The sequence below is a fragment of the Streptomyces sp. NPDC008238 genome (genome assembly GCF_042956445.1).
Taxonomy (GTDB): domain Bacteria; phylum Actinomycetota; class Actinomycetes; order Streptomycetales; family Streptomycetaceae; genus Actinacidiphila.
Window position 1 is genome coordinate 1 of sequence record NZ_JBIBGK010000012.1, and the last position, 56,519, is coordinate 56,519.

52 protein-coding genes and 1 riboswitch (1 of these 53 running past the window's edge) are annotated in these 56,519 nt (G+C 72.8%); of the genes, 25 read left to right on the forward strand and 27 right to left on the reverse strand.

Features of this window, described 5'->3' with window-relative positions; genetic code table 11:
* Positions 1 to 89 precede the first annotated feature (89 nt).
* The 6 genes from ACFZAU_RS23695 to ACFZAU_RS23720 all read right to left on the reverse strand — a co-directional run bounded on the left by ACFZAU_RS23695 (position 90) and on the right by ACFZAU_RS23720 (position 6,682).
* Positions 90 to 1,178, reverse strand: a complete 1,089-nt coding sequence (locus ACFZAU_RS23695) for a M48 family metallopeptidase (RefSeq protein WP_500553828.1) — start codon at positions 1,176 to 1,178, stop codon at positions 90 to 92.
* Positions 1,175 to 2,350 (reverse strand): hypothetical protein, encoded by a 1,176-nt coding sequence (locus tag ACFZAU_RS23700; RefSeq protein ID WP_500553829.1) that lies wholly within the window; start codon positions 2,348 to 2,350, stop codon positions 1,175 to 1,177. The genes ACFZAU_RS23695 and ACFZAU_RS23700 overlap by 4 nt, the downstream gene beginning before the upstream one ends.
* Before the next feature lie 31 nt (positions 2,351 to 2,381).
* The gene (locus ACFZAU_RS23705; RefSeq protein WP_500459564.1) at positions 2,382 to 3,437 is read right to left on the reverse strand and encodes a C40 family peptidase; all 1,056 of its coding nucleotides are present in this window, start codon (positions 3,435 to 3,437) and stop codon (positions 2,382 to 2,384) included.
* A 153-nt stretch (positions 3,438 to 3,590) separates the two neighbouring features.
* Entirely contained in the window at positions 3,591 to 4,616 is a 1,026-nt protein-coding gene (locus ACFZAU_RS23710) for a C40 family peptidase (protein ID WP_500553830.1), read from the reverse strand.
* Positions 4,617 to 4,931: 315 nt separating this feature from the next.
* On the reverse strand, positions 4,932 to 6,341 hold the full coding sequence (locus ACFZAU_RS23715; RefSeq protein WP_500553831.1) for an NYN domain-containing protein: 1,410 nt from the start codon (positions 6,339 to 6,341) through the stop codon (positions 4,932 to 4,934).
* Positions 6,342 to 6,430: 89 nt separating this feature from the next.
* A complete protein-coding gene (locus ACFZAU_RS23720; RefSeq protein WP_499598022.1) occupies positions 6,431 to 6,682 on the reverse strand; it encodes a hypothetical protein in 252 nt (83 codons plus the stop codon).
* A gap of 115 nt (positions 6,683 to 6,797) precedes the next feature.
* Here ACFZAU_RS23720 and ACFZAU_RS23725 point away from each other — a divergent pair, with 115 nt between their 5' ends.
* Both ACFZAU_RS23725 and ACFZAU_RS23730 read left to right on the forward strand, forming a co-directional pair.
* Complete coding sequence (locus ACFZAU_RS23725; protein WP_500553832.1) at positions 6,798 to 7,577, forward strand: rhomboid family intramembrane serine protease; 780 nt, start codon at positions 6,798 to 6,800, stop codon at positions 7,575 to 7,577.
* Complete coding sequence (locus ACFZAU_RS23730; RefSeq protein WP_499598028.1) at positions 7,574 to 7,855, forward strand: Lrp/AsnC family transcriptional regulator; 282 nt, start codon at positions 7,574 to 7,576, stop codon at positions 7,853 to 7,855. Before ACFZAU_RS23725 ends, ACFZAU_RS23730 begins: the two co-directional genes overlap by 4 nt.
* A gap of 27 nt (positions 7,856 to 7,882) precedes the next feature.
* On the opposite strand, the gene ACFZAU_RS23735 is transcribed toward ACFZAU_RS23730, so the two are convergent.
* The 6 genes from ACFZAU_RS23735 to ctaE form a co-directional block, all read right to left on the reverse strand.
* Positions 7,883 to 9,256, reverse strand: a complete 1,374-nt coding sequence (locus tag ACFZAU_RS23735) for an aminotransferase class V-fold PLP-dependent enzyme (RefSeq protein ID WP_500553833.1) — start codon at positions 9,254 to 9,256, stop codon at positions 7,883 to 7,885.
* Positions 9,257 to 9,408: 152 nt separating this feature from the next.
* Positions 9,409 to 9,525, reverse strand: a riboswitch (SAM riboswitch).
* Positions 9,526 to 9,754: 229 nt separating this feature from the next.
* Positions 9,755 to 10,819: an anthranilate phosphoribosyltransferase gene (gene trpD / locus ACFZAU_RS23740; protein ID WP_500553834.1), complete on the reverse strand. Its 1,065-nt coding sequence runs from the start codon at positions 10,817 to 10,819 to the stop codon at positions 9,755 to 9,757.
* Positions 10,820 to 10,946: 127 nt separating this feature from the next.
* Positions 10,947 to 12,584, reverse strand: coding sequence for a cytochrome bc1 complex cytochrome b subunit (qcrB, locus tag ACFZAU_RS23745; protein ID WP_500553835.1), 1,638 nt, complete (start codon positions 12,582 to 12,584; stop codon positions 10,947 to 10,949).
* Complete coding sequence (qcrA, locus tag ACFZAU_RS23750) at positions 12,581 to 13,633, reverse strand: cytochrome bc1 complex Rieske iron-sulfur subunit (RefSeq protein ID WP_500553836.1); 1,053 nt, start codon at positions 13,631 to 13,633, stop codon at positions 12,581 to 12,583. Before qcrA ends, qcrB begins: the two co-directional genes overlap by 4 nt.
* Positions 13,630 to 14,439, reverse strand: coding sequence for a cytochrome bc1 complex diheme cytochrome c subunit (gene qcrC, locus ACFZAU_RS23755; RefSeq protein WP_499598040.1), 810 nt, complete (start codon positions 14,437 to 14,439; stop codon positions 13,630 to 13,632). The genes qcrA and qcrC overlap by 4 nt, the downstream gene beginning before the upstream one ends.
* Positions 14,440 to 14,520: 81 nt before the next feature.
* Complete coding sequence (gene ctaE / locus ACFZAU_RS23760) at positions 14,521 to 15,141, reverse strand: aa3-type cytochrome oxidase subunit III (protein ID WP_319163544.1); 621 nt, start codon at positions 15,139 to 15,141, stop codon at positions 14,521 to 14,523.
* Positions 15,142 to 15,309: 168 nt separating this feature from the next.
* Here ctaE and ACFZAU_RS23765 point away from each other — a divergent pair, with 168 nt between their 5' ends.
* Positions 15,310 to 15,711, forward strand: coding sequence for a hypothetical protein (locus ACFZAU_RS23765; RefSeq protein ID WP_499598043.1), 402 nt, complete (start codon positions 15,310 to 15,312; stop codon positions 15,709 to 15,711).
* 2 nt (positions 15,712 to 15,713) lie between these two features.
* Here the strand turns inward: ACFZAU_RS23765 and ACFZAU_RS23770 are convergent, their stop codons facing one another.
* From ACFZAU_RS23770 to ctaC, 4 genes are all read right to left on the reverse strand, one after another.
* Positions 15,714 to 16,979, reverse strand: a complete 1,266-nt coding sequence (locus ACFZAU_RS23770) for a L,D-transpeptidase (RefSeq protein ID WP_500553837.1) — start codon at positions 16,977 to 16,979, stop codon at positions 15,714 to 15,716.
* Between the two features lie 123 nt (positions 16,980 to 17,102).
* Positions 17,103 to 17,501, reverse strand: coding sequence for a cytochrome c oxidase subunit 4 (locus ACFZAU_RS23775; RefSeq protein WP_018557033.1), 399 nt, complete (start codon positions 17,499 to 17,501; stop codon positions 17,103 to 17,105).
* The gene (gene ctaD, locus ACFZAU_RS23780; RefSeq protein ID WP_499598049.1) at positions 17,498 to 19,240 is read right to left on the reverse strand and encodes an aa3-type cytochrome oxidase subunit I; all 1,743 of its coding nucleotides are present in this window, start codon (positions 19,238 to 19,240) and stop codon (positions 17,498 to 17,500) included. Before ctaD ends, ACFZAU_RS23775 begins: the two co-directional genes overlap by 4 nt.
* Positions 19,237 to 20,202, reverse strand: coding sequence for an aa3-type cytochrome oxidase subunit II (gene ctaC / locus ACFZAU_RS23785; RefSeq protein WP_499598052.1), 966 nt, complete (start codon positions 20,200 to 20,202; stop codon positions 19,237 to 19,239). The genes ctaD and ctaC overlap by 4 nt, the downstream gene beginning before the upstream one ends.
* Before the next feature lie 268 nt (positions 20,203 to 20,470).
* Here ctaC and ACFZAU_RS23790 point away from each other — a divergent pair, with 268 nt between their 5' ends.
* Complete coding sequence (locus ACFZAU_RS23790; protein WP_500553838.1) at positions 20,471 to 21,892, forward strand: cysteine desulfurase/sulfurtransferase TusA family protein; 1,422 nt, start codon at positions 20,471 to 20,473, stop codon at positions 21,890 to 21,892.
* A gap of 669 nt (positions 21,893 to 22,561) precedes the next feature.
* Here the strand turns inward: ACFZAU_RS23790 and ACFZAU_RS23795 are convergent.
* Positions 22,562 to 23,536, reverse strand: coding sequence for a carbohydrate kinase family protein (locus tag ACFZAU_RS23795; RefSeq protein WP_500553839.1), 975 nt, complete (start codon positions 23,534 to 23,536; stop codon positions 22,562 to 22,564).
* Positions 23,537 to 23,673: 137 nt separating this feature from the next.
* Between ACFZAU_RS23795 and ACFZAU_RS23800 the strand changes: the two genes are divergently transcribed.
* Positions 23,674 to 23,877 carry a hypothetical protein gene (locus tag ACFZAU_RS23800; RefSeq protein ID WP_499598061.1) on the forward strand — a complete coding sequence of 68 codons (204 nt, stop codon included), beginning with the start codon at positions 23,674 to 23,676 and terminating at the stop codon, positions 23,875 to 23,877.
* 102 nt (positions 23,878 to 23,979) lie between these two features.
* On the forward strand, positions 23,980 to 25,332 hold the full coding sequence (locus ACFZAU_RS23805) for a hypothetical protein (protein ID WP_500553840.1): 1,353 nt from the start codon (positions 23,980 to 23,982) through the stop codon (positions 25,330 to 25,332).
* Positions 25,333 to 25,412: 80 nt separating this feature from the next.
* Here ACFZAU_RS23805 and ACFZAU_RS23810 read toward each other — a convergent pair whose 3' ends face one another.
* Positions 25,413 to 25,766: an iron-sulfur cluster assembly accessory protein gene (locus tag ACFZAU_RS23810; RefSeq protein WP_319134051.1), complete on the reverse strand. Its 354-nt coding sequence runs from the start codon at positions 25,764 to 25,766 to the stop codon at positions 25,413 to 25,415.
* Between the two features lie 242 nt (positions 25,767 to 26,008).
* On the opposite strand from ACFZAU_RS23810, the gene nadA reads away from it, so the two are divergent.
* Entirely contained in the window at positions 26,009 to 27,184 is a 1,176-nt protein-coding gene (gene nadA, locus ACFZAU_RS23815) for a quinolinate synthase NadA (protein ID WP_500553841.1), read from the forward strand.
* A gap of 15 nt (positions 27,185 to 27,199) precedes the next feature.
* Positions 27,200 to 28,084, forward strand: coding sequence for a GNAT family N-acetyltransferase (locus ACFZAU_RS23820; protein WP_500553842.1), 885 nt, complete (start codon positions 27,200 to 27,202; stop codon positions 28,082 to 28,084).
* A gap of 83 nt (positions 28,085 to 28,167) precedes the next feature.
* On the opposite strand, the gene ACFZAU_RS23825 is transcribed toward ACFZAU_RS23820, so the two are convergent.
* From ACFZAU_RS23825 to ACFZAU_RS23845, 5 genes are all read right to left on the reverse strand, one after another.
* Positions 28,168 to 31,308, reverse strand: coding sequence for an efflux RND transporter permease subunit (locus tag ACFZAU_RS23825; RefSeq protein WP_500553843.1), 3,141 nt, complete (start codon positions 31,306 to 31,308; stop codon positions 28,168 to 28,170).
* A 164-nt stretch (positions 31,309 to 31,472) separates the two neighbouring features.
* Positions 31,473 to 32,159 (reverse strand): response regulator transcription factor, encoded by a 687-nt coding sequence (locus tag ACFZAU_RS23830; protein WP_500553844.1) that lies wholly within the window; start codon positions 32,157 to 32,159, stop codon positions 31,473 to 31,475.
* A complete protein-coding gene (locus tag ACFZAU_RS23835; RefSeq protein WP_500553845.1) occupies positions 32,156 to 33,373 on the reverse strand; it encodes a sensor histidine kinase in 1,218 nt (405 codons plus the stop codon). Before ACFZAU_RS23835 ends, ACFZAU_RS23830 begins: the two co-directional genes overlap by 4 nt.
* A 108-nt stretch (positions 33,374 to 33,481) precedes the next feature.
* Complete coding sequence (gene pspAA / locus ACFZAU_RS23840; RefSeq protein WP_500459586.1) at positions 33,482 to 33,760, reverse strand: PspA-associated protein PspAA; 279 nt, start codon at positions 33,758 to 33,760, stop codon at positions 33,482 to 33,484.
* A gap of 20 nt (positions 33,761 to 33,780) precedes the next feature.
* Positions 33,781 to 34,572 carry a PspA/IM30 family protein gene (locus ACFZAU_RS23845; RefSeq protein WP_018557019.1) on the reverse strand — a complete coding sequence of 264 codons (792 nt, stop codon included), beginning with the start codon at positions 34,570 to 34,572 and terminating at the stop codon, positions 33,781 to 33,783.
* Positions 34,573 to 34,767: 195 nt separating this feature from the next.
* Between ACFZAU_RS23845 and ACFZAU_RS23850 the strand changes: the two genes are divergently transcribed.
* From ACFZAU_RS23850 to ACFZAU_RS23860, 3 genes are all read left to right on the forward strand, one after another.
* A complete protein-coding gene (locus tag ACFZAU_RS23850) occupies positions 34,768 to 35,358 on the forward strand; it encodes a DUF3043 domain-containing protein (protein WP_500553846.1) in 591 nt (196 codons plus the stop codon).
* Between the two features lie 68 nt (positions 35,359 to 35,426).
* The gene (locus ACFZAU_RS23855) at positions 35,427 to 36,137 is read left to right on the forward strand and encodes a class I SAM-dependent methyltransferase (RefSeq protein WP_499598084.1); all 711 of its coding nucleotides are present in this window, start codon (positions 35,427 to 35,429) and stop codon (positions 36,135 to 36,137) included.
* Positions 36,138 to 36,186: 49 nt separating this feature from the next.
* Positions 36,187 to 37,290, forward strand: coding sequence for a S1C family serine protease (locus ACFZAU_RS23860; protein WP_500459589.1), 1,104 nt, complete (start codon positions 36,187 to 36,189; stop codon positions 37,288 to 37,290).
* A 118-nt stretch (positions 37,291 to 37,408) separates the two neighbouring features.
* On the opposite strand, the gene ACFZAU_RS23865 is transcribed toward ACFZAU_RS23860, so the two are convergent.
* The gene (locus ACFZAU_RS23865; protein WP_499598089.1) at positions 37,409 to 37,615 is read right to left on the reverse strand and encodes a hypothetical protein; all 207 of its coding nucleotides are present in this window, start codon (positions 37,613 to 37,615) and stop codon (positions 37,409 to 37,411) included.
* A gap of 69 nt (positions 37,616 to 37,684) precedes the next feature.
* Here ACFZAU_RS23865 and ACFZAU_RS23870 point away from each other — a divergent pair, with 69 nt between their 5' ends.
* Positions 37,685 to 38,887, forward strand: coding sequence for a bifunctional adenosylcobinamide kinase/adenosylcobinamide-phosphate guanylyltransferase (locus tag ACFZAU_RS23870; protein ID WP_500553847.1), 1,203 nt, complete (start codon positions 37,685 to 37,687; stop codon positions 38,885 to 38,887).
* Positions 38,888 to 38,927: 40 nt separating this feature from the next.
* Complete coding sequence (gene cobT, locus ACFZAU_RS23875) at positions 38,928 to 39,971, forward strand: nicotinate-nucleotide--dimethylbenzimidazole phosphoribosyltransferase (protein WP_500553848.1); 1,044 nt, start codon at positions 38,928 to 38,930, stop codon at positions 39,969 to 39,971.
* 152 nt (positions 39,972 to 40,123) lie between these two features.
* On the opposite strand, the gene ACFZAU_RS23880 is transcribed toward cobT, so the two are convergent.
* Complete coding sequence (locus ACFZAU_RS23880) at positions 40,124 to 40,861, reverse strand: hypothetical protein (protein ID WP_500553849.1); 738 nt, start codon at positions 40,859 to 40,861, stop codon at positions 40,124 to 40,126.
* Positions 40,862 to 40,930: 69 nt separating this feature from the next.
* Here ACFZAU_RS23880 and ACFZAU_RS23885 point away from each other — a divergent pair, with 69 nt between their 5' ends.
* The 6 genes from ACFZAU_RS23885 (at position 40,931) to ACFZAU_RS23910 (ending at position 49,079) form a co-directional block, all read left to right on the forward strand.
* Entirely contained in the window at positions 40,931 to 41,761 is an 831-nt protein-coding gene (locus tag ACFZAU_RS23885) for an adenosylcobinamide-GDP ribazoletransferase (protein ID WP_500553850.1), read from the forward strand.
* Positions 41,762 to 42,050: 289 nt separating this feature from the next.
* Positions 42,051 to 43,562 carry a leucyl aminopeptidase gene (locus tag ACFZAU_RS23890; RefSeq protein WP_500459594.1) on the forward strand — a complete coding sequence of 504 codons (1,512 nt, stop codon included), beginning with the start codon at positions 42,051 to 42,053 and terminating at the stop codon, positions 43,560 to 43,562.
* Between the two features lie 303 nt (positions 43,563 to 43,865).
* Positions 43,866 to 45,254 carry a dihydrolipoyl dehydrogenase gene (gene lpdA, locus ACFZAU_RS23895; protein ID WP_499598102.1) on the forward strand — a complete coding sequence of 463 codons (1,389 nt, stop codon included), beginning with the start codon at positions 43,866 to 43,868 and terminating at the stop codon, positions 45,252 to 45,254.
* Positions 45,255 to 45,305: 51 nt separating this feature from the next.
* On the forward strand, positions 45,306 to 47,123 hold the full coding sequence (sucB, locus tag ACFZAU_RS23900; protein ID WP_500553851.1) for a 2-oxoglutarate dehydrogenase, E2 component, dihydrolipoamide succinyltransferase: 1,818 nt from the start codon (positions 45,306 to 45,308) through the stop codon (positions 47,121 to 47,123).
* 413 nt (positions 47,124 to 47,536) lie between these two features.
* Entirely contained in the window at positions 47,537 to 48,502 is a 966-nt protein-coding gene (locus tag ACFZAU_RS23905) for a helix-turn-helix transcriptional regulator (RefSeq protein ID WP_500553852.1), read from the forward strand.
* Positions 48,503 to 48,563: 61 nt separating this feature from the next.
* Positions 48,564 to 49,079 carry a DUF4240 domain-containing protein gene (locus ACFZAU_RS23910; RefSeq protein ID WP_499598110.1) on the forward strand — a complete coding sequence of 172 codons (516 nt, stop codon included), beginning with the start codon at positions 48,564 to 48,566 and terminating at the stop codon, positions 49,077 to 49,079.
* Between the two features lie 78 nt (positions 49,080 to 49,157).
* On the opposite strand, the gene ACFZAU_RS23915 is transcribed toward ACFZAU_RS23910, so the two are convergent.
* On the reverse strand, positions 49,158 to 49,643 hold the full coding sequence (locus ACFZAU_RS23915) for a GNAT family N-acetyltransferase (protein ID WP_499598113.1): 486 nt from the start codon (positions 49,641 to 49,643) through the stop codon (positions 49,158 to 49,160).
* 50 nt (positions 49,644 to 49,693) lie between these two features.
* Here ACFZAU_RS23915 and ACFZAU_RS23920 point away from each other — a divergent pair, with 50 nt between their 5' ends.
* Complete coding sequence (locus tag ACFZAU_RS23920; RefSeq protein ID WP_500553853.1) at positions 49,694 to 50,596, forward strand: TIGR01777 family oxidoreductase; 903 nt, start codon at positions 49,694 to 49,696, stop codon at positions 50,594 to 50,596.
* Positions 50,597 to 50,750: 154 nt separating this feature from the next.
* Entirely contained in the window at positions 50,751 to 51,992 is a 1,242-nt protein-coding gene (locus tag ACFZAU_RS23925) for an NAD(P)/FAD-dependent oxidoreductase (RefSeq protein WP_500553854.1), read from the forward strand.
* A 70-nt stretch (positions 51,993 to 52,062) separates the two neighbouring features.
* Here the strand turns inward: ACFZAU_RS23925 and ACFZAU_RS23930 are convergent, their stop codons facing one another.
* Entirely contained in the window at positions 52,063 to 53,589 is a 1,527-nt protein-coding gene (locus tag ACFZAU_RS23930) for an NsdA family TPR-like regulatory protein (protein ID WP_500553855.1), read from the reverse strand.
* Positions 53,590 to 53,942: 353 nt separating this feature from the next.
* Between ACFZAU_RS23930 and lipB the strand changes: the two genes are divergently transcribed.
* From lipB to ACFZAU_RS23950, 4 genes are all read left to right on the forward strand, one after another.
* Entirely contained in the window at positions 53,943 to 54,749 is an 807-nt protein-coding gene (lipB, locus tag ACFZAU_RS23935; RefSeq protein WP_500553856.1) for a lipoyl(octanoyl) transferase LipB, read from the forward strand.
* Between the two features lie 39 nt (positions 54,750 to 54,788).
* Entirely contained in the window at positions 54,789 to 55,763 is a 975-nt protein-coding gene (gene lipA / locus ACFZAU_RS23940) for a lipoyl synthase (RefSeq protein ID WP_500459602.1), read from the forward strand.
* A gap of 237 nt (positions 55,764 to 56,000) precedes the next feature.
* The gene (locus tag ACFZAU_RS23945; RefSeq protein WP_500553857.1) at positions 56,001 to 56,225 is read left to right on the forward strand and encodes an SCO2195 family GlnR-regulated protein; all 225 of its coding nucleotides are present in this window, start codon (positions 56,001 to 56,003) and stop codon (positions 56,223 to 56,225) included.
* A 97-nt stretch (positions 56,226 to 56,322) separates the two neighbouring features.
* Positions 56,323 to 56,519, forward strand: partial view of a DUF4191 domain-containing protein gene (locus ACFZAU_RS23950; RefSeq protein WP_500459603.1) — the 5' end (the start) only. The gene runs 484 nt beyond the window's last position; the window shows 197 of its 681 coding nt (coding positions 1-197); its start codon is at positions 56,323 to 56,325; the stop codon falls past the right edge of the window.

Below are 56,519 nucleotides of genomic sequence, written 5' to 3' on the forward strand. Positions count from 1 at the left end.
ACAGCCACCTCCACGATCAGATCCTGGAGACACCCTGCCGGGAGACCGATGGCCGATCAATTACCTGGTCGACCATCCGAGCCGAGCCACTAGCTCGCGGAGGCGAACGCGCGGGCGGCGGCGATGCGCTGGACGGCGGTGGGGTGGGTGCCGAAGAGGACGTGCAGGAGCCGTGGCGGATCGGGGTCCGCGACGTTGGTGACGGTGAGCCGGCGCTGCATGGCGATGAACCGCTCGGCGTCCCCGGTGAGTTGCAGCGCGTGCGTGTCCGCCCGCCGCTCGACGCGCCGGCTCAGCGCACAGCCGAGCGGCCCGGCGCACGCCGACAGCACCGCGGCCACCGCGGCGAGCAGGAACAGCCCGCGCGGGTCGCCGGTGCCGTAGGAGGTGGCGGCCATGACGGCGGAGAGCACGCACACCCCCGCGCCCGCGCCGACGGCGCCGAGCAGCGTGCCGCGCAGCACGTCGCGGTGCTTGACGTGGCCGAGTTCGTGGGCGACGACGAGTTCGACCTCCGCCGCCGGGGCCGTGCCGAGCAGCGTGTCGTAGGCGACGATCCGCCGGGTGCGCCCGAAGCCGGAGACGTACGCGTTGAGCGCGGTCGTACGCCGGGACGCGTCCGCGACGAGCACCGCCCGCACGGGGATGCCGTCCCGCTCGGCCAGGGCCAGCAGGGCGTCGCGCAGGGGCCCGTCCTCCATCGGCCGGAAGCGGTTGAAGAGCGGTTCCAGGACGACCGGGGCGAGCCAGGACAGCACCACGGCGGCGCAGACGGCGCCCAGGGCCGCCCAGGCCCAGCCGAGCCCGTAGTAGCCGTACAGCGCGGCCAGCACGAGCGGGACGGAGACGAGCAGGCCGCGCAGGACGTCGACGGCCCAGCCGCCCCAGCCCTGCGTGACGAGCCCGTAGCGGCGCCGCAGGACGCGGACCCGGGCGGAGAACGGCAGGGTGACCGCCTGCTGGAGCAGCACCAGCAGCAGGCCGCCGGCCAGCACGCGCAGGGCCCCTTCGTCGCCGAACAGCCCGGTGAGGGCGGCCCCCGCGGGGGTCAGTCCCAGCGCGAGCAGCAGGGCGAGCCCGGCAAGGCGGCCGCCGAGCAGGTAGGGCAGCTGTGCGCGGCGCAGCGCCCTGCCGCGGGCGGTCTCCTCCGGCGTGAAGTCCCCGTCCGTGCCGCTCATGCCAACTCCCCCTTGACGTAGGCCCGCCAGCGCTCGGTGAGGGCGTCCTCGTCGATGCCGAGCGTGCCGCGCAGATCCGCACCGGAACGGTACAGCGCGACCAGCCGGTCGGCGCCCCACGTGGCGGCGATGAGCCGGCAGGCCAGCCAGGCGCCCTCGTACGCCTGGGCCTGCGCGGGCGCGCCGGGCGCGAAGTCGGCGTCCGCGGGAAGGTGCCCGGGCGGGCCCGAGGCCGTGACGTCCCGGCGCAGCTCGGGGGCCAGGCTCTGCGGCGTGCGGCCGGAGTCCCGGTAGGCGACCCAGTCGGCGAAGCCCTCGGAGAGCCACATCGGGGTGCGGGGGGTCGTCGCGGCGCGCGTGGCGACGTGGGTGGTCTCGTGGGTGAGCACCGCCTGGCGGCCGAAGGCCGACAGCCCGGCGAAGGCCTCGGGGTTGACGATGACGCGTCCGGCGGGCGCGGTGCCGCTGCCGCCGGCCTCCCCGGTGGTGACGGCGGCGACGCCCGCGTACGTCTCCGCGGGGGCGTCCAGCAGCTGCGCCATGTGCCGCAGGGAGGAGGGCACTTCGAGCACCACCCGCCCGGTCCAGCCCGCCCCGCCCCAGGCCCGCCGCACCTGCGGGACGGCCCGGTCCGCGTCGGCGGCGTACCCGGCCAGCTCGGCCGGGTCTCCGGTGCCGAGGACGAGGCTGTGGCCGCCGCGGACGACGTGCAGCGTGCCCTGTTCCCACAGCAGGCCGCCCGGGTCGCCGTCGCCGGCCACCCGCCAGCGTCCGCCGCCGTCGGTGCGCAGCAGCAGGGAGTCGTCGGCGGTGACCTGGGCGCTGTCGTAGCCCTTGAGGCGGTAGCTCAGCCGGACGCGGGCGGTCACCGGGTCGGCGCCCTGCGTCGACACCAGCCGGTACGACCAGGACGCGAGCGGCAGCTCCCCGAGGTTGCGGAAGACCTGCCGCTCGGCGGCGCGCCGGGCGGGCGTCACATCGGCCAGGTACGCCTTCTCGTCGTGGGCGAGGACCGCGTCGGCCCGGCGTTCCAGCAGGTGCCGGACGACCGGGTCCCCGGGGCCCGCGTGCTCCACCGCGCCGCCGCCCGAGGGCCCGCAGCCCGCGAGGAGCACCGCCGCGCCGCACAGCGCGGCGGCCACGGCGCGGGTCGGTCTGCGGAAGAGGGCCACGCCGCCGATCGTACGGTCCCGGCGGCGGCGGTCACGTGGGCCGGGTCACCGCGGAGATCGGCAGCATGGCGACCGGGTCGTAGCGGACCCGGGCACCGGGGTAGGGGGCGTGGATGACCTGGCCGTCGCCGACGTACATGGCGACGTGGCTGGCGTCGCCGCGGTAGAGGACCAGGTCGCCGGGGCGGGCCTGGCTGAGCGGCACGTGCCGTCCGGCGTTCAGCTGGGCCTGGGAGGTGCGGGGCAGGCCGACGCCGGCCTGGCGGTACGCCCAGACCATCAGCCCGGAGCAGTCGAAGGAGCCGGGGCCGGTGGCACCCCACACGTAGGGGGCGCCCACGACGGAGCGGGCGGCGGCGACGGCGCTCGCGGCGCGCAGGGAGAGCGGGCCGAGGTCGGGGATGTCGACGCTGCGGCCGGAGCGGGAGGCACGGGCCTCCAGCCGGTCGGCGAGCCGGTCCCGTTCCTCCGGGGAGAGGGAGTTGACCAGGCGCGCCGCCGCCAGCAGCTTGTGCTGCACGGCCTTCTTGCGGGCGGTGAGGCTGGTGCGGGCCCGCTCGAGCTCGCCGAGCCGTTCGGTGGCCCGGGAACGTTCCTGGTCCAGGAAGCGCTGGGCGGACCGGAGTTCGCCGAGGCGCGCGTTGCCGCGGCTGCTGATCCGGTCGAGGGTGGCGGCCCGGTCGAGGTAGGTCGCGGGGTCGGGCGAGAGCAGCAGGGCGAGGGTGGGGTCCACTCCCCCGCCGCGGTACTGGGCCCCGGCGAGCGTGCCGAGGTCGTCGCGGAGCCGGTTGACCCGTTCCTGGCCGCGGGCGGCGCGGTCCTGGAGCACCTCCACCTCGCGCCGGAGCCGCTGGGTGTTCTCGCGGGCGGCGTTGAACTGCTCGGTGGCCCGCTCGGCCTGCGTGTAGAGGTGGTCGATGCGGGCCGCGACATCGACGGAGGTGTCCGCCGGGTCGGCGGCGGCCGTCTGCGCCGTGGCGGCCGCGCCCGCCATCGCGGCGGCGGCGGTGGCCGCCGCCGTCAGGACCGTGGCCCTTGAGGTACGCGGGGCCCGGCCGGGCTGCGGAATGCGTCGATGGGATGGCACGTCGGCTGACAGTAGTCAGCCGGACACGGGGAGTTCAAAGACCGTGTACCGCCGGGCGGCGGGCGGTGCTCCGCTTGCGCAGGTCACCGCCGGGCCGTCACCCTACGAGATCACCCGATAGGTTCAACCGGTTCCGGTCGTCGCACCCGGATCTCAGATGCGGACGCCGAACTGGAACGGCATGTTGTTGATGGACTCGTACCGCACGACGGTGCCGGTGCGCGGCGCGTGCAGGACCATGCCGTTGCCCGCGTAGAGGCCGACGTGGTGCTGGTCGCCGTAGAAGATCACGAGGTCGCCGGGCGCGAGCTGGCTCATCGACAGCCGCGTGCCGGCGTTGGCCTGCGCCTGCGAGGTGCGCGGTATGCCCGCGCCGGCCTGGGCGTAGGCCCAGGAGGTGAGGCCGGAGCAGTCGAAGGAGCTCGGGCCGGTGGCGCCGTAGACGTACGGCGAGCCGATCTTGGTCTTCGCGGCGGCGAGGGCGGCGGCGGCCAGCGAGGAGGCGGGCGTGTCGTTGCCGAGGTCCACGCGCTCGTTGGTGCGGTTGGCGCGGGCGTCGGCGGCGGCCAGGGAGGCGCGCTGGGCGGCGGTCAGCGAGTTGAGCAGCTTCTGCGCCTCGGCGAGCTTCGCCTGGACTTCCTTCTTCTTCTTGCCCAGTTCGGTGCGGGTCTCGTCGAGCTCGTTGAGCTTGCTCGCGGCCTCCGCCTTCTGCTGGTTGAGGGTGCGCTTCTTCTCCGCGATCTGCCGGAGCGCCTCGGCCTGCTTGGTGCTCAGCTGGTCGAGGGTGGACGCCTTGTCGAGGTAGGTGTCCGGGTCGGAGGAGAGGAAGAGCTGGAGCGACGGGTCGATGCCGCCGCTGCGGTACTGGGCGCTGGCCAGGGTGCCCAGGTCGTCCTGGAGGTCGTTGAGCTCGGCCTGCTGGCGGGCCACCTCGTCCTGGACGTCCTCGACCTGCTTCTGGAGCTTCTCCTGCTTCTCCTTGGCGCCGTTGAACTTCTCGGTCGCCTGCTCGGCCTGCTCGTAGAGGCCGTCGACCTTGGCCTTGACGCTCTTGACGGACGGCTTGGCGGGAGCGGCCTGGGCCGCCTGCGCGGACAGGGCGACGGCTGCGGCGGCGGTCGCGGTGAGCACGGTGACACGTGTGCGACTGGCCTGCTTGGGACGACGGTGGGACGCCACTCGGGCGAGCTCCTTCTTCCTCCAGCCGCCTGCCGCATGCATCGGGAACTGCGTTCCCCGGCCCTGAGCGTCGGCGTCCCCCGTCGTACGCACGGCACTTCAGATCGGCGGGACCTCCGCCGCCATCCTGAGTGGATGATCGACTGGGCAGAGGTTCGAAGCACGACCATAGTGACCATCTTGTGATCGGATCAAATCCCTGAAGAAAAAAAGTCGCTCGGCCGCGGTTTCTTTACACATATCGCACGTGCAGTGATGGCGAGTTGACGCTGAGTCCCCGAAAGGTGCCCCACCCGCCCCACGGTGTGCTCCAGGTCACACCCGGGCAAGTCGCTTCAGCAGCAAGGTGGATGCGACCGGGCGGGCGCCGGCACGGGCCACACCGTCAGCAACTTCGCGATCGGAAGAAACCACCACAATCGGACGACCGGGAGGTTCCGCCCGAACCAGACGGCGGATCAACTCGTCGGCTGTCTCACCGGCCTTGCTGAAGAGCACCCGCACCCCGCGCGGCGGCGCCAGCAGCACCGGGGCGTCCAGATCGGCCCCGTCGAAAACGCAGGTGACCTCGGAGCCGCTCTGCGCCGCCAGCACCGCCAGGCCGCCCAGCAGCCGCAGCCGCTGCTTCTCCAACGGCAGCGCCGGATAACCGGTCTTGGTCACGTTGTATCCGTCGATCACCAGATGGGACTGCGGCAGCGCCAGCAACTGGTCCAGCAGCGCCGGGTCGTCCTCGGACAGGGCGCGCCGCGCGATGTCCTTCGGGCTGATCGCCCCCGGCTTCACGGCCTCGACGGTGTCCGCGGGCCGGGCGCCCATGGTGTCGCGCGGGGGCAGCGCCAGCTCCCGGCGCAGCCCCGAGGCGGCGTCCAGCACGGTGTCCAGCAGCAGCCGCAGACGCATGTCCTCGGTGCTGCGGCCCTCCCGGGCCGCCCGGCGGGACGCCTCGACGGCCTGCTCGGCCTCGGCGAGCCGGGCCCGCAGCCGGCGCGCCTCGCCGTCCGCCGACGCCTTCTCCGCGGCCGCGGCCGCCCGCGTCTCCTCCAGTTCGGCCTCGACCTTGCGCAGCGCGGCCTCGGCCCGCTTGACGTCGCTCGCGGCGCTGCGCAGCTTGCGCTGCAGCGACTCGGCCTCCTTGCGGACCGCCTCCAGCTCGGCGCGGACCCGTACGGCCTCGGTGCGGGCCTGGTTGCGGGACTCGTCGAGTTCCGCCTTCAGCTGCCGCAGCTCGCGCTGGACCTCCTCGCCCGCCCGTTCGGCGCTGACCCGCTGGGCCTCCTCGCCCGCCGCGGCCACGAGCTTGGCCCAGCCCGCGGGGCGCAGCAGATAAGCGGCGGCCGCCACGTCGAGCGGGTCGACCGCGGGGGGCGGGGTGCCGGCGTCGAGCGCCTCGCACAGCTCCGGCTCGGACTCGCGCAGCCGGGCGCCCACCCGCTGCCGGAAGGACGGGTCGCCCTCCAGGGCCGTGGCCAGCGCGGTCGCGGCGAACTTGGCACGGCGGCTGGGGGTGAAGCGGGCGTACGGGCGCAGTACCGCGGGCAGCTCGGCCGGGGTCAGCCCGCCGAACGCCTCCGCAGCCAGCGCGACCACGCGGTGCCGCACGCCCTCGGGCAGCGGACGGTCCAGCGACTCGCCGTGGACGGACTCCTCCGGCGCAGCCGCAGCCGCAGCCTCGGGCGCGGCCGCTTCGTCGCCGCGGCCCGGGTTACCGCCGGTCCCGTCCACCCGTCACTCCCGTCCAGTCCGTGGGCGCCTCCCCGGCCTCCTTCAACCTCTCTGGCCGCGCCGCATTCTTCTATTGTCCCCGGCCGCGCTCAGGCCTGCGCCGCCGCCGCCGCGTCCGGCCGGTCGACCAGTTCGACCTGGTCCACGGCGTTGCACCAGCGGCAGCGCACCGACTCCACGGTCTCGCTGACCACCTCGCGCTCCTCGACCGAGGGCTCACCCGCCAGGTCCAGGTGGACGTACTCGACGACCTTGCTGGAACGGGTGACGTCGAACCGGGTCAGGTTGCCGCACAGCGTGCAACGCCAGCGAGTCGTGGCGGTCGGCAGGGGCACCGTCATCGGTCGTCTCCTCGGTCGCGCGGGATGCGTTCCGGTCACCCTACGGCCTCGGTGGTCCCGCGCGCTGCGGCGAGGCGCCCCACGACCGTTACACCCGTTCCGTCATGATCGGTCCATGGTCATCCCGGTGTACGACAAGAACCCCGTCCGCCGCACACCCGTGGTGACGTACGCCCTGATCGGGCTGTGCGCGGTGCTCTTCGTCATCAGCCCGTCCTCCGGGCTCACCTACGTGTACGGCACGGGCCACGATCAGGTGTGCGCCCAGGCGACGTACTTCGCCCGCTGGGGTGTCTTCCCCACCGAGCTCTGGCAGGGCCGCATCCCCCTGACGCGGGTCCCGATGCCGAGCGGCTGCCCGCCGCTGGGGTCCTTCGCCGCCTCGCCGTCCGTCTCGGTGCTCACCGCGATGTTCGTGCACGGCAGTTGGGTCCACCTGCTCGGCAACATGCTCTTCCTGTGGGTCTTCGGCGACAACGTCGAGTACCGCATGGGCCGCTTCCGCTTCCTGCTCTTCTACCTCGCCTCGGGCTACATCGCGACGTACGGCTACGCGCTCGGGCACACCTCCTCCACCCAGACCCTGGTCGGCGCGTCCGGGGCGATCTCCGGGGTGCTCGGCGCGTACCTCTACCTCTACCCCAAGGCCCGGGTGACCAGCGTCTTCCCCTTCCTCTTCTTCCTGCCGCTGCGCTTCCCCGCCTGGATGGTGCTGATCTTCTGGTTCGTGCTGCAGTGGCTGGCCGGCGAGATCCAGCAGACGGGTCCCGGCACGGCCTACCTCGCCCACATCACCGGCTTCGTCTTCGGCTTCCTGTGCGCGTGGGTGTGCTATCGGACAACGCCTAAGCTGGAGCCCGCAGCCAGGGCGACCCAAGGAGACCTACAGCCGTGATCACCGCGATCGTGCTCATCAAGACCAGCGTCGACCGTATCCCCGAGATCGCGGAGTCCATCGCTTCGCTCGACAGCGTCAGCGAGGTCTACTCCGTCACGGGGACGTACGACCTGGTCGCCATGGTGCGGGTGGCCCGGCACGACGAGCTCGCGGACGTCATCCCGGGCCGGATCAGCAAGATCCCCGGCGTCGAGGCCACGGACACGCACGTGGCGTTCCGCACCTACTCCCAGCACGACCTCGAGGCGGCCTTCGCCATCGGCCTGGACGCCTAGGACGCCCGGGACGCCCGGGACCTGCCGCTACGCCTGGCCGCGGTCCGGCACGCAGCGGCCGTCCTCGGTGCGGTAGCGCCACTTGGCGCCCTCCGCCACGAGCTCCCGCACCGCGTCGACGAAGCGCTCCACGTGCTCGTCCGGGGTGCCCGCGCCGAAGGACACCCGGATCGCGTTGAGCGCGGGGCCGGCCCCGTCCAGGGCGGCCTCGGGGGCCCCGCACTCACCCGGCTCCTGCTCGCTGCCCCCGAGCAGGGTGCGCACCAGCGGGTGCGCGCAGAAGAGGCCGTCGCGGACGCCGATCCCGTACTCGGCGGAGAGCGCCGCCGCGAAGTGGGAGCTGTTCCAGCCCTCGACGACGAAGGAGATGACGCCGACCCGGGGGGCGTCGTCGCCGAAGAGCGAGAGCACCCTCACCTCGGGCACCTCCGCCAGTCCGGCCCGCACCCGGGCCACCAGCGCCTGCTCCCGCTCGACCAGCCGGCCGAAGCCGGCCTCCGTCAACGTGCGGCAGGCCGAGGCGATCGCGTAGGCGCCGATGACGTTGGGCGAGCCGGCCTCGTGCCGGGCGGCCGTGGTGTGCCAGTCGACGTCCACCCCGCCGTCCGCGCCGCGGGCCACCCGACGCGAGGCGCCGCCGCCGGCCAGGTAGGGCTCGGCCGCGCACAGCCAGTCGGCGCGGCCGGCGAGCACCCCGGAGCCGAACGGCGCGTACAGCTTGTGCCCGGAGAAGGCCACCCAGTCCACGTCGAGTTCCGCGATGTCGACCGGGTGGTGCGGGGCGAGCTGCGCCGCGTCCAGCACGATCCGGGCGCCGTGGGCGTGGGCCGCCGCGGCCAGTTCCCGCACCGGCCACAGCTCGCCGGTCACGTTGGAGGCCCCGGTCACGCAGACCAGCGCCGGTCCGTCCGCCACCCGGGCGGCCAGGGCCCGCTCCAGCGTCGCCACCGCCTCGGCCGGTGTGCGGGGGGCGTCGAGGTAGGTCACGTCGGCGTCCCGCCACGGCAGCAGGGAGGCGTGGTGCTCGGTCTCGAAGACGAGGACGCCGGTGCCGGCGGGCAGGACGGCGGCCAGCAGGTTCAGCGAGTCGGTGGTGGAGCGGGTGAAGACCACCTGGTCGCCGGGGCGACAGCCGAGGAACTCCGCGACCGTGGCCCGGCTCTGCTCGAACAGGTCCGTCGACAGCTGGGAGAGGTAGCCGGCCCCCCGGTGCACGCTGCCGTAGTAGGGCGCGTAGGCCGCCACGTCGTCCCAGACCCGCTGCAGCGCGGGCGCGCTGGCCGCGTAGTCGAGGGCGGCGTAGCCGACCTCGCCCCCGGTCACCAGCGGCACGAGGACCTCACGCCCCAGCACGGGCAGCGGGGTGTGGACGGTGGAGGGCAGGGCAGGGCGCGGCGACATGGCGAAGTCTCCTGGGAGCAGGCGGGAGTGAAGGAACGTCAGTGATGACGGGAAAACCCTCGGCACGACGGGCGGACGCCCGGGGAGGGTGGGTACGCGACAGGGGGCCCCGAAGGCCCTAGCGCATTCGCTTGCTCATGGAGGAACTCCTCTGACCGCGCTTGCCGCAGACCTCGCTGCCTACGGCCTGGTCATCACCCGGGGCACCCCGCCACGGAAGGAGGGTTGCCGGACAGCGGGCCGGGGCCGTTTCGCTGTCACTCGTGACCTGCGCAGCATCATGCCACACGGGTGTGACGCCGCAAGCCGCGGTCCGCATCCCGGACGGGCCGGCCCCGGGCCCCGTCCCGGGCCGTCCGCCCTGCCGCGAACGCCACGGAGGGCCGGGGCAACCGCCCCGGCCCCGGGCCCCGTCCCGGGCCGTCCGCCCTGCCGCGAACGCCACGGAGGGCCGGGGCAACCGCCCCGGCCCTCCACGGTCGTTCCCGTACGCCTGCCCTACGCGTGCGTGGCCGCGGCCCAGCGCTCCAGGGTGCGGGCGGCCGCGCCCGAGTCGATCGACTCGGCCGCCCGGGCGATCCCGGCCGCGATCCCGTCGGTCAGCCCACCGCCCGCGCCCTCCAGTGCGACCAGCGCGGCGGCCGAGTTGAGCAGCACCGCGTCGCGGACCGGGCCGGTCTCGCCGGCCATCAACCGCCGGGCGACGTCGGCGTTGTAGGCGGCGTCCGCGCCCCGCAGCGCCTCGATCGGCACCAGCTCGATGCCGACGTCGCGCGGGTCGAAGGACTCCTGCTCGACCTTCCCGTCGCGCACCACCCACACCTGGGAGGTGGCCGTGACCGTCAGCTCGTCCAGCCCGTCGTCGCCCCGGAAGACCAGCGCGGAGGAGCCGCGGCGGGCCAGGACGCCCGCGATCAGGCCGGCCATCCGGGTGTCGAAGCACCCTACGGCGGAGGCCCCCACCCGGGCCGGGTTGGTCAGCGGGCCGAGGATGTTGAACGAGGTGGGGACGCCGAGGTCGCGGCGGGCCGGGGCGGCGAACCGCATCGCGGGGTGGAACTTCGCCGCGAAGCAGAAGGTGATCCCGGTCTCCTCGGCGACCGCCGCCACCCGGGCCGCGGGCAGGTCGAGGTTGATGCCCAGCTTCTCCAGGACGTCGGAGGCCCCGCTGGCGCTGCTGGCCGCGCGGTTGCCGTGCTTGACGACCTTGGCGCCCGTGCCCGCGATGACGATGGCGGACATCGTGGAGATGTTCACCGTCCTGGCCCGGTCGCCGCCGGTGCCGACGATGTCCACGGCGGGGCCGGGGATCTCCAGCGGCTCCGCGTGCGCGTACATCGACTCGACGAGGCCGGTGACCTCCTCGACGGTCTCGCCCTTGGCCCGCAGGGCCACCATGAAGCCGGCGACCTGGGCGTCCGAGGCCTCGCCGCTCATGATCCGGTCCATCGCCCAGGCCGCCTCCGCGGCCGTGAGGTCCCTGCCGTTCAGCAGTGCGCCCAGGACGTCGGGCCAGGAGCCGCCCGCCACTGATGCGCCTCCGGCGGGGTTCACAACGCTCATGGTCCACTCCACGGGGTCTGACGTGCGGCGGGAAGTCTTCGGGCCCCAGCCTATCGGCGCGGGGGAACGGGAAAGGGCCCCGTCCATCGGATGGACGGGACCCTGCCCGGTGGCACAGCTTCAGTGATCAGTGGTGACCGTGGCCGCTCGTGATCTCCTCGTACTCCTCGACGGTGGGCTTGTCGATCTGCGTTCCCTCGCCGTAGTAGCCGCGGGACAGCCTGGCGCGCAGCTTCGCGGTGCGGCCGACCTTCTTCTCCACGCCGTTCTCGTCGACCTCGGGGCCGACGTCGAGCGGCTTGGGCTGCTCGTGCGCGGTGAGCTTGAACAGCGAGCCCTGCTCCAGCGGCTCGTGGATCTCGATGAACTCACCGTGCGGGAGCCGCTTGATGATGCCGGTCTCGCGACCGTGCAGCACCTTGTCGCGGTCGCGCCGCTGCAGACCCAGGCAGATCCGCTTGGTGACGAAGAAGACCAGCACCGGCAGCACGAAGAACGAGATCCGGACCACCCAGGTGATCGCGTTGATCGACAGGTGGAAGCGGGTCGCGAAGAGGTCGTTGCCACCACCGACGAGCAGGATCAGGTAGAGGCTGATCCAGGCCGCGCCGATGCCCGTGCGGACCGGCCGGTTGCGCGGACGGTCGAGCAGGTGGTGCTCGCGCTTGTCACCGGTGACCCAGGACTCCAGGAACGGGTAGACGCCCATGAAGCCCAGGACCAGCGGGAAGATCACCAGCGGGATGAACACGCCCAGGACGAGCGTGTGGCCCGCGAAGTTGATCTCCCAGCCCGGCATGATGCGGATCAGGCCCTCGGAGAAGCCCATGTACCAGTCGGGCTGGGCGTCGGTCGACACCTGGTCCGGCCGGTAGGGGCCGTACGCCCACACCGGGTTCACGGAGACCAGCGCGGACATGGCCGCGATGACACCGAAGACGATGAAGAAGAAGCCGCCCGCCTTGGCCGTGTAGACCGGGAAGAACGGCATGCCGACGACGTTCTTCTCGGTCTTGCCGGCTCCGGCGAACTGCGTGTGCTTGTGGTAGAAGACCAGGATCAGGTGAGCCACCAGCAGGCCCGCCATGATGCCCGGGATCAGCAGCACGTGGATCGTGTAGAACCGCGGCACGATGTCGGTGCCGGGGAACTCACCGCCGAAGAGGAAGAACGACAGGTACGTGCCGACGATCGGCACGGATAGTACGGCGCCTTCCATGAAGCGGATGCCGGTGCCCGAGAGCAGGTCGTCCGGCAGCGAGTAGCCCATGAAGCCGTCGAACATGCCGAGGAACAGCAGCAGGAAGCCGAAGACCCAGTTGATCTCGCGCGGCTTGCGGAACGCACCGGTGAAGAAGATGCGCATCATGTGCACGAGCATCGCGGCCACGAAGACGATGGCCGCCCAGTGGTGGATCTGCCGGACGAGCAGACCGCCGCGCACGTCGAAGCTGATGTGCAGGGTCGACGCGTACGCCTCGGACATCGTGATGCCCTGCAGCGGCGCGTACGAGCCGTCGTAGACGACCTCGTTCATCGCCGGGTGGAAGAACAGCGTCAGGTAGACGCCGGTCAGGATGACGATGATGAAGCTGTAGAGGGAGATCTCGCCCAGCATGAAGGACCAGTGGTCCGGGAAGATCTTCCGCAGGTTGGCCTTGCCCAGGCTGTAGATGCCCAGCCGGCCGTCCGCCCAGTCGGCGACGCGTTCGCCGGCGGGCGCCTTTCCGCGCGGCTTCGCGCTCGCGCTCGTGTTGGTGCTCATCCACGCTCCCAAAAGGCCGGGCCCACGGGCTCTTCGAAGTCGCCCAGCGCCTCGAGGTAACCCTCGCCGTTCACGCTGATGTGCAGCTGCGGCAGGGCGTGACCGGCGGGGCCGAAGATCACCCGGGCACCGTCGGACAGGTCGAACGTCGACTGGTGGCAGGGGCAGAGCACGTGGTGCGTCTGCTGCTCGTAGAGGCTGATCGGGCAGCCGACGTGGGTGCAGATCTTGGAGAACGCCATGATGCCCTGGTGCGCCCACTCGCGGGACTTCTTGTCCTTGATGTCCTCCGGCTGGATGCGGACGATCATCAGGGCCGCCTTGGCGAGCTGCTCCTGGTAGTCGTGCTCCTCCTCCTCCAGGCCCTCGGGCACGGCGAAGGTCAGCGAGCCGACGGCGACGTCCTCGGGACGCAGCGGCTTGTTCGTGTTCTGGTTGATCAGCAGCCGGCCCTTGGACCACAGCGTGTGGCGGAGCTTGTCCTCCGGCAGCGGGCCGAGGTCGCGCAGCAGGAACACACCGGAGAGCGGCACCAGGGTCAGCGCGCCCAGCATGGTGTTCCTGATCAGATTGCGGCGGCCGATCTGGCTCTCCTGGGAGCCGGTGACGAAGTCGGCCTTCACCTGGGCGCTGACCTCGGGGCTCGCCGCGACCGGGTGGCGGTCGCCGGCGATCTCGACGTCCGACATCAGCGTGCGGGCCCAGTGGACCGCGCCGGCGCCGATGGCGAAGAGCGAGACGCCGAGGGTCATGCCCAGCGCGAAGTTCAGCGCGCTGATGTGACCGAGCGGCCAGATGTAGACGATCTTGTCGATCGGGATGACCACGAAGCTGGCGATGAAGCCCAGCGTGGCGAGCATCGACACGGTGAACAGGAAGGCCACCGTGCGCTCGGAGGACTTCGCGGCCTTCTCGTCGATGTCCTGGCGGCGCGGCTGGTGAGCCGGGAGGCCCGGGTCCGCGAACGGGTTCGTCGCCGTCGCGACCTGGCCGCCGCCCTGGTGTGCCGGCCTGTCCGGCAGGTTCTCTTCTGACATGTCCTGACTCATGACTTCTTCGCCTTGGTGGTGTGGGCCGCGAGCCAAATGGCGCAGGCGATCAGGGCCCCGAGGCCGAAGATCCAGCCGAAGAGACCCTCGGTGACCGGGCCGAGGCTGCCCAGCGACATGCCGCCGGGGCTCGGTGCGCCCTCGCCGTTGACGGCGTCGAGGTACGCGATGATCTCCCGCTTGTTCTCCTCCGGCATCGTCGTGTCGGGGAAGGACGGCATGTTCTGCGGGCCGGTCAGCATGGCCTCGTACAGGTGCTTGTCACTCACGCCCTCGAGCGTGGGAGCGTACTTGCCGTGCGTCAGCGCGCCGCCCTTGCCCTGGTAGTTGTGGCACTGGGCGCAGTTGGTGCGGAACAGCTCCCCGCCGCGCGCGGCGTCGGCGCCGGCCGGGTCGTACTGCTCCTCGGTGGGCGTGACGGGGCCGGGGCCCAGCGAGGCGATGTAGGCCGCGAGCTGGTCGATCTGCTTCTGCGTGTAGATGACCTTCTTGCGCGGCACCTGGGCGCCGGGCTGCTGGGCCGGCATGCGGCCGGTGCCGACCTGGAAGTCCACGGCCGCGGAGCCGACGCCGACGAGGCTCGGGCCGTCACTGCCGCCCTGCCCCGACGTACCGTGGCAGCTGGAGCAGCCGACGGTGAACAGCTTCTTGCCCTCTTCGATGGCGAGGGACTGCGAGCTGTCGTCCGCCTGCGCCTTGGGCGCCGGCGCGAGCGCGGCGTACAGCCCCCCGATGGCCGTGAGCGCGACAAGTAGGACGACGAGCGCCGCCAGCGGGTGGCGCCGTCGTGCGGAGAGCTTTTTCACGGATTACCCCGGTGTCAGGATCTCTTGCGTCGATGGTTCTGGATGTCGTGACCGTGTGCGCGACCCGCGCGCGGGGCCCGACTACTTGATCAGGTAGATCGTGGCGAAGAGGCCGATCCAGACGACATCGACGAAGTGCCAGTAGTAGGACACGACGATGGCCGCGGTGGCCTGCTCGTGGGTGAACCGCCGTGCCGCGTAGGTCCGTCCCAGGACCAGCAGGAAGGCGATGAGACCACCCGTCACGTGCAGACCGTGGAATCCGGTGGTCAGGTAGAACACCGAACCGTAGGGGTCGGAGGAGAGCGAGAGCCCGTCCTCCTTCACCAGGTTGGTGTACTCGAAGATCTGACCGCCGATGAAGATCGCGCCCATGATGAACGTCACGATGAACCACGCGCGCAGCTTCTTCACATCGCCGCGCTCGGCGGCGAAGACACCCATCTGGCAGGTGAAGGAGGAGAGCACGAGGATCGTGGTGTTCGTCGCCGAGAACGGGATGTCCAGGACGTCGGCGTGCGCCTTCCAGTACTCGGCACCCGTCACCGAGCGAAGGGTGAAGTACATCGCGAAGAGGGCCGCGAAGAACATCAGCTCGGAACTCAGCCAGATGATGGTTCCGACGCTGGTGAGGTTCGGCCGGTTGACCGACGGGTGCGCGTGCCCGGTTTCTACTGCTGTTGCTGTCGCCACGACCGACATTATGTCGGTCGCTTATCTCGCGCTCACTCCGGGGGGTGCCATTCGGTGTGTCAAGGCCCTTGAGGTAGGGAAAGGCGTCGCTCGAAGGAGCTAACCCTCCTCGAAGCGCCGTGCTCGGGAGTAAGGTTCGGCCACAGGCAGGCGACTCCACGAGGGCGAGGGGCACGGATGCAGACGACCGCGACGGTGCTGGTCTACAGCGACGACAGGAACACCCGGGAACAGGTCCGTCTGGCCGTCGGCCGCCGCCCCGCGAGCGACCTGCCGCCGGTCGAGTACGTGGAGTGCGCGACCCTCCCGGCGGTCCTCAGCGCGCTGGAGAACGGCGGCATCGACGCGTGCGTGTTCGACGGCGAGGCCGTCCCGGCCGGCGGCATGGGCGTGTGCCGCCAGGTGAAGGACGAGATCTTCCGCTGCCCGCCGGTGCTGGTGCTCATCGGCCGCCCCCAGGACGCCTGGCTGGCGAGTTGGAGCCGGGCCGACGCGGCGGTGAGCCACCCGGTCGACCCGGTCGCGCTGAGCGAGGCCCTGACGGGGCTGCTGAGGCAGCGGCTGGCCGTCGACGCGTAGCCTCACATCTCGGGCTGCAGGCGGGCTCCAGGGGCGTCGGTACGGTCTGCCACGGCCGGGTCGGCGCCCTTGCGCGTTCCCGTCGCGCTGCCCTTGCGCCAGTCGCTCCAGGACAGGTTCCAGTCGCCGAAGCCGTTGCCGAAGGCGGGCATCTCGTCGCCGAGGCTGTGGACGACCGAGACGAGGTCTCCGACGCGCACGTTGTCGTAGAACCAGTGGGCGTTCTCGGTGCTCATCCCGACGCAGCCGTGGCTGACGTTGGCGATCCCCTGCGAGCCCACCGACCACGGCGCCGCGTGCACGTACTCCCCGCTCCAGGTCACCCGGGTGGCCCACTGGACGGGCAGGTCGTAGGAGTCGGAGCTGCCCGAGGCGATGCCGACGGTCTCGCTGCGCATCCGTACGTTGGCCTCCTGGCCCAGCACCACCTTGATGCCGTTGCGGGTGGAGAAGCCGGGCTTGCCGGTCGTCACCGGGATGGTGCGGACGAGCTTGCCGTTGCGCTTGAACGTCATGGTGTGCGTGGCCGCGTCGGTGACGGCCTCGATGCGGTCGCCGGTGCGCAGCGTCAGCGGCTTGACGTCGCCGCCGTAGAGCGAGCCCTTGATGTGCACGTCGTCCAGGGTGCTGCGGACGTCGATGCGGGCGTGCGCGGGCCAGTAGGTGCGGGGGCGGTAGTGCAGGGTCTTGTCGTCGACCCAGTACCAGGCGCCCTCCTCCGCCGCCGGTGAGGCGTTCACGTGGAGGTTGCGCTCGACCACGCTCCGGCCGAGGGCGTCCTTGACGGCCGCGCTGAGCTCGGCGGTGATGGGCTGGCCGACGCCGTAGGTGCCGCTCTCCGGTCCGAAGGTGACCTTCAGGTGGCGCTTGGTTCCCGTGGTGTCGACGGAGAGCGTCTTGCGGCCCTGGCGGCCCTCCTTGTCCTCGGTGGTCACCTTGACGACGTAGTGCGCCGCGGAGGAGAGCTTGGAGGTGCTGCGCCAGCGCTTGCCGTCCGCGGACAGCCGGCCGCTGACGTAGCGTCCCGAACCGTCGGAGGCCGTCACATCGGTGATGCGGTTGCCTTCACCCTTGACGGTGATTTCCAGCGGCTTCTTGGGGTCGGCCTTCTTCGACCCGGCGGTTCCCCCGGTCCACACGACCTGGTCGGCGGCGTCGTAGGGGGCGGTGGCGAGGGGATCGCCGCCGCCCGAACAGGAGGCCAGCGGCGCGGAGAGTGTCACTGCAGCGATCGCGGTCGCCAGGCGACGCGGAGAAAGGTGACCCATGGTCACCACGCTAAGCAGAGATGATCTCCGCCGCCCGTCGAGCGCGTGCGAACGGGCGAAGGCCCGGACCCCCTGCCGGGGATCCGGGCCTTCGCCGTGGTGCGGTGCGTGGGCGCGGGGCGCTCACTGGGTGCGGTTCTCACCCCGGTAGTACTCGAAGACCCAGCCCCACAGGCCGACGAGGATGAAGGGCGACGCGAAGTAGATCAGCCACCAGCCGAAGATGATGCCCAGGAACGCCATGGCACCACCGAAGGCCAGCAGCAGCGGCTGCCAGCTGTGCGGGCTGAAGAAACCCAGCTCGCCGGAGTCGTCCGCGACGTCCGCGTCCTCGCGGTCCTGCGCACCGGTGTCGGCGCGCCGGGCGGTGAAGGCCAGGTAGAAACCGACCATCACGGCGAGGCCGAAGGAGAGGAAGAGCGCCGTGGTGCCCACCGGCTCCTTGGACCACAGGCCGTAGACGACGGCCATGCCCAGGAAGAAGACGGACAGCCACAGGAACAGCTTGCCCTGGAACTTCACTTGCCGCTCTCCTTCTCGTCGCCGCCGGGGACGGCCGGAGCCGCGCCGACGTTCTCCAGCTGGTCCAGAGCGGCCATCTCCGGGTGGTGGAGGTCGAAGGCCGGGGATTCGGACCGGATGCGCGGCAGCGTGAGGAAGTTGTGCCGCGGCGGCGGGCAGGAGGTCGCCCACTCCAGCGAACGGCCGTAACCCCACGGGTCGTCGACCTCGACCGGCTTGCCGTACTTCGCGGTCTTCCACACGTTGTAGATGAACGGCAGCATCGACAGGCCCAGCAGGAACGAGCTGATCGTCGAGATGGTGTTCAGCGTGGTGAAGCCGTCGGCGTTCAGGTAGTCCGCGTAGCGGCGGGGCATGCCCTCGGCGCCCAGCCAGTGCTGGACGAGGAAGGTGCCGTGGAAGCCGATGAACAGCGTCCAGAAGGTGATCTTGCCGAGGCGCTCGTCGAGCATCTTGCCGGTGAACTTCGGCCACCAGAAGTGGAAGCCGGAGAACATCGCGAAGACGACCGTGCCGAAGACGACGTAGTGGAAGTGCGCCACCACGAAGTACGAGTCGGAGACGTGGAAGTCCAGCGGCGGCGAGGCCAGGATGACACCGGTCAGACCACCGAAGGTGAAGGTGATCAGGAAGCCGATGGCCCAGAGCATCGGTGTCTCGAAGCTCAGTGAGCCCTTCCACATGGTGCCGATCCAGTTGAAGAACTTCACACCGGTCGGTACCGCGATCAGGAAGGTCATGAAGGAGAAGAACGGCAGCAGCACACCGCCGGTGACGTACATGTGGTGGGCCCACACCGTCGCCGAGAGGCCGGCGATGGAGATCGTCGCCGCGATGAGGCTGACGTAGCCGAACATCGGCTTCCGGGAGAAGACCGGGATGACCTCACTGATGATGCCGAAGAACGGCAAGGCGATGATGTACACCTCTGGGTGCCCGAAGAACCAGAAGAGGTGTTGCCATAGCAACGCGCCGCCGTTGGCGGCGTCGAACACGTGCGCCCCGAACTTCCGGTCGGCCTCCAGGGCCAGCAGCGCGGCGGCCAGCACCGGGAAGGCGAAGAGCACCAGCACACCGGTGAGCAGCACGTTCCAGGTGAAGATCGGCATGCGGAACATCGTCATGCCGGGAGCGCGCATGCAGATGATCGTGGTGATGAAGTTGACCGAGCCGAGGATCGTACCGAAGCCGGAGAACGCCAGACCCATGATCCACAGGTCGCTGCCGATGCCCGGCGAGCGGACCGCGTCGGTCAGCGGGGAGTAGGCGAACCAGCCGAAGTCGGCCGCGCCGTTCGGGGTCAGGAAGCCGGCGACCGCGATCAGCGAGCCGAACAGGTAGAGCCAGTAGGCGAACATGTTCAGCCGCGGGAACGCGACGTCGGGGGCGCCGATCTGCAGCGGCATGATCCAGTTCGCGAAGCCGGCGAAGAGCGGGGTCGCGAACATCAGCAGCATGATCGTGCCGTGCATCGTGAAGAGCTGGTTGAACTGCTCGTTGGACACCACCTGGGTGCCCGGGCGCGCGAGTTCGGCGCGCATGACGAGCGCCATCACGCCACCGATGAGGAAGAAGAAGAACGACGTCGCCAGGTAGAGCGTGCCGATCGTCTTGTGGTCGGTGGTGGTCAGCCACTTGACGATGGCGTTGCCCGGCTGCTTCGTGCGGACCGGCAGCTCGTCCGCGTACGCGTCGTCCTGCGCGGCGGCCGCACCGTGGGGTTCGTTGAGAATGCTCACTGGGTCTTGGTCTCCGCGTTCTTGGCGTTGCCGGTGGTGGCAATGCCTGCCGGGACGTAACCGGTCTGGCCCTTCTTCGCCAGGTCCTGGAGGTGCTGCTGGTAGGCCTCCGGGGAGACGACCTTGACGTTGAAGAGCATCCGGGAGTGGTCCACGCCGCACAGCTCGGCGCACTTGCCCACGAAGGTGCCCTCCTTGTTGGGGGTCACCTGGAAGACATTGGTGTGGCCGGGGATGACGTCCATCTTCATCAGGAAGGGCACCACCCAGAAGGAGTGGATGACGTCGCGCGAGGTGAGGACGAACCTGACCGACTCGCCCTTGGGGAGCCACAGGGTCGGGCCCGGGTTGCCGGTGTCCTGGTCCTTGGAGGCGGGCGTGCCGAAGTCGTAGACGCCGTCGGCACCCGCGGGCGCGTCCAGCTTCTTCGCGGAGATCGTGGAGAGCTCCGCGGGGACCTTGCCGGCCGCCGGGGTCGACGGGTTGCCGTCGACGTCCTCGACGTAGTTGAAGGCCCAGCTCCACTGGAAGCCGACCACGTTGACGACGTGGTCGGGGCGCGCCGAGGTCTCCAGCAGCTTGGACTCATCGCGGGCGGTGAAGTAGAAGAGCACCGAGATGATGACCAGCGGGACCGTGGTGAAGAGCGCCTCGATCGGCATGTTGTAGCGGACCTGGGGCGGGATCTCCACCTTGGTGCGGCTGCGCCGGTGGAAGATGATGCTCCAGAGGATCAGGCCCCACACGAGCACGCCGACCGCCAGCGCGGCGGCCCAGGAACCCTGCCAGAGCGACAGGATCCGCGGAGCCTGCTCCGTGACGGGGCTGGGCATGCCGAGGCGAGGGAAGTCCTCGTATGTGCAACCGGTGGCGGTCGCAAGGACCAGGCCCGCGGCCAGCGCCTGCGGCAGAATCCGCCGCATCGGGCGCCGCGACGAGCGGTCGGAGCCGTAGGGACTCACGTAGCGCCTTCCCGAGAGTCTCGCCCACGCGTCCGGATGCCCGGCCTGTGCTGGTCGGTCGCCCTGGCGCGGGCAGTGGTGTGGATGTTTATGCGGACCAAACCCTACTGGACTCGATTTTGGGGCGCGCGGGGAGGGGTGCCAACGCGCCGGGGCGGCCCCCGAAGGGGTGTCGGGCACCGCTCCGCACCTGCGGAGGGCCCCGTTTCGGGGGCTTTTGACTGGTCCCCAGACGCCCTGCCGGACGCCGGGGCGTAGCGTGCACCACGTGCCCTACTTCGACGCCGCGTCCGCCGCACCACTGCATCCCGTCGCCCGGCAGGCACTCCTCGCCGCGCTCGACGAGGGGTGGGCCGATCCCTCCCGGCTCTACCGCGAGGGGCGCCGCGCCCGGCTGCTGCTCGACGCCGCCCGGGAGGCCGCCGCGGACGCCGTCGGGTGCCGTCCGGACGAACTCGTTTTCACTCCTTCGGGTACGCACGCCGTGCACGCGGGAGTGGCCGGGGCCCTCGCCGGGCGGCGCCGGGTCGGCCGGCACGTGGTCGTCTCGGCCGTCGAGCACTCCTCCGTGCTGCACGCCGCGGCGGACGCCGTGGACGACGCGGACGTCACGGAGGTGGGGGTCGACCGCACGGGTCTGGTCGACGCCGGCACCTTCGGCGCCGCGCTGCGCGGGGACACCGCGCTGGCCTGCCTGCAGTCCGCCAACCACGAGGTCGGCACGGTGCAGCCGGTCGACGAGGTCGCGGAACTGTGCCGGGCGGCCGGGGTGCCGCTGCTCGTCGACGCCGCCCAGTCACTGGGCTGGGGAGCCGTGGCGGGCGGCTGGTCCCTGCTGGCGGCGAGCGCCCACAAGTGGGGCGGGCCGTCCGGGGTCGGACTGCTGGCCGTCCGCAAGGGCACCCGCTTCGCCGCCCAGGGGCCCGCTGACGAACGGGAGTCGGGACGCGCGCCCGGCTTCGAGGACCTCCCCGCGATCGTCGCCGCGGCGGCCTCACTGCGGGCGGTGCGCGCCGAGGCCTCCGCGGAAGCGGCCCGGCTGTCCGCGCTGGTCGACCGCATCCGCACCGCGGTGCCCGAACTCGTCCCGGACGTCGAGGTGGTGGGCCACCCCGAGCTGCGGCTGCCGAACGTGGTGACCTTCTCCTGCCTCTACGTGGACGGCGAGGCGCTGCTGCACGAACTGGACCGGGAGGGCTTCTCCGTCTCCTCCGGGTCGTCGTGCACGTCCAGCACGCTGATGCCGAGCCACGTGCTCAAGGCGATGGGCGTGCTCTCCGAGGGGAACGTGCGGGTCTCGCTCCCGGCGGGGGCGGAGGCCGGCGACGTGGACCGCTTCCTCGAAGTGCTGCCGGGGGTGGTGCGGACGGTGCGCGAGCGGCTCGGCGCGCCGGCCCCCGCGTCCGGGCCCGCGGCGGGGGCGGGGCGGACGGCCGGCGCGGAGCCGGACGAGGAGGAGGACGGGCCGGACCTCGTCGTGGACTCCCTCGGCAAGCGGTGCCCGATCCCGGTGATCGAACTGGCTAAGGTCATCGGGGACGTACCCGTGGGCGGCGTCGTGTCGGTCCTCTCCGACGACGAGGCCGCCCGGCTCGACATCCCGGCGTGGTGCGACATGCGCGAACAGGAGTACCTCGGCGCACACGCCGCACCCCGCGGCACGGCGTACTGGGTACGCCGCGTCTCCTGACACCACGACGGGCGTGACGGGCTGACGCGCGCACGCCGGTGCGTCGCCCAGGGCCGGGTTGACGGCGGCCGCCGCCCCGCCGCCACGCACGCCCGTGTCGGTGCTCTCCGATGACAACGCCGCCCCGAGGAGTACCCCGGCGCGCACGCCACCCAACGGCACGGCGTGCCGGGTGCGGCGCGTCTCCTGACACCCCGACGGGCCTGACCGACCGGCGCGGGCACGCCGGTGCGTCGACCGAGCGCGGGCTGACGGCTTCTGCCGCCCCGCCGTCCAGGTGCGCCCGACCTGCGCGCGTCCGGGCCCGAGGGGCCTGCCCCCAGGTCCGGGGCGGAAGGGGAGCCGTAGGCCGGCGCCGCCACCGGCGAAGACTCGTCCGGGCAGCGGGGCCCGGTGCACGGGCCGAACGTACGCCGGACGGCGTCGGGGGCGGCAACGGCGGTGCGCACAGCGAAGAGCGTCCCGCCCCGGGCTCCCGTGAGCTACCCGGCCCGCGCCCCCGCCGTCGGGGCGGGAGGGCAGGTCGGGTCGAAGCAGGTGTGCACGCCGCACCCCGCGTCTCCTGACGCTCACCGTCATACGGACGCGGCCCTCCGGGTGGCGGATGGCGTGGCACGACGGCGGCGTCGCACGCGCGGCGCCGCCGTCGGGTGGTGAAGGGGGAGCGGGTCAGTGCAGGTGGGTGCGGACTTCCTCGGCGGCGTCGTCGCCGTAGGCCTTGGTGAAGCGGTCCATGAAGTGGGCCCGGCGCAGCTGGTACTCCTGCGTGCCGAGGGTCTCGATGACCAGCGTCGCCAGCATGCAGCCGACCTGCGCCGCGCGCTCCGCGTCGACGCCCCAGGCGAGGCCGGAGAGGAAGCCGGCGCGGAAGGCGTCGCCGACGCCGGTGGGGTCGACCTTGGCGTCCTCCTCCGCGCAGCCCACGACGATCGGCTCCTCGCCGGCCCGCTCGATGCGGACGCCGCGCGAGCCCAGCGTGGTGACGCGGGTGCCGACCCGGCCGAGGATCTCCTCGTCCGTCCAGCCGGTCTTGGACTCGATGAGGCCCTTCTCGTACTCGTTGGAGAAGAGGTAGCTCGCGCCGTCCAGCAGTATCCGGATCTCGTCGCCGTTCATGCGGGCGATCTGCTGCGAGAAGTCCGCCGCCCACGGGATGCCGCGGGAGCGGCACTCCTCGGTGTGGCGGAGCATCGCCTCGGGGTCGTCGGCGCCGATGAGCACGAGGTCGAGGCCGCCGACGCGGGCGGCGACCGAGTGCAGCTCGATGAGGCGGGCCTCGCTCATGGCGCCGGTGTAGAAGGAGCCGATCTGGTTGTGGTCGGCGTCCGTGGTGCAGACGAAGCGCGCGGTGTGCAGCACCTCGGAGATACGGACGGAGGCGGTGTCGACGCCGTGCCGGTCGAGCCAGGAGCGGTACTCGTCGAAGTCGGAGCCCGCGGCGCCGACGAGGACGGGCCGGACACCCAGCTGGCCCATCCCGAAACAGATGTTCGCACCGACGCCACCGCGGCGGACGTCGAGCGTGTCGACCAGGAAGGAGAGGGAGACCGTGTGCAGCTGATCCGCGACGAGCTGGTCGGCGAATCGGCCGGGGAAGGTCATCAGGTGGTCGGTGGCGATGGAGCCGGTGACTGCGATACGCACGGCTGGGATGCTCCTGCGGAGGCGGACGGCGGACGGTACCTGTCCACGCTACCGGCTGGGCCGGTGGGCGCCGACATGGCGAAACTACCCGATAGTAGGGCTTTCTCCCGTGACGCCGGGTACCTATGGTCGTGTCTATGACCACTCCTCTTCCCACCGCGCCCCTCGACGACCCCGAGTCGCTCGCCGAGCTGATCGGTGACTGCCGCAAGATGGCCGCGCACTGGGAGGTCCCCGCGGAGAGCGAGTCCGCGCGGGTCAGCCCGGCGAGTCTGCACGGGATCACGGTGCCGGCCGCGTCGTCGCACGTCGTCGAGGGCATGGCCGAGTACGGCGACTGATCGGAACCGCGAGGCGCTCCGGCCCGTCCAAGTGGCGTCCCCCGGTCGAAGGACCGGGACGTCGGCAGCTGTGCGCAGCTGCGCGGAGCCGAAGGAGCCATCGTGGAGAGCGAGCCGACGCGACCGCGCCGCAGGCCCAGGTCACCGTGGGTGATGTCGGCGGTCGCCGTCGCGGTGCTGGCCGCCGGAGGCGGCGGCGCCTACTGGGCCTCGTCGGACACCCGGGACGGTGTCCCGCACGCCTCGGGCGCCAACGGGGACGGTTCCCCGGAGCCGCTGCGGCTCGACGGCGCCACCGGCGGCACCGGCGCCGAACTCACCGTCCGGGGCGATCTGCCCCGGGGCCCTTCCTCCGCCGCCGTACAGCGCCCGGGCAGCGTCCCGCGTGCCGCGGTGGAACGGCTGGCGCGCGCCCTGGGCGTGCCCGGCACGGTGAAGTCCGACCACGGCGCCTGGAAGGCGGGCGGCACGCCCGACGGCGGCGGCCCGGTGCTCCGGGTGAGCAAGGACGCGCCGGGCACCTGGTCCTACTCGTACTACGGCGGCAAGCCCCGCAAGGACCGCGCCCCCGCGCGGGACGACCTCGCGGTGCCGGCGGCGGAGGCGCTGCGCAGGGCGGCGCCGGTCCTCGCGGCACTGGGGCTGAAGGACGCGCGGACCGACGCGAGCGAGGTCTCGGGGGTGCTGCGCACGGTCACCGCGGACCCGCGGGTGGCGGGGCTGCCGACGCACGGCTGGCGGACGGCGCTGCAGGTCGCCTCCGACGGGCTGCTGGTCACCGGGTACGGCATGATGGCGCCGCTGACCAGGGGTGAAACCTATCCGGTGGGGTCGGCCGAGGAGGCGCTGAAGGCGCTGAAGCGTCCCAGCACCGGCGGTGACCTGGGGCTCGGCGACTGCCCGACCGTGGTGCCGAAGCCCTCCCGCGGGCCCGGCGACGACCCGCTGCTGCCGAAGGTGCTCCCCTGCGTGCCGACCGCGGACCGGCGGCTGGAGGTGCGCAAGGCCGAGTTCGGGCTGTCGGCGCAGTTCGTGGCCGGACGGCAGGCGCTGGTGCCGTCCTGGCTCTTCGAGGTGGCGCAGGAGGGCGTGCGGCGGCCGTCGGTGCTGGCCCGGCCCGCGGTGGACCCGGCGTACGTACGGGGCGGGGAGGCGTCCCCCGCGCCCACGGGGACGGCGGCGCCGGCTGCCTCGACGGCGAAGGTGGAGTCCTACCGCGCCGAGGGCACGGAGCTGACGCTGCGCTTCTGGGGCGGGGTGTGCAGCGGCTACACGGCGTCGGCCGACGAGTCGGGTGCGGTGGTGAAGGTGAAGGTCACGGTGGTGCAGAAGGACCCCGGGAAGGCCTGCATCATGATCGCCGAGCGGTTCTCCCGGACCGTCCGGCTCGACACGCCGCTGGGCGACCGGAAGGTCGTCGACCTCTCCGACGGCAGCATGGTGCCGCGCACGTAGCCGGCGGGCCGCCCGCAGGGGGCGTCAGGACATGCCGAAGGCGGCGGGCACCCTGGGTGCCCGCCGCCTTCGCGCGGGGTTCAGTGGAACGAGTCGCCGCAGGCGCAGGAGCCCGTGGCGTTCGGGTTGTCGATCGTGAAGCCCTGCTTCTCGATCGTGTCGACGAAGTCGATGGAGGCGCCGCCCAGGTACGGGGCGCTCATGCGGTCGGTGACCACCTTCACACCGCCGAAGTCCTTCACGACGTCGCCGTCGAGCGAACGCTCGTCGAAGAACAGCTGGTAGCGCAGGCCGGAGCAACCGCCCGGCTGGACGGCGACGCGCAGCGCGAGGTCGTCGCGGCCCTCCTGCTCGAGCAGGTTCTTGACCTTGGAGGCCGCCGCGTCGGACAGGATGATGCCCTCGCTCTGGCTGGTCTCGTCCTGAACCGTCATCTGATCCACTCCCGGGTTGTACGGATGCTGCCACAACGGTGAACCGGTGGCTTCCCGGATTCATTCCTCCGGGGTCCGATGCTTATGCGCGCCATCCATGCTCGCACACCGGGCCCCCTACGGGTAATGCGTCACACTGACGCGAGGGCCATCGTCATTCTGACGCGAACGGGTTATCATAGATAACGTCAAACCGACGAAAAGGTTGAGCCGCAGTTCCGCAGAGAAAGGGCTTCGGGCCCGTGACCACCACATCCGAACCGCTGGACGTCCAGCCGACCCCGCTCGCCCTGCTCCTCCTGGGCCGCGAGTCCGACCCGCGCAGCGAGCGCGGCGTCGACTGTCCCGGCGACCTGCCCGCCCCCTCGGACCCGGACCTGGTGGAGCGCGCCCGCGCCGCGAAGGCCAAGCTCGGCGAGAAGGTCTTCGTCCTCGGGCACCACTACCAGCGCGACGAGGTCATCCAGTTCGCCGACGTGACCGGCGACTCCTTCAAGCTGGCCCGTGACGCCGCCGCCCGCCCCGAGGCCGAGTACATCGTCTTCTGCGGTGTGCACTTCATGGCCGAGTCCGCGGACATCCTGACCTCCGACGCCCAGCAGGTGGTCCTCCCCGACCTGGCGGCCGGCTGCTCAATGGCCGACATGGCCACCGCCGAGCAGGTCGCCGAGTGCTGGGACGTGCTCACCGAGGCCGGCGTCGCCGACGTCACCGTTCCCGTCTCCTACATGAACTCCTCCGCCGACATCAAGGCCTTCACCGGCCGGCACGGCGGCACCATCTGCACCTCCAGCAACGCCCAGCGCGCCCTGGAGTGGGCGTTCCAGCAGGGCGAGAAGGTGCTCTTCCTGCCCGACCAGCACCTCGGCCGCAACACCGCGGTGCGGGAGATGGGCTTCTCGCTGGACGACTGCGTCGTCTACAACCCGCACAAGCCGGGCGGCGGTGTGACCGCCGAGCAGTTGCGCGACGCGAAGATGATCCTGTGGCGCGGCCACTGCTCGGTGCACGGACGCTTCTCGCTGGACTCGGTCGAGGACGTACGGGCCCGCATCCCCGGCGTCAACGTCCTGGTGCACCCCGAGTGCAAGCACGAGGTCGTCACCGCGGCCGACCACGTCGGTTCGACCGAGTACATCATCAAGGCCCTGGACGCGGCCCCGGCCGGTTCCTCCTGGGCCATCGGCACCGAGCTCAACCTGGTGCGCCGGCTGGCCAAGGCGCACCCGGACAAGCAGATCGTCTTCCTCGACAAGACCGTCTGCTTCTGCTCGACCATGAACCGGATCGACCTGCCGCACCTGGTGTGGGCGCTGGAGTCGCTGGCCGACGGCAAGGTCGTCAACCGCATCCAAGTCGACCGGGACACCGAGCACTTCGCGAAGCTGGCGCTGGAGCGGATGCTCGCCCTGCCGTAGGGGCAGGATGGGCGCATGATCCTGCGTCCCCTCCGTGACTCCGACGAGGACGCCGAAGCGGTGGCGGTCGTGGCGGCCGCCGCCTTCGGCGCCTCCGGCGCCCTGCCCGGCGGCGGGCCTCCCGAGGAGACGCCCCCGGAGCGGGCCGCCCTGCTGCGGCGACGCAACCGGTACGTCGCGCGTACCGACCCCGGTGGCTGCTGGCTGGCCCTCGACGAGACGTCCGGCATGCCGCTGGGCGTCTCCATGTCGACGCGCCGCGAGGGGACGTGGGGGCTCTCCCTGTTCGCGGTGCTGCCCTCGGCGCAGCGGCAGGGGGTCGGGCGCGAACTGCTCGCCGCCGCGATGGCGTACGGGCGCGGCTGCCTGCGCGGCATCATCTGCAGCTCACCCGACCCGCGGGCGGCGGCGACCTACCGCCGGGCGGGCTTCGCGCTGCACCCGGCGATGCGCCTGGAGGGCGCGGTCCGCAAGGGCGATCTGCCGGCGCCGGACGGGGCGGTGCACGAGGGCTCGGCCAAGCACCGCGACCTGATGGACTCCGTGGACCGGCGTACCCGGGGCGGCGCGCACGGCCCCGACCACGACCAACTGCTGACCGAGTGCCCCCTGTTGGTCGTGGACGACCTCGCCGGCAGCGGCTACTGCTACGTCGACCGGGACGGCCACGTACGGCTGCTGGCCGCGACCTCGCGCCGGCTGGCGTCCCGGCTGCTGACCGCCGCGCTGCTCAGCCTGCCGGCGGGCAGCACGGCGCGGGTCCCCCACCTGACGGCCGAACAGCAGTGGGCGGTGGACGTGGGGCTGACCGCCGGGCTGAGGCTGAGCACCTCCGGCTGGGTCTGCCTGCGCGGGATGCGTCCGCCCGAGCCGTACATCCCCTCGGGCTTCTTCCTCTGAGAGCCGTACACGGCCGCGACGGACGAAGGGGCCAGGGGCCGTTCGCCCCTGGCCCCTTCGTCGTCAGGCCCTGCTCACAGGTGTCAGACCTTGGTCAGCTCGGGCGTCGGCTCGGCCTCGCCCGCGCCGGAACCGCCCGGCTGTGCGGCCCCCTTCAGCGCCTTGCGCTTGGCCCGGCGCTCCTTGCGGAGCTCGACCATCGTGTAGAGGGTCGGGACGAGCAGCAGCGTCAGCAGCGTCGAGGTGAGCAGACCGCCGATGACGACCACGGCGAGCGGCTGGGCGATGAAGCCGCCCTCGCCGGTGACCCCGAGGGCCATCGGCAGCAGCGCGAAGATGGTCGCCAGCGCGGTCATCAGGATCGGCCGCAGACGGTGCCGGCCACCCTCGATGACCGCCTCCACCACGCCGTAACCCTGCGCGCGGTACTGGTTGATGAGGTCCATCAGCACGATCGCGTTGGTCACGACGATGCCGATGAGCATCAGCATGCCGATCAGCGCCGGCACGCCCAGCGGGGTGCCGGTGACGAGCAGCAGGCCGATCGCGCCGGTCGAGGCGAACGGGATGGACACCAGCAGCACCAGCGGCTGGATCAGGCTGCGGAAGGTGCCCACCAGCAGCATGAAGACGATGGCGACGGCGGCGAGCATCGCCAGCGCGAGGCCCGAGAAGGCGTCGCCCTGGTCCGAGGAGACGCCGCCGATCTGGGCGGTCGCACCCTTGGGGAGGTGGAGCGCATTGATCTTGCTCTGCAGGGCGGTGCTGACGGCGCCGGTGTTGTCGGCGGTGGGCGTCGCCGTGATCGTCGCCGCCCGTGCGCCGTCGATCCGCGTCTTCTGCACCGGCCCGGGGGCCTCGACCACCTCGGCGACCTTGCCCAGCTTCACCGGGCCGGCCGGGGTGGCGATGGTGAGCGCCTTGAGCCCGGCGAGGGTCGTGGCGTCCTGCTCGGACGTGACCCGCACGTCGCGCTCGACGTCGTCCAGCACCGCCTTGCCGACGGTCGTGCCGCGCACGGCCTGGGTGACCGCGGCCCCGATGGTGGTGTCGTTGAGCCCGTACTTCGCGGCCTCGGCCTGCTTGGCGTGGACCTCGATCCGGGGCACGGACTGCGCGAGGTCGCTGGTGACGTCGGTGACGTCGTCCAGTCCGGCCACGGCGTCGCGGACCTGGTCGGCGGCCTTGGCGAGGGTGTCGCCGTCGGCGGCCTTCACCACGACCGACAGGTTCTGGCTGCCGAAGCCGCCGCCCGCGGAGACCGAGGTCGTGCCGACGCCGTCGAGCTTCTCCAGGCCGTCGCGGATCTCGTCCAGTGCGGCGACGCTGTCGCCGGCGTCCTTCAGACGGATCTGGAAGCTGGCCTGGTTGGCGCCGGTGCCGCCGCCGAAGGCCGCCAGGAAGCCGGAGGAACCGACCGTGACCTGGTAGTCCTTGACCTCGTCGATGCCCTCCAGGAGCTTCTCGACCTTGGCCGCCGCGGCGTCGGAGGTCTTCAGGCTGGTGCCCGGGGGCAGCTCCTGCTTGACGGTCAGGGTGTCCTGGTCGCCCTGGTCGAAGAAGTTGGTCTTCAGCAGCGGGACCAGGCCGAAGGTGCAGAACAGCACCGCGACCGCGATCACGATGCTGGTGATGCGACGGCGCGTGGCGAAGCGCAGCACCGGCACGTACAGCCGCTGCAGGGCGCCGCGGGACTCCTCCTCCTCGGCCCGGCGCCGGATCTCCTCCGGGGCGATCCTGCCCGCGTCGGCCGGGGGCTTGAGGAACCAGTACGAGAGCACCGGCACCACCGTCAGCGACACCAGCAGCGAGGACAGCAGCGCCGCCGCCACGGTCAGCGAGAAGGAGCCGAACAGCGCCCCGACCAGACCGCCGACCAGGCCGATCGGCAGGAAGACCGCGACCGTGGTGAGGGTGGACGCGGTGACCGCGCCGGAGACCTCGCGCACGGCGGCGATGATCGCCGGCTGCTTCTCCTCGCCGTAGGCGAGGTGCCGCTTGATGTTCTCCAGCACCACGATCGAGTCGTCGACGACCCGGCCGATGGCGATGGTCAGCGCGCCCAGGGTCAGCATGTTGAGCGACAGGTCACGCGTCCACAGCACGATCAGCGTCAGCACGACGGAGAGCGGGATGGAGACCGCGGTCACCAGGGTCGAGCGCAGCGACGCCAGGAAGACCAGGATGATCACGACCGCGAAGAGCAGACCGAGCAGACCCTCGGTGGTCAGTCCGTCGATGGACTTGGAGACCGCGGGGCCCTGGTCGCTGACGACGGTGAGCTTGGCGCCCTTGCCGAGGTCGCGCTCGAGGTCGGCCAGCTTGTCCTTGACGGCCGAGGAGATCGCGACGGCGCTGCCGTCCTGGTCCATCGTGACGGCGACGCCGAGGCTGGGCTTGCCGTCGGTCCGGGTGATGGAGTCGGCGGCGTCCGGGCGCTCCGCCACGGTGGCCACGTCACCGAGGCGCACGGGCTTGGGGGCCACGGGGATCCGCAGGTCCTCGATCTCCTGCACGGAGGCGTACTCGCCGCCGACCTGGACGGTGCGGCTCTTGCCGCTGTCGTCGAAGGAGCCGGCCGGGACGGCGTGGCCGCCCGCCTGCAGCGCCTGCACGAGGGCGGCGGCGCCGAGCTTGCGGGCGGCGAGCTTCTTGTCGTCGGGGGTGACGGTGACGATGCGGTCCTGGACGCCGGTGACGGTCACCTGGCCGACGCCGTCGATGTCCTGCAGCACCGGGACGACCGAGCGGTCGAGCGCGTCGGAGAGGGCCTGCTGGTCCAAGCCGGTGGAGGTGGCGGCGAGGACGACGGTCGGGATGTCGTCCGTCGAGCCGGCGATGACCTGCGGGTCGGCGTCCTGCGGCAGCCGCGAGGAGACGCGGTTCACGGCCTGCTGGACGTTGGCCACCAGCTTGTCGCTGTCGTTGCCGTAGTCGAACTGGGCCATGATCACGGCAGCGCCCTCGCTGGCCGTGGACGTGATGCCGGTGATGCCGTCGACGCCCTTGACGCCGTTCTCGATCGGCTCGACGACCTGCTTCTCGACGACGTCGGGGGACGCGCCGGGGTAGGTCGTGATCACCGACACCATGGGCAGGTCGATGGAGGGCAGCAGCTGCTGCTTGAGGGACGGTATCGCGATGGCGCCGAAGCCGATGGCGACCACCGCCATCAGCGCGACCAGGCTGCGCTGGGCGAGGCTGAATCGGGACAGCCAGGACATCGTGGTGCGGTCTCTTCTCTGTGCTCAGAGTGCTCGGATGGTCTCGGGTTGCGGACTTTTGTCAGCCCACGCCACTTTCTCCTGCCGCGGAGGGTGGTTTCCTCAGCCCGAGGTCGTGATTGCCCGCGGGGGCGTACTGCGGATGCGGTACGCGCCGGTCGTACTCAGCGTGGGGCAGCGCGCACCAGACCCGACTCGTACGCGGCGACGACCAGCTGCGCGCGGTCGCGGGCGCCGAGTTTGGCCATGGTGCGGTTCACGTGCGTCTTGACGGTGAGCGGGCTCACACCGAGGCGCTCGGCGATCTCGTCGTTCGGCAGCCCCAACGCCACCTCGACCAGCACCTCGCGCTCGCGGGCCGTCAGCGCGTCCAGGTCCGGGCCCGCGGATCCGCCCTCCCCCGGCAGCGGGCGCTGCCCGCCGCTCTGCGCCAGGAACTGGGCGATCAGGCTCTTGGTCGCGGACGGGGACAGCAGCGCGTCGCCCGCGGCGACGGTTCGGATCGCCGCGAGCAGCTCGTCGGGCTCGGCGCCCTTGCCGAGGAAGCCGGCGGCACCGGCGCGGATCGCCTGCGCGACGTACTCGTCGGCCTCGAAGGTGGTCAGGACGAGGACGGCCACGCCGGTCAGGTCCTCGGCGGAGGTGATCTCGCGGGTGGCGGCGAGGCCGTCGGTACCGGGCATGCGGATGTCCATCAGGACGACGTCCGCCCGGGTGTCGCGGGCCAGCGCGACGGCCTCGGCACCGTCCGAGGCCTCGCCCACGACCTCCATGTCCGGCTCGGACTCCACGAGGACACGGAACGCGCCCCGCAGCAGCGCCTGGTCGTCCGCGAGCAGCACCCTGATCATGCCGGGATTCTCCCATCCCCGTGCGGGCCGGCCGGCCGGCCCGGCACCGCGAGCGGCAGCCGGGCGTGGACGCGGAAGCCGCCCTGCGCGCCGGGGCCGGCCTCGCAGGTGCCGCCGAGGGCCGCGGCGCGCTCGCGCATGCCGATGAGGCCGTGGCCGCCGCCCGCGGTGCCCGGTGCCTGCGGGCTGCCGCCGCGGTCGACGACGGTGACCTCCAGCGTCCCGCTGCCGCGCGCGATGCGGATCTCGGCCCGGGCGCCGGGGCCGGCGTGCTTGTGGACGTTGGTGAGCGACTCCTGGATGACCCGGTACGCGGTGAGGTCCACGCTCGCGGGGAGCGTGCCGGGGTCCTCCTCGACGACCTCCACCGGCAACCCGGCCCGGCGGAAGCCGTCGACGAGCTGGTCCAGCACGCCGAGACCGGGTGCCGGTTCCATGGGGGCGGCGGGGTCCCCCGACTGCCGCAGCAGGCCCACGGTCGCGCGGAGCTCGTCCAGCGCGGAACGGCTGGCCTCACGGACGTGCGCGAGGGCCTGCTTCGCCTGGTCGGGGCGGCTGTCCATGACGTGGGCGGCGACGCCGGCCTGCACGTTGACCAGGGCGATGTGGTGGGCGACCACGTCGTGCAGCTCCCGGGCGATCCGCATCCGCTCCTCGGCGACGCGGCGCTTGGCCTCCTCCTCCCGGGTGCGCTCGGCCCGCTCCGCGCGCTCCTCGACGGCGGCGACGTAGGCGCGCCGGCTGCGGGTGGCCTCACCGGCCGCCGCGGCCATGCCGCTCCACGCGAACAGGGCGATGTTCTCGGCGGAGTACCAGGGCCGGGCCCCGAAGAGCATGGCGATCGCGGGCAGCAGCAGGCAGGTCGCCAGGCCCAGCCGGAAGGTGGTGGTGCGGTCGGTGTGCGTGGAGGCCGAGAAGAGCGCGACGACGACCGTGGCGGCCACCGGGGCGCGACCCTCGCCGGTCGCGGTGAGCAGGTAGACCACGGTGACCGCGCCGGTGAAGGCGAGGACGCCCAGCGGGCTGCGCCGGCGCAGCAGCAGCGCGGCGGAGGCGAGGACGGCCAGCAGGATGTCGGGGACCGAGGCGTCGTACCGCTCGGTGTGCGGCCCGATGAACATGTTGCCGATGATCACCGCCAGGACGGCGAACGCCAGCCCGGCGTCGAGGGCGATGGGGTGGGCCTGGGGCCACAGACGGGCCCGGTCCCTCATGGATCGATGCTGCACGCTCATCAACGGTACGGGCCCCCACGGACGGCCGTGCCCCGGTCCGGTGCGGTACCGGGCCGGGGCACGTGCGCGGTGCGCTGGTCGCTGGTGTCAGCCGGGGATGAGGCCTTCGTCCTTCAGCATCGCCCGGACCTCCTCCAAGGTGGCGTCCGGGGCCGGCAGGATCAGCTCGGACGGTTCCAGGGAGTCGTCCGGCAGGGGCGTGCCCAGCCGGCGGACGGCGTCGAGGAGCGCGGTGAGCGTGCGCCGGAACCCGGCCTCGTCACCGCTCTCCATCTCCGCCAGGAGCTCGTCGTCGAGCTTGTCGAGCTCGGCGAGGTGGCCCTCGTCCACCGTCACCTGGCCCTCACCCATGATCCGTACGATCACGACGCCCTCCTCGGGGGTGTCTACTGCTTGTCGAACCGGGGCTGGTCCTGGGGCTGGGACTGGGTCTGGCCCTGTTGCTGTCCGCCCTCGATGGCCTGCTGCGGGGAACCGCCGGCCAGCTCGGCCTTCATGCGCTGCAGCTCCAGCTCGACGTCGCTGCCGCCGGAGAGGCGGTCGAGCTCGGCCTGGATGTCGTCCTTGGCGATCCCGGTCGGGTCGTCGAGGGCGCCGGAGGCCAGCAGCTCGTCCAGGGCGCCGGCCCGGGCGCGCAGCTGCTCGGTCTTGTCCTCGGCCCGCTGGATCGCCAGGCCGACGTCGCCCATCTCCTCGGAGATGCCGGAGAAGGCCTCGCCGATCTGCGTCTGGGCCTTGGCCGCGCTGTAGGTGGCCTTGATGGTCTCCTTCTTGGTGCGGAAGGCGTCCACCTTGGCCTGCAGGCGCTGGGCGGCGAGGGTGAGCTTCTCCTCCTCGCCCTGCAGCGTCTGGTGCTGCGTCTCCAGGTCGGTGACCTGCTGCTGGAGGGCGGCCCGGCGCGAGAGCGCCTCGCGGGCCAGGTCCTCCCGGCCCAGGGCGAGCGCCTTGCGGCCCTGGTCCTCGTACTTCGCGGACTGCTGCTGCAGCTGGTTCAGCTGCAGCTCCAGGCGCTTGCGCGAGGTGGCGACGTCCGCGACCCCCCGCCGCACCTTCTGCAGCAGCTCCAGCTGTTTCTGGTACGAGTAGTCGAGGGTCTCGCGCGGATCCTCGGCCCGGTCAAGGGCCTTGTTGGCCTTCGCGCGGAAGATCATCCCCATCCGCTTCATGACACCGCTCATGGGCCTCGCGCGCCCCCTTCATTCAGCTCGCCAGCACACCTCTACAGACCCCACAGTACGGGGCCTGGTTCCATTACCCCACTGTTCCGTTGCGGATGCGCTCATCCTTAGGAACGATCACAGTTCGATGACCTCAGGCCCAGGGAGTAGGTGAGGGGCTGGGGGTCCCGCCGGCGAGCACGTAACCTTGGAGTCGTGTTCCGACGTCGTTCCCAAACCGAGCAGACCGCGTCCACCACCGTGGTGGAGGACCGGCAATCCCGCGACCCGCAGGCTCCCAAGGGCCGCCCCACCCCCAAGCGCAGCGATGCCCAGACGCAGCGCCGCAAGGCGGTGACCACGCCCACCGACCGCAAGGCCGCCACCAAGCAGGCCCGCGACGCCCGGCGCGCCGACCTCTCCAAGCAGCGCGAGGCGCTGATGAACGGGGACGAGCGCTACCTGCCCGCCCGTGACAAGGGCCCGGTGCGCAAGTTCGCCCGTGACTACGTGGACTCGCGGTTCCGGGTTGCGGAGTTCTTCCTGCCGCTGGCCGTGGTCATCCTCGTGCTCAGCATGCTCAAGAACCCGGCGCTGCAGAACATCTCGCTGCTGCTGTGGCTCGTGGTGATCGTGCTGATCGTCGTGGACTCGGCCGTCAGCGGTCTCCTGCTACGGCGCGAGCTGGCGAAGCGCTTCCCGGACAAGCCCACCAAGGGCGCCGTGGCCTACGCCCTCATGCGGACCCTCCAGATGCGCCGACTGCGCCTGCCGAAGCCGCAGGTCAAGCGCGGCACCAAGCTCTGAGCGGGAACGGCGGGTTCGCCGGCGCCGCCGGCACCTGGCTGGACCGGCTGGGCGGACTCCGGAACACCGTGCGCCAGGAGCTGGTCGGACGCCAGCTCGACGAGCAGATCACGGCGCGCTTCCCCGTGGGGCGGCGGCTCGGGATCCTCGACGTCGGCCCCGGCCAGGGCACCCAGGCGCTGCGGCTGGCCCGCGCCGGTCACCTGGTCACCGGCCTGGAGGCCGATCCGGGGATGGCGGAGGTGCTGCGCGAGGCGGTGGCCGCCGAACCCGAGGGCATACGCGAGCGCATCACCCTCGTCGAGGGCGACGGCCGGGAGACCGGCCGGCACTTCGGGCCGGGCAGCTTCGACGTGGTCCTCTGCCACGGCGTGCTGATGTACGTGCCCGAGCCGGACGCCATGGTCGCCGGGCTCGCCCGGGTGCTGGCCCCCGGCGGGCTGCTGTCGCTGCTGGTGCGCAACGCCGACGCCCTGGCGATGCGGCCCGCGCTGCAGGGCGACTGGGCCGGCGCGCTGGCCGCCTTCGGCGGCGACACGTACACCAACCGGCTGGGGCTGCCGGCCCGCGCCGACCGGCGCGCGGACCTGACGACCACGCTCAGCGCCATCGGCGCGCCGCTGCACGCCTGGTACGGGGTGCGGGTCTTCACCGACACGGCGCCGGACGACGCCGTGGAGGCGCCGGAGGAACTGCTGGCCGCCGAGGAGCTGGCCGGACGCACCGACCCCTACCGGGGCGTCGCGGCACTGCTGCATCTGTGCGGCGTCCGGAACTGACCGGGGCGGGATACCGGGGACGGGGCACCGCGAACGCGACACTTCGGTCATGCGCGATTCGAAGCCGAACCGATGGCGGCCGCCGGCGGCGGCGCTGCGGGCGGCGGCCCTGCTGCTGGCCGTCGCATGCTGCGGGAGCCTGACCGCCGGATGCACGGAGGACAACCCCTCCCCCGGCGCGGCGTCCTCGGCGCCCGCGCCCGTCGCCGCCTCCGAGGGGGCCGCCGCCCGTGATCTGGAGCACTCGTACCAGCAGGTCGTCAAGGCGGTGCTGCCGTCCGTCGTCCAGATCAACACGTCCGAGGGACTGGGCTCCGGCATCGTCTACGACACCAAGGGCCACATCGTCACCAACGCCCACGTCGTCGGCAGCTCCGACACCTTCGAGGTCACCCTCGCCAACAGCGACACCCCCCACAAGGGCCGGCTCGTGGCCTCCTACCCCGAGCAGGACCTGGCCGTCATCGAGCTCGACGACCCGCCGGACGGCCTGCGCGCGGCGTCCTTCGGGCGCTCCCACGACGTCCAGGTCGGGCAGATCGTGCTCGCCATGGGCAGCCCGCTCGGCCTGAACAGCAGCGTCACGCAGGGCATCGTCTCCGCGGTCGGCCGTACGGTCAGCGAGACCGGGGCCGAGGGCGGCACCGGCGCCACCCTGGCCGACATGGTGCAGACCTCGGCCCCCATCAACCCCGGCAACAGCGGCGGCGCGCTGGTCAACCTCTCCGGCCAGGTCATCGGCATCCCGACGCTCGCCGCGGTCAACCCCACCATGGGCGACTCCTCCGCGCCGGGCATCGGCTTCGCCATCCCCGCGGCGACCGTCACCCGCATCGCGGACCAGATCGTCAAGCACGGCAAGGTCGTCGACTCCGGCCGCGCGGCGCTGGGCATCACCGGGCGGACGGTCCTCGACGAGAACTTCCAGCCCGCCGGGGTCGGCGTCGTCGAGGTCACCCGGGGCGGGGCGGCGGACAAGGCCGGCATCAGGGCCGGGGACGTCATCGTCGGCGTCGGGGGCGACGACATCACCACCCTGCAGTCGCTGTCCGAGGCCCTGGTGCAGCACGCCCCCGGCGACCGGGTGGACGTCACCTTCCAGCGCGGCAGCGGCGAGAGGACCGTCAAGGTCACGCTGGGGCAGCTCGGGTAGCGGACCGCCCCGCGCGCCGGGGGCGGGGTCGCGGGACGTCCCCGCCGGCCCTCCCCCGGCACGCGGGGCGGTGCGGCGGCCGGCTCTCCCGGCCGCCGCGGCACGGGTCCTGACGGTCCTACTCCTCGGCGTGCAGGCTCATCGGGCCGTAGATCTTCGTGCCGTCGTCGAAGAGGTGGACCTGGTCGGCGCCGCCCTGGAGGAGGTCCTTCCAGACCTCGCCGATCCAGGACTCCGCGTCCCCCTGCGTGGTGAACTCCTCGGGCTCGACCGCAGGGGTGACCTCCGTGCCGTCGGTCTTCTCGAAACGCCACGTCCACGCCATGTCCGTCTCCTCGTCCCTGGGGGTGCCTGTCCGGCAGCGTAGCGTGCGCGGACGCGAGAGGATCTGCACGTGGAACTGACTCTCCTCGGCACCGGGGGCCCGGACGGCCTGCCCCTCCCCGGCTGCCCCTGCGCGGCCTGCGCGACGGCCGTGGGCGACCAGGCGCGGGCGGCGACCTCGCTGCTCGTCGACGGGGTGCTGCTGCTCGACCTGACGCCGGGACTCGCGCTCACGGCGGCGCGCTCCGGCCACTCGCTCACCGGGGTCCACCAGGTGCTGCTGTCGCACCCGCACGACGGCCCGGCCGTGGAGATCCCGGCGGGACTGCCCGCGCCGGGCCGGCTGGCGCCCGGGCAGGAGATCACGCTGCTGTCCGGGCACCGGGTGCGGGCGGTACCGGTCGACGCGCCCGGCTCCGGTTACGAGGTGACCGGCCCCGAGGGCGAGCGCCTGCTGTACCTGCCGCCGGAATGCGCCACCGCGGGCCTGCCGGAGGCCGCGGAGCCGTACCGGCTGGTGCTGCTGGACGCGGTGGGCCGGCCGGACGCGCTGGGCCGGCTGCGGGCGGCGGGCGCGGTCGGGAGCACGACCGACGTCGTCGCGGTCCACCTCGACCACCGCGTCCACCCGGGGCCGGAACTGCGCCGCCGGCTGGCCGCGCTCGGCGTACGGGCGGTGCCGGACGGCACGACGCTGACGGTCGGCGACCTCCGCGACGTGCCCGACGTGCCGCGCCGCACGCTCGTGCTGGGCGGGGCGCGGTCGGGCAAGTCGGTGGAGGCGGAGCGGCGGCTGTCGGCCTGCCCCGAGGTGGTGTACGTGGCCACCGGCGGGACCCGGGGCGGTGACGCGGAGTGGGCGGAACGGGTGGCCCTGCACCGGGAGCGGCGCCCGCAGTCCTGGCAGACGCTCGAGACCTGCGACCTGCCGCCGCTGCTGGCCGAGGGGGACGGTCCGGCGCTGCTGATCGACTGTATGTCGCTGTGGCTGACGCACACCATGGACGAGCTCGGCGCGTGGGACGACGGGAAGTGGGCGGAGGGCGGCGAGCGCGAACTGCGCCGCCGTGTCGGGGAATTGACCGCCGCCTGGCGGGCGACCCGCAGGACGGTCGTGGCGGTCAGCAACGAGGTCGGCTCCGGGGTCGTCCCGGCCACGGCCAGCGGGCGCCGGTTCCGGGACGAGCTGGGCCGGCTGAACGTCGCGCTGGCCGAGGAGTCCGAGCACGTGGTGCTGGTGGTGGCGGGGCAGGCGCTGGCGCTGCGGGGCTGACCTGGGCGCGCGGCCCCGCGGACCGGTAGTGTTCGACCCCGTGAGCGGCCTGAACCTTGATGACTTCGCGACCCTGGTGGAGCGTCCGGACGCCGGTGTGCGCCGTGACGCACGCGACCGCTGGCAGCGGCTGGTGCGTCCGGCGAGCGCGCTCGGCGGGCTGGCCGAGCTCGCCGACTGGCTGTCGGCGGCCCAGGGCACGGCGACCGTGCGCCCGGTCGAGCACCCCAGGACGGTGCTCTTCGCGGCGGACCACGGGGTGGCGGCCCTGAAGGTGTCGGCCCGCCCCGAGGGCACCGCGGTGGAACTGGTACGGCGGGTCCTGGACGGCGCCTCGCCGGTCAACGTGCTGGCCCGTCAGTACGGTGCGGCGGTCCGGGTGGTGGACGTGGGCGTGGATGCCCCGGCCGAGGACCTGCCCGCGGACGTGACGGCGCACCGCGTACGGCGCGGTTCCGGCCGGATCGACGTGGAGGACGCGCTGACGGCCGAGGAGGCCGAGGCGGCGTTCCGGGCCGGTATGGCCGTCGCGGACGAGGAGGCGGACTCCGGCACGGACCTGGTGCTCCTCGGCGACCTGAGCGTGGGCGGCACGACGGTGGCCGGCGTGCTGATCGCGGCGCTGTGCGGCACGGACGCCTCGGTGGTGACCGGCCGCGGTTCGGGCATCGACGACATCGCGTGGATGCGCAAGTGCGCGACGATCCGCGACGCGTTGCGGCGGGCCCGGCCCGTGCTCGGCGACCAGCTGGAGCTGCTGGCGGCGGTCGGCGGCGCGGACATGGCGGCGATCACCGGCTTCCTGCTGCAGGCCTCGGTGCGGAAGCTGCCGGTGGTGCTGGACGGCGTGGTGTCGGCGGCGTGCGCGCTGGTCGCGCAGCGGATCGCCTTCCGGGCGCCGGACTGGTGGCTGGCCGGGCAGGCCAACGGGGAGCCGGGCCAGGTCAAGGCGCTGGACCGGCTGTCCATCGAGCCGCTGCTCGACCAGAAGGTGACGGCGGGTGAGGGCACCGGAGCGCTGCTGGCGCTGCCCCTGCTGAAGGCCGCGGCCGCCCTGTCGGCGGAGCTGCCGGAACGTTTCTGACACCTCGCCCGCGGTGGGCGGGGGCGTTCGGGGCCGGGGTGCTTCTCCCGGTGGTGGTGGATCGGTTCGCCGTACCGCGCCGAGGACCAACCGGCCCTGGTCGTGGGGCAGTCCGGTGGCATTCGCCTGCGTCTGCCTCCGGGGCCCGGGCCTCAGCGTTCGGTGAAGCCGCCGATCCAGTCCTGGACACGCCGCAGCGGGCCCGACCAGCGGGCGTCGTGGCGGGCGGCGCGGGCCTCGGCCCGCCGGGCGGTACGGGGACGGCGGGGGTAGAGCCGTTCCGCCCACAGCGAGTCGGGGCGCGCCAGCCGCAGGGCGGCGTACAGGGCGACGAAGGGCACGAAGACGCCGACGACGGCGGAGCGCACCTTGCCCTTGACGAGGGCGGCCAGGACGAACAGGAAGTTGACGGCGATGGTGAGGATCACCGAGACGCGGCTCTGCTGCTCGTCCGGGGTGAGCGAGTCGACGCCGAAGGGGACCAGGCCGCAGAGCATCATCAGGACGACGGAGAAGGTGACGACGACGGCCTCGACGCTCTTGCGGCCGCGATCGCTCCAGTACACGTCGTCGAGGTAGAGCACCAGCGCGAACTCGTCGAGCACCAGGCCCGCTCCGGCGCCGAACAGAACGGCGGACAGGGCGGCGCCGAAGCCCCGTGAGGAACTGGCGACGCCCCCGAAGCCGCCGATCGTCATGAGGATGATCCCGGGCACCACGTGGTGGATGTGGGTGCCGCCGGAGGAGATGTTGCGGAAGGGGCCCTTGCCCGCCCGGATGAGACGGGTGATCATCCGCGTGACCAGGAAGGTCAGTACGAACGCGCCCAACGCGAGGAGCAGCGGCAGCTTTCCCGGCTCGACGATGTTGCGGTACCACCAGTCACCCATGCCGATTGCTCCCGGTTCGCCCCGTACGCGGCACTATACGGTCCGGGTCCGGCGGTTACCCTGCACGCCATGACCGCCGACCCCGCGCCCGAACCCGCTCCTCCCGCCGCCGCGGCCCCCACGGCCGCCACCGCCGCCGAGGGACTGCGCTTCGCCTTCGGCACGTTGACGGTGCTGCGGGTCCGGGTCGGCCGCTGGGACCGCCCCGCGGCCCGCGCGGGGATGCTCTGGGCGCCGCTGGCCGGACTGGTCGTGGGCCTGTGCGCGGCGGCAGCCGGCGGACTGCTGCTGCTCCTCGGCGCGGGCCCGCTGCTCGCCGCGGTCGCGGGCGTCGCCGTTCCGGCCGCCCTGACGAGGGGGCTGCACCTGGACGGCCTGGCCGACACCGCCGACGGACTGGGCAGCGGCAAGCCCGCCGAGGACGCGCTGCGCATCATGCGGCAGTCCGACATCGGGCCCTTCGGCGTGCTCACCCTGGTCCTGGTGCTGCTGGCGCAGGTCGCCGCGCTGGCCGGGCTGTACGGCCAGTCCTGGACCCGGGGCGCGGTGGCCGCCGCCCTGGCCGGGCTCACCTCGCGCGCCGTGATGACGCTGGCCTGCCGCGAGGGTGTGCCCGCGGCCCGGGCCGGCGGGCTCGGCGCGGCCGTTTCGGGCGTCGTCCCCGCCCGTGCCGCCTGGCTGCTCGCCGCGGTGACGGTGGCGGTCTGCGCCGCCGCAGGAGCCGCCCACGGCGTGCCGGACGCGGTGCGCTGCGCGGCGGCCGCGGCGGCGGCCACGGCCGCCGCGGAACTGCTGCTGCGCCGCTGCCGCCGGCGCCTGGGCGGGGTCACCGGTGACGTCCTCGGCGCGTTGTGCGAGACCGCGGCGACGACCGTGCTGCTGGTGCTGACCCTGGGCTGAGCGCCGTACGGCGACCGCGCGGGGAGTCGGCGGATCCGCCGACTCCCCCCGTACGGGCGGGCATCGGGGCCGCGCCGGGGGTGCGGGGCGGGCGCGCTCCCATAGGGAAAACCCGCGCCTTGGCCGTCATGGGCGCAGGTCGTGGTCGCAAGTGACAGCAGTGAGCGTAAGGTCGGTCCTGCACCCCCGTCCCGTGCCGCGAAGGACGCCCGGCGTCGGGAAACGAGGGGAGCCGGACGGAGTCCGGCGTCAAGTATTGGACCCCCGAAGGAACAGGATCCGCATCACCGTGACTGCACTGACTCTCAGCACCTCCTCCGCGGCAGCGCTGCGCGCTGACGCCGTCGTCGTCGGCGTGACCAAGGGTGCCAAGGGCCCCGAGGTCGCCGCCGGGGCGGAGTCGGTGGACCAGGCCTTCGCCGGCCGGCTCGCCGCGACGCTCGAGACACTGGGCGCCTCGGGCGCTGAGGGTGAGGTGACCAAGCTCCCCGCTCCGGACGGCCTGAAGTCCCCGGTCGTGCTGGCGGTCGGGCTCGGTGAGGCCCCCGCCGACGGCGCCGCCTACGACACCGAGGCGCTGCGCAAGGCCGCGGGCGCCGCCGCCCGCGCGCTCGCCGGCTCGAAGAAGGCCGCCTACGCGCTCCCCGTGCAGGACGCGGACGCCGCGCAGGCCGTCGCCGAGGGCGCGCTGCTCGGTGCCTACGTGTACACCGCGTACCAGTCCTCCAACGGCAAGGCCCCGCTCGCCGAGGTCGCGCTCGTCGGGGCGAAGCCGCGGGACAAGGCGGTCAAGGCCGCCGCCGAGCGGGCCACGGTCGTCGCGGCCGAGGTCAACCGGGCGCGCGACCTGATCAACATGCCGCCGAACGACCTCCACCCGAAGTCCTTCGCCGCGTTCGCCCAGGAGGCCGCCAAGGAGCACGGCCTCAAGATCGAGGTGCTGGACGAGAAGGCCCTGGTCAAGGGCGGCTACGGCGGCATCATGGGCGTCGGCCAGGGCTCGGCGAACCCGCCCCGCCTGGTGAAGATCGCCTACACCGGCGCCAAGGGCCGGGGCGCCAAGCACCTGGCGCTGGTCGGCAAGGGCATCACCTACGACTCGGGCGGCATCTCCCTGAAGCCGGCCGGTCACAACGAGACCATGAAGTGCGACATGAGCGGCGCCGCCGCCGTGCTTTCCACCGTGGTCGCCGCCGCGCGCCTGGGCCTGCCCGTCAACGTCACCGGCTGGCTGGCGCTCGCCGAGAACATGCCCTCGGGCAGCGCCGCCCGCCCCGGCGACGTGCTGAAGATGTACAGCGGCAAGACCGTCGAGGTGCTCAACACCGACGCCGAGGGCCGCCTGGTGATGGCCGACGCGCTCACCCGCGCCTCGGAGGAGAAGCCGGACGCGATCATCGACGTGGCGACCCTGACCGGCGCCATGGTGCTGGCCCTCGGCACCCGCATCTTCGGCGTCATGGCCAACGACGACGCCTTCCGCACCGCCGTGCACGAGACCGCGACCGAGGTCGGCGAGCAGTCCTGGCCGATGCCGCTCCCCACGGACCTGCGCAAGGCGATGGACTCCCCCACCGCGGACATCGCGAACATGGGCGAGCGCATGGGCGGCGGCCTGGCCGCCGGCCTGTTCCTGAAGGAGTTCGTCGGCGAGGGCATCACCTGGGCCCACGTCGACATCGCGGGCCCGGCGTTCAACGAGTCCGGCCCCTTCGGCTACACCCCCAAGGGCGGCACCGGCTCCGCGATCCGCACCCTGGTGCGCCTGGCCGAGAAGGCCGGCGAGGGCGAGCTGCTCTGACCGCGGTGTAAGACTCGGCACATTCCGTACGGCCCCGGGTATGGCATCCGGGGCCGTACGCGTTCGCCAAGAGCGAGCAAAGAGCACAACCGCTCCGTATTCCGTAGGGGATACCGGCGAGTAGCACCGGCCCGGGACGTTCCGTACGTCTCAGACAGCGGCCCGGTGCCTCGTCCGCCCCGAACAAGTGCGAAGATGTTGTCTCGGCACGACAGGGCCCCGTTCAACAGAAGCGGCCGAACAAAAGCCGCCGCCCGGTCACGACGGACCGGCTCCGGCGTATCCATGCATGGAGGACGTGACGTGGCGAACGACGCCAGCACCGTTTTCGACCTAGTGATCCTCGGTGGCGGTAGCGGCGGCTACGCCGCAGCGCTGCGCGCGGCGCAGCTCGGTCTGGACGTCGCCCTGATCGAGAAGGACAAGCTCGGCGGCACCTGCCTGCACCGCGGCTGCATCCCCACGAAGGCTCTGCTGCACGCCGGTGAGATCGCGGACCAGGCCCGCGAGGCCGAGCAGTTCGGTGTCAAGGCCACTTTCGAGGGCATCGACATCGCCGGGGTCCACAAGTACAAGGACGACGTGATCTCGGGCCTCTACAAGGGCCTGCAGGGTCTGGTGGCCTCCCGCAAGGTCACCTACGTGACCGGCGAGGGCCGGCTCTCCTCCCCGACGACGGTGGACGTCAACGGCCAGCGCTACACCGGCCGGCACGTCCTGCTCGCGACGGGCTCCGTGCCCAAGTCGCTGCCGGGCCTGGCCATCGACGGCGACCGCATCATCTCCTCCGACCACGCGCTGGTCCTGGACCGCGTGCCGAAGTCGGCGATCATCCTCGGCGGCGGTGTCATCGGCGTCGAGTTCGCCTCGGCGTGGAAGTCCTTCGGCGCCGACGTCACCATCGTCGAGGGCCTGCCGCACCTCGTGCCGGCCGAGGACGAGAACAGCTCCAAGCTGCTGGAGCGCGCCTTCCGCAAGCGGGGCATCAAGTTCAACCTCGGCACCTTCTTCTCCAAGGCCGAGTACACCGCCGGCGGCGTCAAGGTCACCCTGGCCGACGGCAAGGAGTTCGAGGCCGAGGTCCTGCTCGTGGCCGTCGGCCGCGGCCCGGTCTCCCAGGGCCTGGGCTACGAGGAGGCCGGGGTCGCCATGGACCGCGGCTACGTCCTCGTCGACGAGTACATGCGCACCAACGTGCCCACGATCTCCGCGGTCGGCGACCTCGTCCCGACCCTGCAGCTGGCCCACGTCGGCTTCGCCGAGGGCATCCTCGTCGCGGAGCGGCTGGCGGGCCTGAAGACCGTGCCGATCGACTACGACGGCGTGCCGCGCGTCACGTACTGCCACCCGGAGGTCGCCTCCGTGGGCATCTCCGAGGCCAAGGCCAAGGAGCTGTACGGCGCCGACAAGGTCGTCACCCTCAAGTACAACCTGGCCGGCAACGGCAAGAGCAAGATCCTCAAGACCGCGGGCGAGATCAAGCTCGTCCAGGTCCGCGACGGTGCGGTGGTCGGCGTCCACATGGTCGGTGACCGCATGGGCGAGCAGGTCGGCGAGGCCCAGCTGGTCTACAACTGGGAGGCCCTGCCCGCGGAGGTCGCGCAGCTCATCCACGCGCACCCGACGCAGAGCGAGGCCCTCGGCGAGGCCCACCTCGCGCTGGCCGGCAAGCCGCTGCACTCGCACGACTGACACACGGACACGCAGAACCATCCGCACAGATCGTTAGGAGCAACCGAAACCATGGCGGTTTCCGTAACCCTGCCGGCGCTCGGCGAGAGCGTGTCCGAGGGCACCGTCACCCGCTGGCTCAAGGCCGAGGGTGAGCGCGTCGAGGCCGACGAGCCGCTGCTCGAGGTCTCCACCGACAAGGTCGACACCGAGATCCCGGCGCCCGCCTCCGGCATCCTCTCCTCCATCAAGGTGGCCGAGGACGAGACGGTGGAGGTCGGCGCCGAGCTGGCCGTCATCGACGACGGCACGGGTGCCCCCGCTGCCGCCCCCGCCCCGGCCGCGGCCGAGGCACCCGCGCCGGCTCCGGTGCAGGAGGCTCCCGCCCCCGCTCCGGCCCCCGCCGCGCAGGCCCCGGCTCCGGCTCCGGCCCCCGCCGCGGCTCCGGCCGGCGGTGCCGAGGGCACCCCGGTGCTGCTGCCGGCGCTGGGCGAGTCCGTCACCGAGGGCACCGTCACCCGCTGGCTCAAGGCGGTCGGCGAGAGCGTCGAGGCCGACGAGCCGCTGCTCGAGGTCTCCACCGACAAGGTCGACACCGAGATCCCGTCCCCGGTCGCCGGCACGCTGCTGGAGATCCTCGTCGGTGAGGACGAGACCGCCGAGGTCGGCGCCAAGCTCGCCGTCGTCGGTGCCGCCGGTGCCGCGCCCGCCCCGGCGCCCGCCCCGGCGCCCGCCCCGGCGCCCGCCCCGGCTCCGGCCCCGGCCGCCGCGGCTCCGGCGCCCGCCCCGGCCGCTCCTGCGGCCCCGGCTCCCGCGCCCGCCCCGGCTCCGGCTCCGGTCGTTCCGGCCCCGGCTCCCGCCCCGGCCGCCGCGGCTCCGGTCACCCCGGCCCCGGCCGCCGCTCCGGCTCCGGTCACTCCGGCCCCGGCCGCCGCTGCCGCCCCCTCGGCCACCGCGCCGACCGACGAGGGCGCGTACGTGACCCCGCTGGTCCGCAAGCTCGCGGCCGAGAACGGCGTGGACCTGGCCTCGGTCAAGGGCACCGGTGTCGGTGGCCGCATCCGCAAGCAGGACGTCCTGGCCGCCGCCGAGGCCGCCAAGGCCGCCGCCGCCGCGCCGACCGCCCCGGCCCCGTCCGCGGGCGTCACGGTCCCGGCCGCCGCCGCCGCGCTGCGCGGTCAGACGGTCAAGATGACCCGCATCCGCAAGGTCATCGCCGAGAACATGATGAAGGCCCTGCACAGCCAGGCGCAGCTGTCGACCGTGGTCGAGGTGGACGTCACCAGGATCATGAAGCTGCGGGCCCGGGCCAAGGAGTCCTTCCTGGCCCGCGAGGGCGTCAAGCTCTCGCCGATGCCGTTCTTCGTCAAGGCCGCCGCCGAGGCGCTGAAGGCCCACCCGGTCATCAACGCCAAGATCAACGAGGACGGCACGGTCACCTACCACGACGTCGAGAACGTCGGCATCGCGGTGGACTCGGAGCAGGGCCTGATGGTCCCGGTCATCAAGGGCGCCGGCGACCTGAGCCTGGCCGGCATCGCCAAGAAGACCGCCGAGCTGGCCGGCAAGGTCCGCAACAAGAAGATCAGCCCGGACGACCTGTCCGGCGGCACGTTCACGATCAGCAACACCGGTTCGCGCGGTGCGCTGTTCGACACGATCATCGTGAACTTCCCGCAGGTGGCCGAGCTGGGCATCGGCGCCACCGTGCGCCGCCCGATCGTGATCAACCACCCGGACCTGGGTGAGACCATCGCGATCCGCGACGTGGCGTACCTGACCCTGTCGTACGACCACCAGCTGGTCGACGGCGCGGACGCCGCCCGCTACCTGAACGACGTCAAGGCCCGTCTCGAGGCCGGCGAGTTCGAGGGCGACCTCGGTCTGTAACCGACCGGAGTCCTCGCGGGACCGTACGACGGCCGAGGCCCCAGCCCCTTCCCGGGCTGGGGCCTCGGCCGTTCCGCGCCCGTGGTCCCGCCGTCCGCCGCCGGTTCCGCGCCGGACTGAACGGTCCGGGCCCGGCGGACGTACTCCCGGGGGCAGGGCGGGGACCCGCACTCCGGTGAACCCGCCCCGCGGCGACGGCGGATGGCCGGACGGTGACGGGCGCGTCACCGCCACCGCCACCTGCTCCCGCCGGGGCGCCACCGCCCCCACCGGCCCGGCCGCCCCGGCGGGTTGCGCGCTGCGGTGTCCTTCCCCCCGCGACGACGCGGCCGCAGCGGGCCCCGGCGGGGCCGGTCCGGAGCTCCCGGACCGGCCCCGTCCCGGTGCCGTGGGCGACCGCATAGCCTCGGGGTATGCGTGCGGCACGACTGATCCACCTCGTCCTCCTGCTCCAGTCCCGCGAGTCGATGACGGCGACCGAACTCGCCAGGGCCCTGGAGGTGTCGGAGCGCACCGTCGGCCGGGACGTGCTGGCCCTGTCGGAGGCGGGGGTGCCGGTCTACGCCGAGCGGGGACGCGCCGGCGGCTACCGCCTGGTCGACGGCTACCGCACCCGGCTGACCGGGCTGGCCCGCGCGGAGGCGGAGGCGCTCTTCCTGTCCGGCGTGCCCGCCGCGCTGCGGGCCATGGGCCTGCACGACGCCGGTTCCTCGGCCCGTCTGAAGGTCTCGGCCGCCCTGCTGCCCGAACTGCGCGACGCGCCGCGCTCGGCGGCCCAGCGCTTCCACCTGGACGCGCCGGGCTGGTGGCAGGAACCGGAGACGCCACGGCTGCTGCCGGCGCTCGCCGCGGCGGTGTGGGGGGACCGCCGGCTGCGGGCCCGGTACCTGCGCGGGGCGCAGGAGGTGGAGCGCGAGCTCGATCCGTACGGCCTCGTGCTCAAGGCGGGTGTCTGGTACGCCGTGGCGCGCTGCGGCGCGGACGTACGGGTCTACCGGGTGGACCGGTTCATCGCGGCGGAGCTCACGGAGGATCGTTTCGTCAGGGACCCGGAGTTCGACCTGCCCGCGTTCTGGGAGGCCCGCGCCGCCGAGTTCGCCCGCTCGGTGCTCCGCGACGAGGTCGTCGTGCGCCTGACGCCCGAGGGCGCCCGGCGCCTGCCGTACGTCACCGACCGCACCGCCGCCCGCGAGGCCCTCGCCGCGGCCGGGCCGCCGGACGCAACGAGGCGGGTCACCGTCACGCTCCCCGTCGAGGGCCAGGACGTCGCCTACGAACAACTGCTGTCCCTGGGCCCCGACGCCGAGGTGCTCGGCCCGGACACCCTGCGCGAGCGGCTGGCCGATGCCGTCCGCGCCATGGCGGCCGTCTACTTCTGAGGGCCGCGTCTGCCGTGTTCCGCGTGCGTCGGAGGGCCGCAGCCAGGATGCTGGAGCGGTGATGGACGAGACGGAGTTCTGGGAGATCGTCGACAGCACGCGAGAGGCAGCGGGGGGCGACCCGGAGGAGCACGCCGACCTGCTGGTGGAACGGCTGACCCAGCTCGACCCGGAGTCCGTCGTCGACTTCGCGCGGCACTTCGAGAGCCGTTTCAACCGGGCCTACCGCTGGGACGTGTGGGGCGCCGCCGACCTGATGCTGGGGGGCGCCGGTGACGACGCGTTCGACTTCTTCCGGTGCTGGCTCATCGGGCAGGGCCGGCACGTCTTCGAAGGGGCCGTCCACGACCCCGACAGCCTCGCGGAGATGACCGACTCGTTCGACCCGGAGGTCGACGGTGACGCCGAGGACCTCGGCTACGCGGCGGACGAGGCGTACGAGCAGCTCACCGGCGTCCGGCTGCCGGACCTGGACCTGCCGGCGCAGCCCGCCGAGCCGGAGGGCGTGTACATCGACTTCGAGAACGCGGCCGCGGTCGCGGAACGCTTCCCCCGGCTCTGGGCGCGCTTCGGCTGAGCCGGCCCCGGACGCCCCGTGTCGCCGGCCGCCCCGTCGGCATCCGGGAAGGCGTGAGGACGACGACCCGGCTTCGCGTCAGACCCGGCGCCCCATGCACACGTCGTCCACGTAGACGCCGTCCAGCAGGAACTCCCCCGGCAGGACGCCCTCCACGCTGAATCCGGCCGCCTCGTACAGCCGCCGGGCCGGGGTGTTGTGGCCCAGCACCCGCAGCGTGACGCGCACCGCGCCCTGCCGGCGGGCGTCCGACACCGCCGCCAGGACGAGTTCCAGCCCCACCCCGCGGCCCCGCGCCCAGGTGTCCACCGCCAGGCCCTGGATCTGGCGCACATGGGCGTTGGAGGCCAGCGGCGTCGGCGGCACCATCCCGACGAAACCGGCGACACGGCCCTCGGTCTCCGCCACCAGGAACACGTCCGGTCCCGAACGCTCGCCGAAGAAGTCCTCGTTCTCCTCCCGCGGCGGCCGCACCGCGTGCAGGGTCGACCAGGTCGCCCGCTCGAGACGGACGAGGGCGGGGTCGTCGGAGAGCCTTGCCGGGCGCACACGGATGTCGGACATGCGTGTCACCTTCCCACACCGCAAGGGCCGTTCCGCGCGACGATGTCCCCATGCGCATCGCCATCACCGGCTCGTCCGGCCTCATCGGCTCCGCCCTGGTCCGCTCCCTGCGCTCCGACCGGCACGAGGTCGTACGCCTCGTCCGGCGCGAGCCGTCCGGTCCGGACGAGGTGCGCTGGGACCCGCAGGGCGGCACCGTCGACACCGCGGGGCTGGTGGGCGTGGAGGCCGTCGTCCACCTCGCCGGCGCCGGGGTCGGCGACCACCGCTGGACGGAGGGGTACAAGCGGACGATCCACGACAGCCGGGTGCGGGGCACGCGGACCCTCGTGCGCGCCCTCACCTCGCTTGACACCCCGCCGCGGGTGCTCGTCAGCGGCTCCGGCATCACCGCGTACGGCGACACCGGCGACCGCCGGGTCGACGAGGGCGCGCCGCTGGGCACCGGCTTCCTCCCCTCCGTGTGCCGTGACTGGGAGGCCGCCGCCGCGCCGGCCCGTGACGCGGGCATCCGTACCGCGTTCTCCCGCACCGGCCTGGTCGTCTCCGGCAGGGGCGGGGCGTGGGGCCGGCTCTTCCCGCTCTTCAAGGCGGGCCTGGGCGGCCGGCTCGGCGACGGGCGCCAGTACTGGAGCTTCATCTCCCTGCACGACCAGGTCGCGGCGCTGCGCCACATCGTCGACACCGAGTCCGTCTCCGGGCCGGTCAACCTGTGCGCGCCCGAGCCGCTGACCAACACCGAGGTGACCCGGGCGATGGGGCGGGTGCTGGGCCGGCCCACGCTGTTCGCGGTCCCCGCGCCCGTACTGCGCACCGTCGTCGGGGAGTTCGCCTCCGAGATCCTCGGCAGCACCCGCGCGGTGCCGCGGGTGCTGCTGGACTCCGGGTTCACCCACGCGCACCCCGGGATCGAGGAGGCGATCCGCGCCGCGCTGGCCGAAGAAAGGCACTGAATGCCACCCACAGCCGTTTTCCGGCATCAGTTGGCGCGCGAGTGGGCATGACGGTTCCAGCGCCAGCCGACGCGCGCGGGGAAACGTGCCGACCTCGGGGAGGGGCATCGTGCTCTCTACAGCACGCTCTACGGGTTCACAGACGGACGTGTGCGTGATCGGGGCCGGCCTCGCCGGTCTCTCCGCGGCGCGTCACCTCACCGGTGCGGGGCTCACCGTCACCGTGCTGGAGGCCGAGGACCGGGTCGGCGGCCGCATGGCCACCGAGAAGGTCGACGGCTTCCTCCTCGACCGGGGTCCACAACTGCTCAACACCTCCTACCCGGAGCTGGACCGCACCCCGGAACTGCGGGGGCTGCAACTGCGGCCGCTCTCGCCCGGCGTCCTGGTGCGCTCCGCCGGACGCGGCTACCGCGTCGGCGACCCGCGCGCGGCGCTCGCCGCCGCCCGCGCGCCGATCGGCTCGCCCCTGGACAAGGCCCGGCTGCGGACGGCCCTCAACCGCCTCGCCGGCGCACCCGTCGAACGCCTCATGGAGCGCCCGGAGACCACGGCCGCCGCGGCCCTCGCCTCACGCGGCTTCGCGCCCCGCACGCTCGACGGGTACCTGCGGCCGCTGCTGTCCGCGCTGCTGTGCGACCCGGACCTCACGACCTCCAGCCGGGTCGCCGACCTGGTCCTGCGCGGCTTCGCCCTCGGCCGTACGTGCCTGCCGGCGGGCGGCGCTGCGACGGTGCCGCAGGCGCTGGCGGCGGCGCTGCCGCCCGGCACGGTCCGCACCGGGGTCCGGGCGGTCGCCGCGGCGACCAACGGCGTCCGCACCGCGGGCGGCGACGAGATCCCGTGCCGGGCCGTGGTCGTCGCCACCGGGGCGGCCGCCGCGGCCGGACTGCTGCCCGGGCTGCGGGTGCCCGCCTTCCACGGCGTCACGGTCCTGCACCACGCCGCGCCGGCGGCGCCGCTGAAGCAGCCCGCGCTCGTGCTCGACGCGGACCGGCGCGGTCCCGTCTCCCACACGTTCCCGGCCAGCCTCGTCGACCCCTCCCGCGCCCCCGTGGGCCGCGCCCTGGTCACCTCCGTGCTGCTCGGCCCGGCCGCCGCCCCCGCCCCGGACGACATCGCCGTCCGGGCCCACCTCGCGGAGCTCTACGGCACCTCCACGGGCGGGTGGGAGCTGCTCGCCGTCCACCACGACGCGCAGGCGCTCCCCGCGATGACGGCCCCGCACGACCTGCGCCGCCCGGTGCGGATACTGCAGGGCCTCTACGTCTGCGGCGACCACCGCGACACCAGCACCGTCCAGGGGGCCCTGCTGTCCGGCCGTCGTGCCGCCCAGCGGCTCCTGCGGGACGTCGGCCTCCCTCCGGCGCCCCCGGCCGAACCCCTGGCCGCCTGAGCCCCGCGGGGCCGGGCCCCCAAGGAGACGTCCGGAGCGGCGGCGTCCCCCCTGCCGCCGCTCCGGGTGCCTATCCGACGGGGACGCCCAGGGCCGTCGCGCGGTCGTGGAAGGCGCGGACGGGGGCGGCGTCGCGGTGGGTGTCGAGGCGCCGGCCGAAGTCGCGGACGTACTCGAGCGCGCGGAGCGAGCGCATCTCCACGGCGGCCTGCATGGCCTCCGCGCCGAGGGCGCAGGCGGCGTCGACCTCGCCGAGGCCGAGCCGCGCGGTGGCCAGGACGGTGCGGCAGAAGACGCGGCTGCGGGCGTACCCGTGGGCGCGCAGTTGCAGCGAGCGCTCGGCGTGCTGCGAGGCCGCGCGGTACTGCCCGAGGTCGCGGTGGCAGTGGCCGAACTCGTCCGCGAGCTGGGCCTCGTCGAAGAAGCGCGCCCAGGACGGGACGTCGTCGCCGTTCCTGACCGCCTCCAGGGCGCGTTCGGCCCGCACCAGGGCCGCCGTGCAGGCGCGGACCTCGCCGAGCAGCCCGTGGCCGCGTGCCTCCGCCGAGTGGAAGAGCGCCTGCACGACCGGCGGGGCGCCGCTGCCGACGCCCTGCTGGGCGACCCGGGCCAGCTGGACGGCCTCGCGGCCGTGCCCGAGGTAGACCGCCTGGCGGCTCATCGTGACCAGGACGTACCCCCCGTAGACCCGGTCCCCGGCAGCCTGCGCGAGCCGCAGGGCCTGCACGAAGTACCGCTGGGCCAGGCCGTGGGCGCCGACGTCGTACGAGGTCCACCCGGCGAGCCGGGTGAGGTCGGCGACCGCGGCGAACAGGCGGCGGCCCATGGTCTCCCCGTAGGCGCCGCGCAGCATGGGCTCGGCCTCGTGCTCCAGGTAACGCACGAGGGCCTGCCGCGCGTGGCCGCCGCCGTAGGCGTTGTCCAGGGTGCGGAAGAGCTCGCCGACGGAGCGCAGGGCGGCGATGTCCCCCATGCCGACCCGCTGGCCGTTGCCGCCGAACACCGCGGGCGCGGGGACGGCGACCGGTGCGGGCGCCCCGCGTGAGCCGCCGCCGGCCCGCTGCGCCGGCAGCCGTGCGGCCCCCGGGGCGCCGCCGTGGCCGGGACCGGCGACGCCGGCCGGGACCGTTCCCGGCTCGGGCCCCCGCCCCACCCGGTCGTCGGCCCGGCCGATCAGCCAGTCGCGGCTGGGGACGACCAGGCCCGCGGGGGTGAACGCGATCTTGCGGAGGTCGGCCTGGTTGCCGGTGTCCTTCCGCCACAGCCCGGAGACGATCTCCACCGCCTCCTCGGGCGAGGAGGCGTACTCCAGCCCCGCGTAGACGGGGGCGACGGCGTCGAGGCCGAGGTCGTGGGCGGACAGCCGCCGCCCGAGCCGCCGGGTGAAGACCTCGGCGATGAGTGCGGGCGTCGTGCCCCGGGGCTGCTGGCCGCGCAACCACCGGGTGACGGAGGTCTTGTCGTACCGCAGGTCCAGGCCGTGCTCGATGCCGAGCTGGTCCACCCGCCGGGCGAGCCCGGCGTTGGAGAACCCGGCTTCGGCGATCAGGGCGGCCAGTTGACGGTTCGGGGGGCGCTGCGAGGAACGGTCGGACATCAGTGGTGCGGTCCCCTGCCTTCCGGGCGTGCGGGTGTGCGGGTTGCGGGTGTTCGGGCGTGCGCGGCGTCGCGGGCGTCCGGGGCGGGCGGCGGTTCACCGTCCGCGGCCCGCCGGGCCATCCGCAGAACGGCGCGAATGTAACGTTCTGTATCGACTCACTCACCACTCGAGCGCCTCGCATTCGCCGTATCGGGTGAATGTGCACCCACATATCGGTAGAACACTTCCTTTGCCCTTCGTCGGGTGGTAATGCCCCCGCCCCGTGCAGGACACCGCCCCACCGGACGTACAGTTGCTGAGGCGCTCCGGACACGTGGTGGGGTGCCGCAAGGACCACAGAGGGAGCGGCCGTGAGTGACCTGCGCTTCGTCCACCTGGGCTTCGGCGAGGACGCGGTGGAGTACGTGGAGGCGTGGGAGGAACAGCGCCGCGTGCACGCCGCGCGCTTCGCCGACGAGATCCCCGACACGTGCCTGCTGCTGGAGCACCCGCCGGTCTACACCGCGGGCCGCCGCACCGAGGACAGCGAGCGCCCGCTGGACGGCACCCCCGTGGTGGACGTCGACCGCGGCGGCAAGATCACCTGGCACGGGCCGGGCCAGCTCGTCGGCTACCCGATCCTGAAACTGCCGCGCCCGGTGGACGTGGTCGCGCACGTGCGCCGGCTGGAGGAGGCGCTGATCGACGCGTGCGCCGAGTTCGGCCTGGAGACCACCCGGGTGGAGGGCCGCAGCGGCGTATGGGTGCTGGGCGACCCGATCGAGGACCGGCCGCCGGTGATCCCGGGGCTGACCCTGGACTTCGACCCGCGGCTGCACGACGAGGAGTTCGACCCCCGCCTCTCCGGCCCCGAGTACGCGCCGTCCAACGCCGGCCAGCGCCGCGAGGACCGCAAGCTCGCCGCCATCGGCATCCGCGTCGCCAAGGGCGTGACCATGCACGGCTTCGCGCTGAACTGCAACCCCGACAACACCTGGTTCGACCGGATCGTGCCGTGCGGCATCCGGGACGCCGGTGTGGCCTCGCTCAGCAACGAGCTCGGCCGCGAGGTCACCGTCGCCGAGGTCCTCCCGGTCATCGAGAAGCACCTGCGCCGCGTCCTGGAGTCGGCCGTGCCGCTCCCCCGGGTCGTCCCGGAATCCACAGGCGTACGCTGATGTTCACCAAGGAAACGAAGCCTCGCGAGGGAGTCGGACGTGTCTGCTGTAGCGCCTGAAGGCCGCAAGATGCTGCGTCTGGAGGTCCGCAACAGCCAGACCCCCATCGAGCGCAAGCCCGAGTGGATCAAGACCCGGGCCAAGATGGGTCCCGAGTACACCGAGCTGCACAGCCTGGTGAAGCGCGAGGGCCTGCACACGGTGTGCCAGGAGGCGGGCTGCCCCAACATCTTCGAGTGCTGGGAGGACCGCGAGGCCACCTTCCTCATCGGCGGCGACCAGTGCACCCGGCGCTGCGACTTCTGCCAGATCGACACCGGCAAGCCGCAGGCGCTCGACCGTGACGAGCCGCGCCGCGTCGGCGAGTCCGTGGTCACCATGGACCTCAACTACGCCACCATCACCGGCGTCGCCCGCGACGACCTCGAGGACGGCGGCGCCTGGCTGTACGCCGAGACCGTGCGGCAGATCCACGCCATGACCGCCGGCCGCGCCACCGGCCGCACCAAGGTCGAGCTGCTGATCCCGGACTTCAACGCGGTCCCCGAGCAGCTCGCCGAGGTCTTCGGCGCCCGTCCCGAGGTGCTCGCCCACAACGTGGAGACGGTGCCGCGGATCTTCAAGCGCATCCGTCCGGGCTTCCGTTACGAGCGCTCGCTGGAGGTCATCACCAAGGCGCGCGAGGCGGGTCTGGTGACCAAGTCCAACCTCATCCTCGGCATGGGCGAGGAGCGCGAGGAGGTCAGCCAGGCGCTGCAGGACCTGCACGACGCGGGCTGCGAGCTGATCACCATCACCCAGTACCTGCGCCCGAGCCTGCGGCACCACCCGGTGGAGCGCTGGGTGAAGCCCCACGAGTTCGTGGAGCTGAAGGAGGAAGCCGAGGAGATCGGCTTCGCCGGCGTCATGTCGGGCCCGCTCGTGCGGTCCTCGTACCGGGCCGGCCGCCTCTTCCAGCAGGCCGTCGAGCGCCGCGGCGAGCGCGGCGAGGTCGTCGCCGCCCAGGCGGTCTGATCACGCTGCGCTGACCTCCGGGTCACCGCCGCAACGTGCGGTTCGTCACGTCAGGGGCCCCCTCGGGGCCCCTGACGCGTCCCTGACGTGCGGCGCCCTCGCGGAGAACGGCGCGAAGCCACCGCCGGGGCTTCACGACGGTTTGACCGACCGGTCACGGACTGGTAACACAATGTGGTGACTCTGGATAAGCGGAACATCCGACCGCGTCTGAGCCGTCCTGAGGGGGACACCACCATGCAGGCCGCACACCTCCACCGCCAGAGCACGATCCCCGGCGCCGCCGCCGGCGCGCTGCGCGCCGTGGAGCACCTCCTGTTCCGGGGCGCCGAGGCGACGGCCCGCCGCAACGCCTGGACCGCCGTCCTGGAGGACCGCAAGCGCGCCAAGGACCGCCGCGACGCCCAGCACGTGATGGACGCCCTGGTCTCCTCGCGGGCCGCGCACGGCGACGTGCTCTAGCGCTCCAGGGCCCCTGCGGGCCCTCCGTTGCCTCCGGGCGAAGACCGGACCCCCTCCGGTGGGGCCGGGGCGGCGCGGGCCACGTATCCTGTGCGGCATGGCGAGGGATACATCCGAGAGCAACCCTGGGCGCCTCAAGCAGATCGCCCAGACGTACAAGATGACCAGGCGGGTCGACTCCAAGGTCGGTCTCGTCCTTGCGGCTGTGGGAATCGTCACCTTCGGTGTCATCCTCGCCATCGGCTTCTTGATCGGTCACCCCATCTACGCGGGCATCCTGGGCTTCCTGCTCGC

Bases quoted from the DNA above. Each gene is read 5' to 3' on its own strand.
- ACFZAU_RS23825 (WP_500553843.1), bottom strand. From the start codon at position 31,308: ATGTCCTGGCTGTCCCGATTCAGCCTCGCCCAGCGCAGCCTGGTCGCG.
- ACFZAU_RS23830 (WP_500553844.1), bottom strand. From the start codon at position 32,159: ATGATCAGGGTGCTGCTCGCGGACGACCAGGCGCTGCTGCGGGGCGCG.
- sucB (WP_500553851.1), top strand. From the start codon at position 45,306: ATGGCGGTTTCCGTAACCCTGCCGGCGCTCGGCGAGAGCGTGTCCGAG.
- ACFZAU_RS23695 (WP_500553828.1), bottom strand. From the start codon at position 1,178: ATGAGCGGCACGGACGGGGACTTCACGCCGGAGGAGACCGCCCGCGGC.
- ACFZAU_RS23910 (WP_499598110.1), top strand. From the start codon at position 48,564: ATGGACGAGACGGAGTTCTGGGAGATCGTCGACAGCACGCGAGAGGCA.
- ACFZAU_RS23945 (WP_500553857.1), top strand. From the start codon at position 56,001: ATGCAGGCCGCACACCTCCACCGCCAGAGCACGATCCCCGGCGCCGCC.
- ACFZAU_RS23845 (WP_018557019.1), bottom strand. From the start codon at position 34,572: ATGAGCGGTGTCATGAAGCGGATGGGGATGATCTTCCGCGCGAAGGCC.
- ACFZAU_RS23915 (WP_499598113.1), bottom strand. From the start codon at position 49,643: ATGTCCGACATCCGTGTGCGCCCGGCAAGGCTCTCCGACGACCCCGCC.
- ACFZAU_RS23885 (WP_500553850.1), top strand. From the start codon at position 40,931: ATGACCGCCGACCCCGCGCCCGAACCCGCTCCTCCCGCCGCCGCGGCC.
- ACFZAU_RS23770 (WP_500553837.1), bottom strand. From the start codon at position 16,979: ATGGGTCACCTTTCTCCGCGTCGCCTGGCGACCGCGATCGCTGCAGTG.
- ACFZAU_RS23860 (WP_500459589.1), top strand. From the start codon at position 36,187: ATGCGCGATTCGAAGCCGAACCGATGGCGGCCGCCGGCGGCGGCGCTG.
- ACFZAU_RS23880 (WP_500553849.1), bottom strand. From the start codon at position 40,861: ATGGGTGACTGGTGGTACCGCAACATCGTCGAGCCGGGAAAGCTGCCG.
- ACFZAU_RS23920 (WP_500553853.1), top strand. From the start codon at position 49,694: ATGCGCATCGCCATCACCGGCTCGTCCGGCCTCATCGGCTCCGCCCTG.
- ACFZAU_RS23810 (WP_319134051.1), bottom strand. From the start codon at position 25,766: ATGACGGTTCAGGACGAGACCAGCCAGAGCGAGGGCATCATCCTGTCC.
- ACFZAU_RS23800 (WP_499598061.1), top strand. From the start codon at position 23,674: ATGACCACTCCTCTTCCCACCGCGCCCCTCGACGACCCCGAGTCGCTC.
- ACFZAU_RS23725 (WP_500553832.1), top strand. From the start codon at position 6,798: ATGGTCATCCCGGTGTACGACAAGAACCCCGTCCGCCGCACACCCGTG.
- trpD (WP_500553834.1), bottom strand. From the start codon at position 10,819: ATGAGCGTTGTGAACCCCGCCGGAGGCGCATCAGTGGCGGGCGGCTCC.
- ACFZAU_RS23720 (WP_499598022.1), bottom strand. From the start codon at position 6,682: ATGACGGTGCCCCTGCCGACCGCCACGACTCGCTGGCGTTGCACGCTG.
- ACFZAU_RS23865 (WP_499598089.1), bottom strand. From the start codon at position 37,615: ATGGCGTGGACGTGGCGTTTCGAGAAGACCGACGGCACGGAGGTCACC.
- ACFZAU_RS23930 (WP_500553855.1), bottom strand. From the start codon at position 53,589: ATGTCCGACCGTTCCTCGCAGCGCCCCCCGAACCGTCAACTGGCCGCC.
- ctaE (WP_319163544.1), bottom strand. From the start codon at position 15,141: ATGTCGGTCGTGGCGACAGCAACAGCAGTAGAAACCGGGCACGCGCAC.
- qcrA (WP_500553836.1), bottom strand. From the start codon at position 13,633: ATGAGTCAGGACATGTCAGAAGAGAACCTGCCGGACAGGCCGGCACAC.
- ACFZAU_RS23765 (WP_499598043.1), top strand. From the start codon at position 15,310: ATGCAGACGACCGCGACGGTGCTGGTCTACAGCGACGACAGGAACACC.
- ACFZAU_RS23835 (WP_500553845.1), bottom strand. From the start codon at position 33,373: ATGAGGGACCGGGCCCGTCTGTGGCCCCAGGCCCACCCCATCGCCCTC.
- ACFZAU_RS23735 (WP_500553833.1), bottom strand. From the start codon at position 9,256: ATGTCGCCGCGCCCTGCCCTGCCCTCCACCGTCCACACCCCGCTGCCC.
- qcrB (WP_500553835.1), bottom strand. From the start codon at position 12,584: ATGAGCACCAACACGAGCGCGAGCGCGAAGCCGCGCGGAAAGGCGCCC.
- ACFZAU_RS23820 (WP_500553842.1), top strand. From the start codon at position 27,200: ATGATCCTGCGTCCCCTCCGTGACTCCGACGAGGACGCCGAAGCGGTG.
- ACFZAU_RS23905 (WP_500553852.1), top strand. From the start codon at position 47,537: ATGCGTGCGGCACGACTGATCCACCTCGTCCTCCTGCTCCAGTCCCGC.